Annotated in this window: 48 protein-coding genes, 1 rRNA gene and 1 pseudogene (1 of these 50 running past the window's edge); 39 read left to right on the top strand and 11 right to left on the bottom strand. The window is 46.7% G+C overall.

The features are described from left to right. The 7 genes and pseudogenes from L5M38_RS10310 to L5M38_RS10280 all read left to right on the top strand — a co-directional run. Positions 1-454, top strand: the 3' portion of a protein-coding gene (locus tag L5M38_RS10310) for a radical SAM protein (protein WP_263179025.1). The gene continues 446 nt to the left of window position 1, outside the view; 454 of the gene's 900 nt are visible here — the last part of the coding sequence; its start codon lies off the left edge, out of view; it ends in the stop codon at positions 452-454. Between the two features lie 223 nt (positions 455-677). After that, complete coding sequence (gene fic / locus L5M38_RS10305; RefSeq protein ID WP_263179022.1) at positions 678-1796, top strand: protein adenylyltransferase Fic; 1119 nt, start codon at positions 678-680, stop codon at positions 1794-1796. A gap of 126 nt (positions 1797-1922) precedes the next feature. Continuing rightward, positions 1923-3526: pseudogene (locus L5M38_RS10300) on the top strand (N-6 DNA methylase). Continuing rightward, on the top strand, positions 3523-4935 hold the full coding sequence (locus L5M38_RS10295) for a restriction endonuclease subunit S (protein WP_263179020.1): 1413 nt from the start codon (positions 3523-3525) through the stop codon (positions 4933-4935). The pseudogene L5M38_RS10300 and the gene L5M38_RS10295 overlap by 4 nt, the downstream one beginning before the upstream one ends. Further along, the gene (locus tag L5M38_RS10290) at positions 4932-5201 is read left to right on the top strand and encodes a hypothetical protein (protein ID WP_263179018.1); all 270 of its coding nucleotides are present in this window, start codon (positions 4932-4934) and stop codon (positions 5199-5201) included. Before L5M38_RS10295 ends, L5M38_RS10290 begins: the two co-directional genes overlap by 4 nt. A 68-nt stretch (positions 5202-5269) precedes the next feature. Further along, positions 5270-6700: a zincin-like metallopeptidase domain-containing protein gene (locus L5M38_RS10285; RefSeq protein WP_263179017.1), complete on the top strand. Its 1431-nt coding sequence runs from the start codon at positions 5270-5272 to the stop codon at positions 6698-6700. A gap of 58 nt (positions 6701-6758) precedes the next feature. Then, positions 6759-7931 carry a hypothetical protein gene (locus tag L5M38_RS10280; protein WP_263179015.1) on the top strand — a complete coding sequence of 391 codons (1173 nt, stop codon included), beginning with the start codon at positions 6759-6761 and terminating at the stop codon, positions 7929-7931. Positions 7932-8170: 239 nt separating this feature from the next. Here L5M38_RS10280 and L5M38_RS10275 read toward each other — a convergent pair whose 3' ends face one another. After that, on the bottom strand, positions 8171-9034 hold the full coding sequence (locus L5M38_RS10275; RefSeq protein WP_006079861.1) for a YicC/YloC family endoribonuclease: 864 nt from the start codon (positions 9032-9034) through the stop codon (positions 8171-8173). A 211-nt stretch (positions 9035-9245) separates the two neighbouring features. On the opposite strand from L5M38_RS10275, the gene rph reads away from it, so the two are divergent. Both rph and pyrE read left to right on the top strand, forming a co-directional pair. Further along, entirely contained in the window at positions 9246-9959 is a 714-nt protein-coding gene (gene rph / locus L5M38_RS10270) for a ribonuclease PH (RefSeq protein WP_006079862.1), read from the top strand. Positions 9960-10135: 176 nt separating this feature from the next. Continuing rightward, positions 10136-10777: an orotate phosphoribosyltransferase gene (gene pyrE / locus L5M38_RS10265; RefSeq protein WP_006079863.1), complete on the top strand. Its 642-nt coding sequence runs from the start codon at positions 10136-10138 to the stop codon at positions 10775-10777. A gap of 227 nt (positions 10778-11004) precedes the next feature. Here the strand turns inward: pyrE and folE are convergent, their stop codons facing one another. From folE to coaBC, 5 genes are all read right to left on the bottom strand, one after another. Next, positions 11005-11655: a GTP cyclohydrolase I FolE gene (gene folE / locus L5M38_RS10260; protein WP_006079864.1), complete on the bottom strand. Its 651-nt coding sequence runs from the start codon at positions 11653-11655 to the stop codon at positions 11005-11007. Positions 11656-11925: 270 nt separating this feature from the next. Then, a complete protein-coding gene (locus tag L5M38_RS10255) occupies positions 11926-13914 on the bottom strand; it encodes an alpha/beta hydrolase family protein (protein ID WP_263179013.1) in 1989 nt (662 codons plus the stop codon). A gap of 135 nt (positions 13915-14049) precedes the next feature. Beyond that, a complete protein-coding gene (gene slmA / locus L5M38_RS10250; RefSeq protein ID WP_113941097.1) occupies positions 14050-14643 on the bottom strand; it encodes a nucleoid occlusion factor SlmA in 594 nt (197 codons plus the stop codon). A gap of 34 nt (positions 14644-14677) precedes the next feature. Continuing rightward, on the bottom strand, positions 14678-15136 hold the full coding sequence (gene dut / locus L5M38_RS10245; protein WP_105251173.1) for a dUTP diphosphatase: 459 nt from the start codon (positions 15134-15136) through the stop codon (positions 14678-14680). Next, positions 15133-16353 carry a bifunctional phosphopantothenoylcysteine decarboxylase/phosphopantothenate--cysteine ligase CoaBC gene (coaBC, locus tag L5M38_RS10240; RefSeq protein ID WP_263179061.1) on the bottom strand — a complete coding sequence of 407 codons (1221 nt, stop codon included), beginning with the start codon at positions 16351-16353 and terminating at the stop codon, positions 15133-15135. Before coaBC ends, dut begins: the two co-directional genes overlap by 4 nt. Positions 16354-16475: 122 nt before the next feature. On the opposite strand from coaBC, the gene radC reads away from it, so the two are divergent. The 5 genes from radC to L5M38_RS10215 all read left to right on the top strand — a co-directional run bounded on the left by radC (position 16476) and on the right by L5M38_RS10215 (position 19971). Continuing rightward, positions 16476-17153 carry a RadC family protein gene (gene radC, locus L5M38_RS10235; protein WP_113941095.1) on the top strand — a complete coding sequence of 226 codons (678 nt, stop codon included), beginning with the start codon at positions 16476-16478 and terminating at the stop codon, positions 17151-17153. A 121-nt stretch (positions 17154-17274) separates the two neighbouring features. Next, complete coding sequence (gene rpmB / locus L5M38_RS10230; RefSeq protein ID WP_006079870.1) at positions 17275-17511, top strand: 50S ribosomal protein L28; 237 nt, start codon at positions 17275-17277, stop codon at positions 17509-17511. 6 nt (positions 17512-17517) lie between these two features. Continuing rightward, positions 17518-17691, top strand: coding sequence for a 50S ribosomal protein L33 (rpmG, locus tag L5M38_RS10225; protein ID WP_006079871.1), 174 nt, complete (start codon positions 17518-17520; stop codon positions 17689-17691). Positions 17692-18013: 322 nt separating this feature from the next. After that, a complete protein-coding gene (gene argA, locus L5M38_RS10220) occupies positions 18014-19333 on the top strand; it encodes an amino-acid N-acetyltransferase (RefSeq protein WP_105251176.1) in 1320 nt (439 codons plus the stop codon). A gap of 119 nt (positions 19334-19452) precedes the next feature. Next, entirely contained in the window at positions 19453-19971 is a 519-nt protein-coding gene (locus tag L5M38_RS10215; RefSeq protein ID WP_263179012.1) for a PH domain-containing protein, read from the top strand. Positions 19972-20020: 49 nt separating this feature from the next. Here L5M38_RS10215 and rarD read toward each other — a convergent pair whose 3' ends face one another. Next, positions 20021-20905, bottom strand: a complete 885-nt coding sequence (gene rarD, locus L5M38_RS10210) for an EamA family transporter RarD (RefSeq protein ID WP_173497393.1) — start codon at positions 20903-20905, stop codon at positions 20021-20023. 205 nt (positions 20906-21110) lie between these two features. Next, positions 21111-21575, bottom strand: coding sequence for a thioesterase family protein (locus L5M38_RS10205; protein ID WP_113941090.1), 465 nt, complete (start codon positions 21573-21575; stop codon positions 21111-21113). 327 nt (positions 21576-21902) lie between these two features. Here L5M38_RS10205 and recQ point away from each other — a divergent pair, with 327 nt between their 5' ends. After that, the gene (gene recQ, locus L5M38_RS10200; RefSeq protein ID WP_263168661.1) at positions 21903-23726 is read left to right on the top strand and encodes a DNA helicase RecQ; all 1824 of its coding nucleotides are present in this window, start codon (positions 21903-21905) and stop codon (positions 23724-23726) included. Here the strand turns inward: recQ and L5M38_RS10195 are convergent. Beyond that, on the bottom strand, positions 23708-25489 hold the full coding sequence (locus L5M38_RS10195; protein WP_263179011.1) for a diguanylate cyclase domain-containing protein: 1782 nt from the start codon (positions 25487-25489) through the stop codon (positions 23708-23710). The genes recQ and L5M38_RS10195 overlap by 19 nt on opposite strands. 509 nt (positions 25490-25998) lie before the next feature. Here L5M38_RS10195 and leuA point away from each other — a divergent pair. The 6 genes from leuA (at position 25999) to glpK (ending at position 34343) form a co-directional block, all read left to right on the top strand. Next, a complete protein-coding gene (gene leuA / locus L5M38_RS10190; protein WP_263179010.1) occupies positions 25999-27567 on the top strand; it encodes a 2-isopropylmalate synthase in 1569 nt (522 codons plus the stop codon). A gap of 70 nt (positions 27568-27637) precedes the next feature. Then, on the top strand, positions 27638-28732 hold the full coding sequence (gene leuB / locus L5M38_RS10185; RefSeq protein ID WP_263179009.1) for a 3-isopropylmalate dehydrogenase: 1095 nt from the start codon (positions 27638-27640) through the stop codon (positions 28730-28732). Between the two features lie 23 nt (positions 28733-28755). Then, positions 28756-30156, top strand: a complete 1401-nt coding sequence (gene leuC, locus L5M38_RS10180) for a 3-isopropylmalate dehydratase large subunit (RefSeq protein WP_263179060.1) — start codon at positions 28756-28758, stop codon at positions 30154-30156. Between the two features lie 27 nt (positions 30157-30183). Continuing rightward, the gene (leuD, locus tag L5M38_RS10175) at positions 30184-30789 is read left to right on the top strand and encodes a 3-isopropylmalate dehydratase small subunit (protein WP_263168656.1); all 606 of its coding nucleotides are present in this window, start codon (positions 30184-30186) and stop codon (positions 30787-30789) included. A gap of 526 nt (positions 30790-31315) precedes the next feature. Continuing rightward, positions 31316-32665, top strand: a complete 1350-nt coding sequence (locus L5M38_RS10170; protein WP_219234674.1) for an outer membrane protein transport protein — start codon at positions 31316-31318, stop codon at positions 32663-32665. A 193-nt stretch (positions 32666-32858) separates the two neighbouring features. Next, positions 32859-34343: a glycerol kinase GlpK gene (gene glpK, locus L5M38_RS10165; protein ID WP_263179008.1), complete on the top strand. Its 1485-nt coding sequence runs from the start codon at positions 32859-32861 to the stop codon at positions 34341-34343. Between the two features lie 171 nt (positions 34344-34514). On the opposite strand, the gene L5M38_RS10160 is transcribed toward glpK, so the two are convergent. Then, complete coding sequence (locus L5M38_RS10160) at positions 34515-34850, bottom strand: hypothetical protein (protein WP_168826581.1); 336 nt, start codon at positions 34848-34850, stop codon at positions 34515-34517. 663 nt (positions 34851-35513) lie between these two features. On the opposite strand from L5M38_RS10160, the gene mraZ reads away from it, so the two are divergent. From mraZ to lpxC, 15 genes are all read left to right on the top strand, one after another. Continuing rightward, positions 35514-35972: a division/cell wall cluster transcriptional repressor MraZ gene (gene mraZ, locus L5M38_RS10155; protein WP_105251188.1), complete on the top strand. Its 459-nt coding sequence runs from the start codon at positions 35514-35516 to the stop codon at positions 35970-35972. Positions 35973-36003: 31 nt separating this feature from the next. Beyond that, complete coding sequence (rsmH, locus tag L5M38_RS10150; RefSeq protein ID WP_263168651.1) at positions 36004-36945, top strand: 16S rRNA (cytosine(1402)-N(4))-methyltransferase RsmH; 942 nt, start codon at positions 36004-36006, stop codon at positions 36943-36945. 10 nt (positions 36946-36955) lie between these two features. Next, positions 36956-37270: a cell division protein FtsL gene (gene ftsL / locus L5M38_RS10145; protein WP_105251190.1), complete on the top strand. Its 315-nt coding sequence runs from the start codon at positions 36956-36958 to the stop codon at positions 37268-37270. A gap of 13 nt (positions 37271-37283) precedes the next feature. Then, positions 37284-39038, top strand: a complete 1755-nt coding sequence (locus L5M38_RS10140; protein WP_105251191.1) for a penicillin-binding transpeptidase domain-containing protein — start codon at positions 37284-37286, stop codon at positions 39036-39038. Next, complete coding sequence (murE, locus tag L5M38_RS10135; RefSeq protein WP_263179007.1) at positions 39035-40537, top strand: UDP-N-acetylmuramoyl-L-alanyl-D-glutamate--2,6-diaminopimelate ligase; 1503 nt, start codon at positions 39035-39037, stop codon at positions 40535-40537. Before L5M38_RS10140 ends, murE begins: the two co-directional genes overlap by 4 nt. Next, positions 40534-41916, top strand: a complete 1383-nt coding sequence (locus tag L5M38_RS10130) for a UDP-N-acetylmuramoyl-tripeptide--D-alanyl-D-alanine ligase (protein WP_212601187.1) — start codon at positions 40534-40536, stop codon at positions 41914-41916. Before murE ends, L5M38_RS10130 begins: the two co-directional genes overlap by 4 nt. Further along, positions 41917-42999 carry a phospho-N-acetylmuramoyl-pentapeptide-transferase gene (gene mraY / locus L5M38_RS10125; RefSeq protein ID WP_006079891.1) on the top strand — a complete coding sequence of 361 codons (1083 nt, stop codon included), beginning with the start codon at positions 41917-41919 and terminating at the stop codon, positions 42997-42999. Between the two features lie 6 nt (positions 43000-43005). Further along, on the top strand, positions 43006-44325 hold the full coding sequence (gene murD / locus L5M38_RS10120; RefSeq protein ID WP_263179005.1) for a UDP-N-acetylmuramoyl-L-alanine--D-glutamate ligase: 1320 nt from the start codon (positions 43006-43008) through the stop codon (positions 44323-44325). Continuing rightward, positions 44315-45526 carry a cell division protein FtsW gene (gene ftsW, locus L5M38_RS10115; protein WP_113941076.1) on the top strand — a complete coding sequence of 404 codons (1212 nt, stop codon included), beginning with the start codon at positions 44315-44317 and terminating at the stop codon, positions 45524-45526. The genes murD and ftsW overlap by 11 nt, the downstream gene beginning before the upstream one ends. Beyond that, on the top strand, positions 45526-46614 hold the full coding sequence (gene murG, locus L5M38_RS10110; protein ID WP_263179059.1) for an undecaprenyldiphospho-muramoylpentapeptide beta-N-acetylglucosaminyltransferase: 1089 nt from the start codon (positions 45526-45528) through the stop codon (positions 46612-46614). The genes ftsW and murG overlap by 1 nt, the downstream gene beginning before the upstream one ends. Before the next feature lie 2 nt (positions 46615-46616). After that, positions 46617-48083 (top strand): UDP-N-acetylmuramate--L-alanine ligase, encoded by a 1467-nt coding sequence (gene murC, locus L5M38_RS10105; protein ID WP_263140602.1) that lies wholly within the window; start codon positions 46617-46619, stop codon positions 48081-48083. 151 nt (positions 48084-48234) lie between these two features. Continuing rightward, a complete protein-coding gene (locus tag L5M38_RS10100) occupies positions 48235-48984 on the top strand; it encodes a cell division protein FtsQ/DivIB (protein ID WP_168826587.1) in 750 nt (249 codons plus the stop codon). Continuing rightward, on the top strand, positions 48965-50200 hold the full coding sequence (gene ftsA / locus L5M38_RS10095; RefSeq protein WP_006079897.1) for a cell division protein FtsA: 1236 nt from the start codon (positions 48965-48967) through the stop codon (positions 50198-50200). Before L5M38_RS10100 ends, ftsA begins: the two co-directional genes overlap by 20 nt. A gap of 33 nt (positions 50201-50233) precedes the next feature. Then, positions 50234-51421, top strand: coding sequence for a cell division protein FtsZ (gene ftsZ, locus L5M38_RS10090; RefSeq protein ID WP_106648312.1), 1188 nt, complete (start codon positions 50234-50236; stop codon positions 51419-51421). Positions 51422-51603: 182 nt separating this feature from the next. Next, positions 51604-52524 carry a UDP-3-O-acyl-N-acetylglucosamine deacetylase gene (gene lpxC, locus L5M38_RS10085; RefSeq protein ID WP_198572582.1) on the top strand — a complete coding sequence of 307 codons (921 nt, stop codon included), beginning with the start codon at positions 51604-51606 and terminating at the stop codon, positions 52522-52524. 12 nt (positions 52525-52536) lie between these two features. On the opposite strand, the gene L5M38_RS10080 is transcribed toward lpxC, so the two are convergent. Next, positions 52537-52983 (bottom strand): DUF721 domain-containing protein, encoded by a 447-nt coding sequence (locus L5M38_RS10080; protein ID WP_263179003.1) that lies wholly within the window; start codon positions 52981-52983, stop codon positions 52537-52539. Positions 52984-53010: 27 nt separating this feature from the next. On the opposite strand from L5M38_RS10080, the gene L5M38_RS10075 reads away from it, so the two are divergent. The 3 genes from L5M38_RS10075 to L5M38_RS10065 all read left to right on the top strand — a co-directional run. Next, complete coding sequence (locus L5M38_RS10075) at positions 53011-53910, top strand: M23 family metallopeptidase (RefSeq protein WP_105251201.1); 900 nt, start codon at positions 53011-53013, stop codon at positions 53908-53910. 60 nt (positions 53911-53970) lie between these two features. Beyond that, entirely contained in the window at positions 53971-56697 is a 2727-nt protein-coding gene (gene secA, locus L5M38_RS10070) for a preprotein translocase subunit SecA (protein ID WP_212601193.1), read from the top strand. Positions 56698-57454: 757 nt separating this feature from the next. Continuing rightward, positions 57455-57671: ribosomal RNA gene (locus tag L5M38_RS10065) — 16S ribosomal RNA — on the top strand; the annotation flags it as partial.

Raw genomic sequence — 57671 nt, 5'->3', positions numbered from 1 at the left:
CGGTTATGGTCGAAAGGTCAATGCCGTGCTAGAAAACCTACCAGAAGGTATATGGGTTGAAAACTCATATAAAACCGGTAATGTTCAGCCGAGTTTCGGACCATTCAATATGGCTCCGCAGGACAGTGTTTTATACAAATTTGCCGATTATAGCAACGGGTGCGATATAGCAAGCAGCTGCGGTATGGGGCTCACTCCGCAAGGTTATTATCCTTGTGCAGTTGCTGGTGGAATAGATCGAGTGTTGGGCTTACACAGAGGCCGACAATCGCTCCCCTCTCCTAGTGATGAGATGAGAGATTTGATGGACATTGCTTGTCGATTGTGTGGTCGATTTTATGATGGGCACTACGTACCTGAAAAATTACGTCCATCTTTGGAAGTTCAAAAGAATTCTCGCTCTTGGGATAAGCATTACCAAGATTGGGCTAAAAGACGAATAGACATCCAATAATATGAGTGACTTGTAGAAATTAGTATTTCTCTACATGTCACTGAACACAAAACGGCAGCCCTAACGCTCCCTTGATGTTGATACTATCGACATGAGTCCCAAAAACAACCCAAACATGTCGATTAAACTAAGTTTTGTAAACATGTTTTCTTTACATGTCGATTGAATAGACATAAGCTCACCTCAATCTCTATTTATGTCGATAAAAGAAGGTTTTTTAAACATGGAATGGCAAGCTGAACAAGCATACAACCATTTACCGCCACTACCGCTAGACAGCGCACTCGCGGAGTTGGCCGAAACCTTACCCATACTCAAAGCCTGTATTCCTGCCCGCGCCGCCCTTGCAGAGCTAAAGCAAGCAGGTGAACTACTGCCCAATCAAGGCTTATTGATTAATTTATTGCCCCTGCTAGAAGCCCAAGGCAGTAGCGAGATTGAAAATATCGTTACCACCACCGACAAGCTATTTCAGTATGCCCAAGAAGATAGCCAAGCGGACCCGATGACCAAAGAAGCGCTACGTTATCGCACTGCGCTTTATCAAGGCTTTACTCAGTTAAGCAACCGTCCCCTGTGTGTCACTACCGCATTAGAAATCTGCAGCACTATTAAGTCCGTGCAGATGGACGTGCGTAAAGTGCCTGGTACTAGCTTAACGAATCAGGCCACAGGTGAGGTTATTTATACGCCACCAGCAGGCGAGAGTGTCATTCGTGACTTACTCAGTAACTGGGAAGCCTTTTTGCATAATCAAGATGATGTTGATCCACTGATCAAAATGGCTATGGCCCACTACCAGTTTGAAGCCATCCATCCTTTTATCGATGGCAATGGTCGTACGGGTCGTGTGCTCAATATTCTCTACCTTATCGACCAACAACTGCTTAGCGCACCTATCTTGTATCTGAGCCGCTATATCGTCGCGAATAAGCAAGACTATTACCGTTTATTGCTTAACGTGACGACTAAGCAAGAGTGGCAGCCGTGGATCATCTTTATCCTTAACGCTGTCGAGCAAACGGCTAAATGGACCACCCATAAAATTGCCGCAGCGCGCGAACTCATCGCCCATACCACAGAATATGTACGTCAGCAGCTACCCAAAATTTATAGCCATGAGTTGGTACAAGTGATTTTTGAACAACCTTATTGCCGTATTCAAAACCTCGTCGAAAGTGGCTTAGCCAAACGTCAAACCGCTTCCGTTTACTTAAAGCAGTTATGCGACATAGGTGTGCTTGAAGAGGTGCAATCGGGTAAAGAGAAGCTCTTTGTCCACCCTAAATTTGTCACTTTGATGACCAAAGACAGTAACCAGTTCAGCCGTTATGAGCTTTGAACAGGGTAATGTAAACAGGTCATTAAACGCTAGGTGATGACAGCCAATAAGCTTGAACCTATTTATAAACCACATACCTAAGCCTAATGCATCAATCATTAGCCAAATTACAACATTGAGAATCCCATGAGCATAACAAGCAGCAACAGCGATATCGTCCAAAAACTTTGGAACCTGTGTGATGTACTGCGCGACGACGGCATTAACTATTCCGATTACGTTACCGAACTGGTGTTATTACTGTTTATCAAAATGGTGCACGAAAATACCGAGGCAGGTTTACTCAATAAACACACCTTGCCAAGCGGCTGCCGCTGGTCTGACTTAAACGATAAAGATGGCCTCAACCTACTTGATGATTACAAACGCATTTTACTCACCCTATCGACGGGCAAAGACAGTGAAGGCAATACCCTACACGCCGATCCGCTGATTTTAGCCATTTATGCCGATGCGCAAACCCGCCTGCGTGAGCCACGCCATTTAAAGCAGCTGATAAAATCACTGGATTCGATTGACTGGTTCAGCGCCCAAAAAGACGGTTTAGGTGACTTATACGAAGGCTTGTTAGAAAAAACGCCAACGAGACTAAATCCGGTGCGGGCCAATACTTTACCCCGCGTGCATTAATCGACTCTATGGTGCGGGTGATTAACCCCCAAGCGGGCGAAGTGATTCAAGATCCCGCCGCTGGTACTGCAGGTTTTTTAATTGCCGCCGATAGCTACATTAAAGCGCAAACCGATGATCTGTATGATTTAACCGACAAACAAAAAGAGTTTCAAAAAAACCACGCCTTTGTCGGTGTCGAGCTTGTGCCCTCCACCCGCCGTTTAGCGTTAATGAACTGTCTACTCCATGGCATGGAAGGTGACGACGAAGGCGTAGTGCATTTAGGCAATTCTTTGGGTCAAGTCGGTATGAGTTTACCCAAGGCCGATATTATCTTGGCTAACCCGCCTTTTGGCACTAGCAAGGGCGGCGATGCGTCCATCACCCGTGACGACTTAACCTATCACACCAGCAACAAACAGCTGGCGTTTTTACAGCACATCTACCGCAACCTAAAGCCAGGTGGCCGCGCCGCCGTGGTATTGCCAGATAATGTCTTATTTGAGGCGGGCGTCGGTACTGATGTGCGCCGCGATTTAATGCACAAGTGCAACCTACACACTATCTTGCGTCTGCCGACAGGCATCTTCTACGCCGCAGGCGTGAAAACCAACGTCTTGTTTTTCACTAAAGGCAGTGCCAAAGATAAGTTACAAGAGGAAAACTGCACCACGAATACTTGGGTGTATGACCTGCGCACTAACATGCCTAACTTTGGTAAACGCACTCCCTTTGGTGAGCAACACTTAACCCCGTTTGAAGCTGTTTATGACCCGTCTAGTCATTCCCGCGAAGGCGGGAATCCAGATCTTTCAGCAAGGAAAGAAGGTGAATGGTCGTTTAATGCGGAAGCCGTCGAAATCGAAACGACCGAAGTCAATCAAGGTATAGATGAACGCCTAGCCCAAAGCCGCTGGCGCGTATTCAGTCGTGAATTTATCCGTGATACTAAGGGTGATTCACTGGATATCTCATGGCTAAAGGATGCTAACAGCGTCGATGTCGCCGACTTAGGCACACCAGAAGAATTGGCGGGTGAAGCCATGACAGAACTCAAAGGCGCACTGGCTGATCTTGAAGCATTGGTTGCGTCACTAGCGGGTGGGGTGAGGGAATGAGTGAAATGATTCCTGAGAGTTGGGCACGAACTATTTTAGGTGATGTCATTAGTATCTCCTCTGGGCAGGGATTAACTAAATCCAAAATGATTGAAGGGGAGATACCTGTTTTTGGTGGAAATGGTGTAACAGGTTGGCACAACGACAGTAATATTGAAAAAGAAACCATTGCGATAGGTCGTGTAGGATACTATTGTGGCTCTGTTCATTTGACTCCCAAACGAGCTTGGATTACAGATAATGCTTTTATTACAAGCTTTGATGAAAAGGTAATGGGTCAGAAGTTTCTATATCTATTATTGACGAATGCTGACTTAAGGCAGAATGACTCGAGTACGGCACAACCTGTTATCTCAGGTGCTAAAGTATATCCCATAGAAATCAACCTCCCCCCACTAGCCGAACAAAAGGTCATTGCCGACAAGCTGGATGAATTGCTGGCGCAGGTGGAAAGCACTAAAGCCCGCCTCGATGCCATCCCCGCTATCTTAAAATCATTCCGCCAATCCGTCCTCGCCGCCGCAGTCAGCGGCAAGCTTACGGAAGAGTGGCGTGAAAAATGTGCTTATACTCCCGCAAGCATATCGCTCGATGAAATTAAAGTAAGTAGGATTAATCGGTTAGGGAAAAAGAGCCCTTCAAAAACTCATCTCCTTTCAGAGGAGTATATAATTCCAGAATCATGGCAGTGGGTATCATTAGATTTCTTATCGTTAAAAATAGTTGATGGAACACATCATACGCCTACTTATATTGACGCAGGCATTCCTTTCATCTCTGTGAAAGATATAAAAAATGGACAGATAAATTTTGAGAGTACTAAGTTTATTTCTGAAGCAGAGCACGATACGTTAAGTAAAAGATGTAAGCCTGAAATCGGGGATTTGTTAATTACAAAAAGTGGGACTATTGGACGAACAGCCATAGTGAAACAATGTATTGAATTTTCATTATTTGTAAGTGTTGCACTGATTAAGCCTGTATCTTCAATGGTAAATATGCAATTCATTGATATTGCTTTGCAAAAATGGGTCAATGAGATTGATGTATCTAGCAGAATTGTTGGTACTGCTATTAAAAACCTACATCTACAAGATATGAAGGTATTGGCCATTCCGTTTGCTCCTATCGAAGAGCAAACCGAAATCGTCCGCCGTGTCGAAGAGTTATTCGCCTTAGCTGATAAAGTTGAAGTGCAGGTTAATGCCGCGCAAGCACGCGTCAACAATCTCACTCAGTCGATACTCGCCAAAGCCTTTCGCGGCGAACTGACAGCTGACTGGCGCGCTGCGAACCCTGAACTGATATCCGGTGACAACAGCGCCGAAGCCTTGCTAAAACGCATCAAAGCTGAACGCGCTAAGCTTAAGCCTGTAAAGAAAACAACAGCTAAAAAGGCAAAAGCATGACGAATCAGTTAACTGCTAAAGCCTTCAGAGGTGAACTAACCGCCGATTACAAACTACTTCCCTGTAGTTTGCCCTTCGGGCCGACCTGTGGTCGTTCAAAATGGCTCCCGACCATTTTATGGCGTGCTGCGAACCCTGAACTGATATCAGGTGATAACAGCGCCGAGGCTTTGCTGAAACGTATCAAAGCTGAACGCGCCCGAGAGGTAAGTAGCCAAAATCAAAATACTCAATCCATGCAGTGTGTACTTATTGTGAGTCAGTGATAAATTTTTCAATGATGTTTGTAACTTGCTTGAGACAGTCAACTTCAACCAATAAAAGGATTTAAAATATGAGCAATTTAGCAGAGTTTAGGAGAAATCCATTTGTGCAATCCGAGTACGCTTTGGCAACAGGGCGTACTGTCGAAAATTTGCTGAACCGATCTGAAAGCATGAATGGTAATACGAAATTCAGCACTTTTCTGCAAGCAACGTGGACTACGACTAGCCCTATCGACTGGTTGTCTGAAGATGACGCGCTGAGCGCAAGTATTGCTGGATTAAGAAGTGCGGCAGAAATGATTGCCAGTCTGGAAGCCAGCGTGGATATGCCTTATCCAGAAATATTAAAAAAATTTGAACGTAGGCATAGCACCAGTGATTTAGAAAAGATCTTTGATTGCGCCGTCGGTGAAGATTGGGCTGCGGCGACTAAAGGGGACATTAAGCCCTTATTGTTAGAGTTTGATTGGTGGTGCAGCTATTTAGATGAGCTCGATTTAGATATTCAACTTGGTTCAGCAACTCAGTTATTGGAATCGCTAAATGGAACCATGTTTAAACAATTTAGAAGATTAGCCGATCTTGCTCAAGCAGGTGCAGCCAACTGGGATTTGGATGCGCCGATATTTGAAAATATCGCCAATGGATGGAGTGAGCATTCTAAAGATTTTATTGCCGAGTGGCTCACCCATGCTAACTATGAGTCCTATTACAATGCAAAAACCTTGAGAGAGTATAAGTCTTTATATACTTGGATGTTTTTGTCAATTAACGCAGAAATCTATGGTTATGACAGCCATATGTGGGCGACTCAAAAACAGTGGGCAGCAATGGGGTACGAACTAAAGCCAAATGCCAATGCGACTCCCGTTTTTCATTATTTTAAGTTAGGTAGTGAAGATGAGTTAGACAGTGAGAATGCTACATTTGAAAGTACGTTCGGCCGCAAGGTTTCATTAGTCTATAACGCGGATGAGGTTATTGGTTACACTGGTAAAAGTTTTGAAGATACCAAGGTGCAAGAATTGCCTGTCCTCGCAAGCCGAATTCAGGAATTGACACAAGCGCCAGAAAATATGCTTGTGATACAGCACACCCATAATGGTGAGGCTTGTTTCCATTATCACGATGACTATATTGAAGTGCCGCGTAAAGAGCTATTTAGGGGCAAAGATAGTACCAAGGCTTATTATGCGACTTTACTACATGAGCTAGTGCATTGGACGGGACATGAGACAAGATTAAACCGCACTTTCGGGCAGTTCGGTGACGCAGATTATGCTTTTGAGGAGTTGGTGGCTGAGATTGGTTCTGCGTTCCTATGTGCGAGATTTGGCTTAGTCAAGAGCGTTCGTCCTAACTCACTTGCTTATATCAAAAGTTGGTTGGGTGGATTGAATGCTAAAAACACAATAAAAACCTTAGAGAAAACAGCATATTTAGCTAATAAGGCGAGTAATTATATTTATTATCCTAAACGCTATGATCGAAATAGCTAAAGCTTGATTAGAAATTAACAATAAGGTGGTTAGCCATTCGGATTTTTAAGGGTACGTAATGATTGAAAATAAAAAACTGCTTGATGTTCAATGGCTAAAACAAGCCCGAGAAAGCAGTTGGCTGTTAAGTTATCTTAATGATTACCAAGTTCCAGCCAGTGAGCCTGAAACAGTAGAGCGCCAAGACTTTAATAGCTTATTCGCAGCACAGGAGTACGCAAGTGCCGCACAAGCGTTCATTGAACAGTGTGAACAACAATGGGATGAGCCAGACCCTTTTGAAATCGCGATAGCAAAAGGCAACACTCAATTAGTCGTCGCACTATTGGCACAAACCAATTTGGCTGCATATGGATTTGAAAATAACTTGCTTGCCATGGCGGTTGCTTACAATCAAAGAGCCATTTTTAACCTGTTACTCTTGCATCCCGATATTGAGATCCAATGTTCATACGAGGCCAACCGCAAGGCAAGGGATGTGGCAGAGTTTTGCGGCGTATGGGACTGGTGCGATCATTACTGCCCACAAATGTGGTTAATGGAACCCCAATATGAAGTCTTATATCCATTATTGGAGATTGACTGGCAACATTCGGTTAATGGTGATGATAGCGCCTCGCTGTTAGTGCACTTATACCGCCAGCGTGATTTTGCTGGCATGAACCGTTTGGTCGCTATTGGTGCTGAAATAAACCCCGTTTTAGATAAACGAGATACGCGCGAGCGATTGATCCATTTGGCACTTGAAGATTGGCGCGATGATAAGCTTGAAAGCCAACAAGGGCTTAAATGGTTTGCCCGCTATATGTCTTTTCTCAATGTTCCTAGCTTTGATGCTGATGTATTGTCAGATTTGCTCAGTCTGAATAAGCCGCAGATTGCGAGCCTGTTTCAGCTAGATGCAATAACTTACGCAGAGAGTGGAGCCGATGAGCAAGATGAAGCATTAAGCGAGCCTAAAACACAGTATTCGGCGCTAGAGACTGCAATTTTTACTGCCTTACCCTATTCACCACCACGCCAGCATCCCGCTTACTCTTTAACTGATGATTTACTGCGGTTAGATCTCGTTGAGTTTGTTGCAGAGGTAAAAGATCTCCAGTTTGTCATGACTGATAAGGGCATAGAATTTGGTATTTTTATCATAATCATGCCTTTGCGCAATCGTTATTATTACCAATGCAGGTACTGGAACGACTGGATTTTAGAATGCCATTACCTATACAGGTAATGACGGCATTTCAATGCCAAGCTTGGCTACTGACATGCCCAAGTGAACTCTATCTTTGGCTTAATGTGTTGGCGCAAGATGCGGGCTACCCCCTATTTAGATCAATAAAGAATCACCCAATCTGTAATACCTCTTTTTCGCTTACATAGAGCAAACAAACTCGAACCTGTAAAAACATAAAACCCAGCAAGTGCTGGGTTTTATTGGTTATTTATAACCTGCTAGAACAAGTTGAAACCTTACTCAACGTTCTGGATCTGCTCGCGCATTTGCTCGATGAGCACTTTAAGTTCAACTGCGGCTGAAGTGATTTCAGTACTGATGGATTTAGAGGCGAGCGTGTTCGATTCGCGGTTAAATTCTTGCATCATAAAATCTAAACGGCGACCTTCGCTGCCGCCTTTTTTGAGGATACGGCGCGCTTCGGCCACATGGGCTTCGAGGCGATCCATTTCTTCAGCTACATCTTGTTTCTGTGCCAGTAGCACCATTTCTTGCTCGATGCGGGCTGGGTCGAGTTCACCTTTGATTTCCGCAAGGCGGTTGGTGAGCTTTTCGCGTTGATATAGCATCACAGTAGGCATGTGCTCACGTACGACGGCGATTTGCTCGCTCACGCCATCTAAGCGGCTTAGCAGCATGTCTTTGATGGCTTCGCCTTCACGGCCACGGGCTTCGATGAATTGATCTATGGCTGAGTCGAAGGCTGTCATCAGATCGGCGCCGATGGCATCCATATCTTGTTCACCGCTCGCTAGCACGCCTGGCCAGCGCAGGATGTCGGTCAGATTGACATCGCCTTGTCCCGCTTCTTGCTTGAGCCAATTGGCGGCGCCCAATAGCTGTTTGGCCAGCGCTTGATTCAATTGCAGCTCGTTGTTGCTGTTGTCTGCCAGTTCGTAGCGCAGATTGACTTCAACTTTGCCGCGGCTTAAGCGTTTACGAAGGCGGTCGCGCAGTACGGGTTCGAAGCTGCGGAATTGCTCGGGTAAACGTAGGTAAGTTTCGAGATAACGTTGATTGACTGAGCGAATTTCCCAGGAGGCAGTGCCCCATTGTGCTTTGTGCTCGATGCGAGCGTAGGCTGTCATGCTTTGTATCATGGGTTGTCCTAATGGTTTAATCGTCATAATGAGAGGCGATTATAGAGTCAATGGCTTTAGGATTAAAGGCATACAGCAAATAGGGACACGGATTAGGCGTTTGAGTGTGATGAGTTTGCCAGAGAATCACCCTAAGCATGGCATCCTAAGGCTCAAGCCCTTATAATATGCAGCCAAAATCGGTCAATGACTCAGAATACAGGAATCTCGCATGCGTCCAAGTAACAGAACGCCAGCACAAACTCGTCCCATCACTATCACTCGCCAGTTTACGGCCCATGCCGAAGGTTCTGTGTTAGTGGAATTTGGCGAAACGAAAGTGCTTTGTACCGCCAGTTTTACTGAAGGTGTGCCACGTTTCCTTAAAGGTCAGGGTCAAGGCTGGGTGACGGCGGAATACGGCATGTTGCCACGTTCTACCCATAGCCGTATGGATCGTGAGGCCGCTCGCGGTAAGCAATCTGGCCGTACGCAAGAAATTCAACGTCTTATCGGCCGTGCTCTGCGTGCTTGTGTGGATATGAAAGCTCTAGGCGAAAACACTATCGTGATCGATTGTGATGTGATCCAAGCTGACGGTGGCACGCGCACTGCTTCTATCACTGGCGCTTGTGTGGCCTTAGTGGATGCGCTGAACTGGGCACGCGGTAAAGGCATCATTAAATCTAACCCGCTTAAATTCCTTATCGCTGCTGTCAGCGTAGGTATTTATAAGGGTGAAGCGATCAGCGATCTAGAATATATCGAAGATAGTGCCGCTGAAACTGACATGAACGTGGTAATGACGGAAACGGGCAAGATCATCGAAATTCAAGGCACCGCCGAAGGCGAGCCATTCAGCCACGAAGAATTACTCGAACTGTTGGCATTGGCGAAGAACAGTATTCGTGAAATCGTCGATGTGCAGAAAGCCGCACTGAACTAATAGTGTGGTGATGAAAAAGCCCCGTCATGTTACAGAGTGCGGGGCTTTTTATTAGCTGCAACTTTTTATCTGCAGCAAGATGCTAGTGTTAGACAAGCCCTGTACCGAATTAAATGTTGCCTAATAAAACATTACCTAATAAAAACCAATAAAAGACAAAGCCGTAAGGAGATATTGTGAAAGCCTATCAACGTGAGTTTATTGAATTTGCCTTAGAACGTCAGGTGTTGCGATTTGGCGAATTTACCCTTAAATCGGGTCGTATCAGTCCTTATTTCTTCAATGCGGGTTTGTTCAATACTGGCCGTGACTTAGCGCGTTTAGGCCGTTTCTATGCCGCTGCGTTGGTGGATTCTGGCATTGATTACGATTTGCTGTTTGGCCCAGCTTACAAAGGCATTCCGATTGCGACCACTACGGCGGTTGCCCTGTGTGAACACCACGATATCGATATCCCTTACTGCTTTAACCGCAAAGAGAAAAAAGATCACGGCGAAGGTGGCAGCTTAGTCGGAAGCGAGCTGAAAGGCCGCGTTATGTTGGTAGACGACGTGATCACTGCCGGTACGGCAATTCGTGAGTCGATGGAAATCATCGAAGCCCATAAGGCACAATTAGCCGGTGTGTTGATCGCCTTAGATAGACAAGAGAAAGGCAAGGGCGAGTTATCGGCTATTCAAGAGGTTGAGCGTGATTTTGGCTGCGGCATAGTGGCGATCATTAAACTTGCCGACCTCATTAGCTATTTATCAGAAAAGCCTGGAATGGAAGTGCAACTTGCCGCCGTGAGCCAGTACCGCGAGCAATACGGCATTTAAATCGAGTGCTTAGCCGCTGGTATTGATCAAGTAGCGATCACTAACTTTGTGAAATCAGTTAATCAGCCAGCATTGATCTTAGCTAGGTTGAGAAAGGTTTGATTGAGTGGGTATGAAAACAAAAAACGCTGCGATTCTATAGAAGGAATCGCAGCGTTTTTTTTGTTGAGTTGTATTGATTGCTATTGATTTAGGCACGCTTTAAATCACATTACGCTTCAATACACTTATTTAGACTGATGCAAAAACTCGGCGCGGGTCGCAGGATTTGATTTAAAAATACCGCCCAGCGCTGTGGTGGTGGTTGAACTGGTTGAGTCCATCACGCCACGGGATTTTACGCAGTAATGCACAGCATCCATTTTAACCGCAACGTCTTTGGTTTCGAGCAAGGTCTGCAGCGCGACTAACACTTGCTGAGTCAAACGCTCTTGCACCTGTGGACGTTGGGCAAAGAAACGCACGATGCGATTAATCTTTGATAAACCAATGATTTTTTTGCGTGGTAGATAAGCTATGGTCGCAGTGCCATCGATCGTCACTAAATGATGCTCGCAGGTGCTGGTGAGGCTAATATCTTGCACTCGCACCATTTCATCGAAGCCCATCTTATTGTCGATCACCGTGATCTTAGGGAAGTTCGCATAATCTAAGCCGGAGAAGATTTCATCGACGTACATTTTAGCAATGCGGCGCGGCGTATCGGCAAGGCTATCGTCTGACAGATCCAATGACATTAATGTCAGGATTTCTTTCATATGATGTTCAATCTTGTCTTTACGTTCTTCACTGCTGTAAACGCTTGGGAGCATTGGGGTTTCAAGTCCACGTTCTAATAACGCGGCTTGTACTTTTACTGCTGCTTCACTTAATGCCATCTTATCCTCCACTACGTCGTAGCGGCTATAACAGAAAACCTATGCTGAGCATCGAGTGGTACTTGGGCTGTTCAGCATCAGATACAAATTATTGTTATTCTCGCTAGGGCAAGAATAGGGGGAGGAGGATAACGCGAATTGCAGATAATTCATACCGAAAAACGCGTATAGGCCACATGAAAAAGCCGATAGTCCTTATCGGATATCGGCTTTAAATCTGCCACTGCCAATCGAGTTTAGCCTAGCAGTGTCGGCAAGTTTGAGTCAATTCTAAAGTTTCAGATTGGTTTTTAGGAAACTGAGCATTTGTTCATAGTATTTCGCTCTATGCTCATCGTTATAAAAACCGTGGCCTTCATTGTCCATCACCAGTTTTTGGTAAGGATAATTGTGAGCTTTTAGGCCTTTTTCGAGGGATTCGAGTTGTTCAATTGGCGCTCGATCATCTTCACCACCATGCACCAATAGTATGTTTGCTTTGAGTTTATCGACGTTTTCAGAAGGAGACATTGCTTTAAGTACCGCTTTATCTTGGCCAAGCACATCCTTGAGATAGCTAGTACCAGAACGGCTGTTGGCGACATCGCCTTCATTAAACATCAATTCAAGATCATATACGCCAGCTACACCTATGGCGCATTTAAACATATCTGGCGCAAGCACTGCGCTCTGCAAGGCGCTGTACCCACCAAAACTGCCGCCAACAATACAAATGCGTTCCTTATCGGCAAAACCTTGGTCAATAACGTACTGGGTTGCGTCGATAATGTCATGCTGAATATCTGAGCCCCATTTTTGATAGCCAGCGCGTTCAAATTGATCGCCATATCCGCCTGAACCACGGAAGTTGACCTGTAGAACAGCTATGCCTTGGCTTGCTAGATATTGGTTTTGTGGGTCAAAGCCCCACCAGTCACGTATACCGTGTGGACCACCGTGTGGATTGACGACTAAGGGTAGGTTTTTAGTTTCTTTACCAAAGGGAAGCGTTAGATATCCATGGAGTTGTTTACCATCACGGCTGGTGAAACTGATGGGTTTAACATCAGCCATTTGCTCTGGGTTGAGCCATTTTTTAGCGGCGGCTAGATATTCAAGTTTTAGTGTTTTCGTATCAAATATGTAGTAATCGCCAGGGTTTCGATCGTTAAACGCAAGTACGACGAGTTTTGCTGCATCTCGGGTTTCGCTAACAATTCGTACTTGGTGACCGGGGAGAGCACCAAGCAGATCTTTTAGCAATTTAGCGTGCGAATCCTCATTATCGACAAAGGCATAACTTGGGTAACCATTTTCAAACTCGACGGCGTAAAGTTGTTTATTGGTGCCGTTAATCCAAAAGTTGCTAGGGTCAACGTTTTCATCCTGAATGATTTCAGTTTTATCGCCCGTTTCGAGATTAATTTTGTAAACCCCTAAGGTTTCACCTTGGGATCGACCGGCGGCATAAATCGTATTTTTGTCATCGGCAAAGGAGAGTGGTTTAAAATCAGCAAGACCTAGATTTAGTTTATCGGTATTTACCCAGTTACCGTCTTTGCGGTAGAACACTTTAGTAATGTTTTTATTGTCTTCACCTGCAACGAAGCGAACCTCTCCATCATGGTCTGTCATAAAACGGGCTCTGCCGGTAGGTGAGCCTGTGATGCGTTTACGTGTGCCATTGAACAAGTCTACGCGATAGACATCTTGTGATAGTTCAAAGTCAAGATTGATCCTATCATTCCATGGAATAGCATTAACTAACATGTAGCGTTCATCATCTGGCAGAGGATCGAGGATAAACGCGCTCGCCCGCATAGGGGTATTTTTCTTGATATTTGAACCTGTTTGTTGCTCGCCACTCTCGAAGCCGAATAAATACGCTTTTCGTGAACCATCGGCATTTACCGCCATCAATTCACCGTAGTAGATAGGTGTGTCTTGCCAGCCTTTTAGGTATTCTTTTGCCAGTACCAGTCGCTCACTGTTGGCCCATTCATAGTCGCCGACTTGAGCATTATCGGGAAAACGTATCGCATTGAGGAGTTTTTTGGTTTGGGTATCTAAGACTAAGAGAACGTTTTTACCTTCGACACTTGTGATAGCGCTTAAATATTTACCAGTAGGTGATATTTTTACATCCGAGTACTCATCACCTTTGCTGAATAACTGTGCTTGCGATAACGCATTCGCGTTGGAGCTATTGGCTGCAAAGGTGGATATTGGAAGTATTGGTAAGCAAAGTGTCGCCAATGCGGCTAATCGGAAGAGTTTCATCTGACATCCTTGTAAAATCATTGTGTTTTTTGTTCTTAAAATGTTTTTCGAGGATAAAACAAAAGATGGGGCGAAACAAGGAAGGAATACCGAACATAAAGGACGATAGTTACCGTCCTTTATGTTGAAAAATCATTAGCTTTGTAAAAGTTGATGCTGGATAAAACGCCACTGTTCATCGAAGTGTGTCGTCGGTTTGAGTTTGAATTCACTTCGTACAAATTGGGCGATGCGGCCTTCGGCAAAGGCTAACAGTAAATTGGCTAATATGGCTTCGTCTAAGTTGAAGCCTTTACCTTCTCGCAGGGTTTTTTCCCGTAAAATTTGCTTTAACTGGGTTTCAATTTTGGCAAATAAGTTACCAATACGACTTCGCAGGCGTTCATTTTCACCGAGTAGAGCATCACCGTTGAGAACGCGGGAAATTCCTGGGTTACGCTCGGCAAAGATCAGCAGCAGTTGCAGTACCAACTGGCAGCGCTTCATGGTGTCTTTTTCGTCATCCATGATTAAATTGATGCGCGACAATAACGACTCTTCGATAAATTCGATTAGGCCTTCGAACATCCGCGCTTTACTCGGGAAGTGGCGATACAGGGCGGCTTCCGATACACCGACTTCTGAGGCCAGTTTCGCTGTGGTGATCCTTTGTCCTGGGTTGGTTTCTAGCATCTGCGCTAGACATTGCAGAATGTGTTCACGACGATTAATTTTTGGGCTTACAGCCATTGCAGTATCCTTGGCTCAATAAAGACTTAGGGGATTATTTAGTGCCTGAATGGCCAAATCCGCCTTCACCACGGTCTGAGCTGTCGAACTCATCAACGAGTTTGAATTGTGCTTGTACCACAGGAACAAACACCAGTTGCGCGAGACGATCGCCCATTTCTAAGGTGAATGGACTGTCACCACGATTCCAACAAGATACCATTAAGGGGCCTTGGTAATCTGAATCTATGAGTCCGACTAGATTCCCCAGTACGATACCGTGTTTATGGCCCAGGCCTGAGCGCGGTAAAATCACCGCTGCAAGTCCTGGGTCGGCCACATGAATGGCAATCCCCGTGGGAATGAGCACTGTTTCACCCGGTGCTATGGTTAAAGCCGTGTCTATCATGGCGCGAAGATCCATGCCTGCACTGCCTGCGGTGGCGTAAGCGGGCAAGGGAAATTCTGAGCCGATACGGGAGTCGAGAATTTTTAATTCAATCGGTGTTTTCATGTATTTGTTTTTTCTTTCACTATCAACGAAAGTAATTGCCGTGCCAACGTGAGTTTGTCAGTAGCAGGCAAATCTTGACTGCCGTGCGGCCAGAAAACACGCAGGGCATTAGCATCGGCATTAAAGCCTAGGCCAGCAATGGAAACGTCGTTTGCGGCGATCATGTTCAAGTTTTTACGTTTGAGCTTATCGCGCGCATAGGCTTCTACATCATGGGTTTCGGCGGCAAATCCCACCACAAAAGGACGGTTAGGTAAGCTCGCAACCGTGGCTAAGATATCAGGATTCCTCACCAGCGCAAGTTGCATTTCTTCGGTCGATTTTTTGATCTTACAGGTGGCGATGTCGCTAATTCGATAGTCAGCAACGGCGGCGCAACCAATAAAAATATCTTTTTTATCAACGTTATCCATCACAGCATCGAGCATATTTTGCGCCGATTCAACATCAATGCGTGTCACGCCTTCTGGGGTGCTTAGATTTACTGGGCCTGAGACTAAGGTGACTGCTGCCCCCATATCTGCCGCGGCTTTGGCGAGTGCAAAGCCCATTTTTCCAGAACTGTGATTTGAAATGTATCTGACGGGATCAATTGCTTCACGGGTTGGTCCGGCGGTAATCAGCACCGACTGGCCTGCAAGAGGCTGCGCAGAGACTTCTTTAGTTGCAAAAAAATCACTGGCTAGCTCGGCAATTTCTAGCGGTTCGAGCATGCGTCCAGGACCCACTTCACCACAGGCCTGACTGCCACTGGCGGGTCCCCAAAGTGTAAAACCACGTGATGCTAGGCTAGTTAAATTCGCTTGCGTAGCCAGATTACGGTACATCTGCTGATTCATTGCTGGACACAGGGCAATTGGCGCCTCAGTGGCAAGACACGTGGTGGTGATTAGCTCATCGGCCATGCCTGCATTAATCCGCGCTAATAGGTTTGCTGTTGCAGGGGCTATGATGACGAGATCTGCCCAACGAGCGAGTTCTATATGGCCCATGGCTGCTTCTGCTGCGGGGTCGAGCAAGCTAGATGCCACTGGATGTCCAGATAAGGCTTGCAGCGTAAGTGGTGTAATAAACTCCATCGCACTTTGGCTCATCACCACGCGCACATCAAAACCACGCTCTTTCAAGCGACGTACTAAATCAGCACTTTTATAGGCCGCAATACCGCCGCCAATGCCCAGTAGGACGTTTTTATTTGTCAGACTCACAGACATCATCCGAGATAGAAATAATGCCAGCAACAATATCACAAAGTGGTGAATTTTAGTGACTATCCCAGTTCAAAAAATCTCGTCCATACTCAGTAAAGTGAAAATATGTGAGATGACAGGGAGGTCACATGGGGATTAAAGATTGGCCTGAGGGCGAAGGTCCCAGAGATAAACTGTTACAAAAAGGAGCTGCGCATCTCTCGGATGCTGAATTACTGGCAGTATTGCTGCGTAACGGTTTAGCTGGATTAAACGCGGTTGACCTTGCTAGGTCGCTTATTTGCGAGTTTGGCGGCCTCAGAAACCTGCTCTGTGCCCCAAGAAATCAGGTGTGTCGACTTCCGGGCGTAGGACCTGTAAAATACGCCCAGCTTCAAGCTGCGGCCGAATTAGCGCGGCGTGTAGCGCAGGAAAATCTGCAAAGAGGTCAGGTTTTGACAAATCCCGATTTAACTCGGGACTATTTAATGCGACAATTGGCCGATCGCTCCTATGAAGTGTTCGCAGTTTTACTGCTGGATAGCCAGCATAGAGTGATTCAATTTGTCGAATTATTCCGCGGCACAATAGACTCAGCCTCAGTATATCCACGTGAAGTGGTGAGCTTAGTGCTGGAGAAAAAGGCCGCAGCAGTTATAGTTTGTCATAATCATCCGTCTGGTATTGCCGAGCCCAGTCAGGCTGACCGACGAATAACTGAGCGATTAAAAAATGCGTTAGCAACCATAGACGTATCCTTGTTGGACCATATGGTTGTAGGTGATCGAGAGATAGTTTCTTTTGCAGAACGAGGCTGGATTAATTAATCTAACACTTGATCTTCACTCTGTGATCGTGTATAAAATGCGCCCTCTTTGTGCCTCGGGCGACGGCCATACGAGGCACATTAATGCTCGAGCGTTAAAATTGTTTTTGGAGAAGATTGACATGTCAAGAGTATGCCAAGTTACTGGCAAGAAGCCGATGGTTGGTAACAACCGTTCGCATGCAAAAAACGCGACCCGTCGTCGTTTTTTACCTAACCTACAAAACCACCGTTTTTGGTTAGAAGAAGAAAAGCGTTTCGTACAGTTACGTGTATCTACTAAAGGTATCCGTCTGATCGACAAAAAAGGTATCGAAGTTGTTGTTGCTGAACTTCGTGCCCGTGGCGAGAAGGTATAATAGATCATGGCTAAAGCTAAAGGTAATCGTGAGAAGATCAAATTAGTTTCTACAGCTAAGACTGGTCACTTCTACACAACTGAAAAAAACAAGCGTAACATGCCTGAAAAAATGGAAATCAAAAAATTTGATCCAGTTATTCGTCAGCACGTTATCTACAAAGAAGCCAAAATCAAGTAATCCTTGGTTAGTGTTTCGAGAAAAGCCCCTTATTTAAGGGGCTTTTTTTTGCATTTTTTTAGTGGCTAGTCATCAAGTTGAGATAATTGCCTTGCAAACTGATGCCGCTGAATCATCCCCTGTGAAGTTAAAAAAGTGTGAACACTTGCTGAAAATATAAAATAGTGCGGTTCTAAGCACTTTAAATCATCAAATCTGCACTTTAGTGAGAATAAATTCTTTATATGTGAATTAAAATGCAATACCATACGCGAAAGTTAGCGATTCATTCCTGGTGTGTCATAGTGACGCTGCCAGCTCAAAAATGAGGTGTAAATAACGCGTGCGTACCACTGAACTGGTTGATGGATTTCGTCATTCTGCCCCCTATGTTAATGCTCACAGAGGTAAAACTTTTGTGGTCATGCTGGGTGGTGAAGCTTTGGCTCAAAATCAATTCCGCGCCATCTTAAATGATGTCGCCCTGCTGCACAGTTTAGGGATCAAAGTGGTGTTGGTATATGGCGCTAGGCCGCAGATTGATGCTGCATTAGCCGCCAACGGTATTGCGCCTGCCTACCACGACGGTGTGCGTATCACGGATGAAGATTCGCTCAAAGTGATTAAGCAAGTTGCGGGTGCACTGCAATTTGATATCACAGCGCGTTTATCCATGAGTTTAAGTAATACGCCGATGCAAGGTGCGCAAATTAACTTAGTGAGCGGCAACTTTGTGATTGCTCAACCACTGGGTGTGGATAATGGTGTGGATTTTTGCCTGAGTGGCAAAGTGCGTCGTATTGATGTGCAAGGCTTAAAACGTCAGTTAGATAATCACTGCATCGTATTGATGGGGCCTATTGCTGCTTCGGTTACTGGTGAAAGCTTTAATCTCACCGCCGAGGAAATCGCGACTCAAGTGGCAATTAAGCTCAAAGCAGACAAGATGATCGGCTTTAGCTCACAGAACGGTATTCTCGATCGCAATGGCGATGTAATTGCCGAGTTGATGCCAAATGATGCGCAAAACATCATGAACAAGCTGGCCGAGCAAGGTTCTGCTTGTGTTGGCACTATGGCGTTTCTCAAAGCCAGTATCGATGCTTGCCGCAATGGTGTGCCACGTTGTCATTTAGTTAGCTACCTTGAAGATGGTGCTTTACTACAAGAGCTGTTTTCCCGCGAAGGGATTGGTACACAAATCGTCACTGAGAGTGCTGAGCGTTTACGCTGTGCGTCGATCGCCGATATTGGCGGTGTGTTGAACCTTATTCGTCCATTGGAGGAACAAGGCATTCTGGTGCGTCGTAGTCGTGAGCAGCTTGAGATTGAAATCGAACAGTTCATGTTGATTGAGCGCGACGGTTTAGTGATTGGTTGCGCTGCGCTCTATCCTTTTGAAGAGGACAATGCGGGTGAGTTTGCTTGTTTAGTGGTGCATCCCGATTATCGCGATGCCGATAGAGGGAGCTTACTGCTGAAGAACATTATCAATCAGGCCAGAAACCGTGGTTATTCACGCTTATTTGCATTGACAACTCGGAGCATTCACTGGTTCTTAGAGCATGGTTTTGTGATTGAAGATGTTGAAGCACTGCCACAGAAGAAGAAGCAGTTGTATAACTATCAACGCCGCTCAAAAATTCTCGCGCTCGATCTTTAAGCCGTTCTAAATCAATCCAATCAATGCCAGCCTAGTACTCATATTAGCGCTGGCATTTTTATTGACATAATATGTCTTTGTTGGCAGATTAAAGCTTCACTGCACGGGAGATACTGCCAATGAGTCCTCAATTTTTTGAACTCGCCCCTTTAACCCAAACCTCTATCTTCAGCTTTATCGTCTTATTGCTCGGTTTAGCGGGTATCTTACTGATGTTATGGCTAAAAAATATGCCTAAGATAGCGAAGTCAGCGAGTTTAGGTATATTGCTGGTGATGATGGGCGGATTTTCTTGGGTCTTCTATCAATCAAATAGCGCCGAATTAGTGTTAACCGATACAGAGCTCACATTGGATGTTCCCTTCTATAAAGTGCAGTTATCCCGCGTGGATTTATTGTCCGCCGAGGCACGCATAGTCGATTTGCAACAAGAGGCAGATTTAACGCCGAGCTTTAAAATCAACGGTATAGGCATGCCAGGATTTCAATTGGGCTGGTTTAATCTACAGGGGAAAGGCAGGGCATTTTTGGCGATAACAGATAAATCGCAGTTAGTGTTAGTGCCAACGACTAAAGGCTACAGTTTATTACTGACAGTACCGCAAGGGAGTGAGTTTTTAGCACAGTTACAGAAGTAATCATCATATGTCATCACTTCTGCCACTGTGTTTATCGGCGTGATAATGTTTACGCCGTTTTGCGTTTATAGGCCATATCTAAGGTAAAGACGAGCAGCGCGCTCCAGATAAAGCCGAAGGTCACGCCTTTTTCGGCATCGAAGGGCTCATTGAACAGACTCACCGCGAGGATGAACATAATACTCGGGCCAATATATTGGAAAAAGCCGAGCATAGACAATGGAATACGTACCGCTGCCCCTGCAAAACACAGTAAAGGAATGGTAGTCACTATCCCTGCCGCCATTAACATCAGATTCAGTTGCCAATCATTAGTCAGCATGCTCGCTGTGGCTGTGTCTAAGGTTGCGAGGAGATAAATCAGCGCTACCGGTAATAACACTGCGGTTTCGACCAATAATCCGGCCTTAGCATCCACATTGACCTTTTTTCGCAGTAGCGCATAGAAACCAAAGGTGCCCGCGAGTGCCAGTGAGACGATGGGAATTGAGCCAAAAGAGATTAACTGGATCAATACGCCAGCGCTGGCGAGTGAAACCGCAAACCATTGCAGTTTACGCAATCTTTCGCCTAGAAATAACATACCGAGTAAGACGTTGAGTAAAGGATTGATGAAGTAACCTAGGCTGGCATCGAGCATGTGATCGTTATTTACCGCCCAGATAAATAGTAGCCAGTTTCCCGCGATCAGTATGGAAGTAATGGTGAGAACCATCAACTGTTTAGGCTGTTTAAACAGTAAGCGTAAGCGAGAAAAACCACCGATAAACTGCATAATGATCAGCATAAACACGAATGACCAAATCACTCGATGGAGCAAAATTTCGGTGGCGGAAACATGGTTGAGTAATTTGAAATATAAAGGTGCAAAACCCCACATACAGTAAGCACTGACGGCAAGTAGGATCCCTTTGCGGTATTCAAGATCTGGCATGAGACATCTTCGAAGAACAACAAGGTGGCGATTGTAGGTGTGTCTGACCGCTGACTCAAGGGCATCGCCGTGTTCTTTTCGTTACAGAATATCTCCGCAAAAGATTGAATGGACAATTAAAGTCAGTAAACATCCTGTTAATCAAGACGTTTACCTTAGTCAGTTTTGAGCCCTAAGGCAGTAATACACATCTAAATTTAACCGCCTAACCCACCATATAAGTCCCTGTTCCAAAAGCGATATGCGTGCCTTGCTCATTATGTAGTTCCATGCGGCATACTGAAACTCTATTACCCGCACGAATGACGCTGCCCGTCCCCGTAAAGGTGAGGCCGCGTCCCGGCCGCAGATAATCGACGCGCATATCAATCGTCCCTAAAGTTTGGAGGCGTTGTTGTAATTCTTCAATCGTCCAATCTTCACGGCTTGCGACCAGTCCTGCAAATGCGGTAAGTCCGCCGACCACATCTAGTACTGTAGCTGTGACACCGCCGTGGAGGATCTGTTGATGGATATTGCCAATAAGTTCTGGTTTCATATTGATGACCACTTCGACACCGTCGACATCGTAACGTTTGATATCGAGCCCGAGTAGATTATGGAAAGGGACATGTTGATCAAATACTGCTGCGACTCTTCTCAAAGCTTCGGCTTGGATTGGGCTGGTCATTTTGGGGTCCTTGTCACTGAGTGACGGTATTAGGCGTAATTGGATTTGTTATCAACACTGAGATAAACAAAGTGCGGCTTAGAGCAATTAATCTACAGTGAAGCTTACGGCTAATGCAACTCCGTCGCTAAAATGACGACACCGTTTCGGCAGTTTTTAAAGTATTTTACCCCGCGTTCGTTATTTTTGGCTTAGCCCACTAGGGTTAAAATAGCTGCAATCGTGGTGAATTGCCTCGTCTAAAGCGCTTTAAATTACCGTTGAATCCTGCATTTTGAACTAGTTTGGGTATAGAATAGGCCCCCTCACTTTTGACATAGAAGATCCATGGAAAAGCTCGTACTCGACACGCATGATGATCCGCTCTCGCAACGCCTCGCGCAGGTGTTTGGTTACCGTGACTTTAGGGACGGTCAGCGGGAGGTGATAGAACGTGTCTGCGGCGGGCAAGATTGCTTAGTGATCATGCCGACGGGCGGCGGTAAGAGTCTGTGTTATCAGTTACCTGCCTTGATGATGAATGGCATCACTATTGTCGTATCTCCATTGATTTCTTTGATGAAAGATCAAGTCGATAGCTTGTTGCAAACCGGTGTTGCGGCGGCTTATCTCAATTCTTCATTGCCGCGAGAGCAGAGCGCCGAAGTATTAAGGCAGCTGCGCCACGGTGAGTTAAAACTGCTTTATGTGTCACCTGAGCGTTTATTAACCGCTGATTTTATTGAGCGAATGCAGTCGCTCCAGCTGGCGATGTTTGCCATCGATGAGGCGCATTGTATTAGCCAGTGGGGTCATGATTTCCGCCCTGAATATGCGGCGCTCGGCCAGTTAAAGCAACTCTTCCCCTATGTGCCTATGATGGCGCTGACAGCAACGGCGGATCAGGCGACTCGGCAGAGTATTTGCGAGCGACTTGGGATTGACCCGTTCCGTTTACTCTCTAGTTTCGACAGGCCTAATATTCGCTACACAGTGGCGGAAAAGCTCAATGCTGCGAATCAGTTACGGCATTTTTTAACCCATCAAAATGGCACCAACGGGATTATTTACTGTAGTAGTCGTCGCCGTGTCGACGAGGTTGCCGATCGTTTATGTCTGCAAGGCTTTAATGCTAAGGCCTATCATGCGGGAATGACGCAGGAAGACCGTGGCGCAGTGCAAGATAGTTTCCTTAAAGATCAAATCGATATCGTTGTCGCCACTGTGGCTTTCGGTATGGGGATCAATAAATCGAATGTGCGCTTTGTGGTGCATTACGATATTCCTAAAAGTATCGAAGCCTATTATCAGGAAACGGGCCGAGCCGGCCGTGATGGGCTTGATGCCGAGGCCTTTATGTTGTTTGATCCTGCCGATATTGGCCGGGTGCGACATTTGATTGAACAGTCTGAGCCCGGGCCGCAGCAGCAAGTCGAATTCCATAAACTCAATACCATGGCGGCGTTTGCTGAGGCGCAAACCTGCCGTCGCCAAGTGTTGCTGCATTACTTTGATGAGAGCGCACTAGAGCCCTGTGGCAACTGCGATATTTGCCTCGATCCGCCTAAGCGTTATAACGGCACCGAAGATGCACAAAAGGTGTTGTCATGTATTTTCCGGTTAGGGCAGCGTTTTGGTATTAATCACTTGATTGAAGTGTTGCGCGGCTCGAAAGGCGCCCCGATTGTTGACCGAGGCCATGACAAACTCACGACTTGGGGGATTGGTAAAGACAAGAGCCATGAGTATTGGTTGAGCGTGATCCGTCAATTGATCCACTTGGGACTGGCGAGTCAGGATGTGACGCGAGGTTCATCTATAACCTTAAACCCATCGGCACGACCTGTACTCAAAGGTGAGGTGGCGTTAATGCTCGCCGAACCTCGCATTCAGTTAACGACCACAAAACGTAAGGTGAGCCAGTCTAAGGCGCCGCTGAATTACGACCGTAAGCTGTTCGCGCGACTCAAGTTACTGCGAAGAACCATAGCTGAGCAGCAGGATGTGCCGCCGTATTTAGTATTTAACGATGCGACGCTGGCGGAAATGGCGGCCATGATGCCGACCAGTGCAGGGGAAATGCTCGCCGTTAACGGGGTAGGCGAGCGTAAACTGAGTCGTTTCGGCGACGCTTTTCTCGATGAAATCGCGGCTTATTTAGCGGGAGAATAATGGTTTGGATTATTCTCACTGATTTTAACCTTGCCCAATTGATTGATACTGGCGCGCTTAATTAAAGACTCTAAGGTATCAAACTGTTGCATTGCCGCGATACCAATATTGACCTTGCTTGAACCCTGCCAAGGCTGAATGCAAGCAACCAACTGACTAACGACTCTTTTAGCACCAGTTGCCGAGGTATGCGGCAGGATAATGACAATTTCATCCATCGAATATCGGATTAACTTATCTTGCTCCCGTAGTCTGTGTTGTAGCTCATCCTGTAAGAGAGGTAGGTCAACTTGACGGATCTGACTCGCATTAAACAATAATAAAGACAGTGGGTAATTACCTTGTTTGGCACTGTTTAATGCTGATGTGACTTGTTGGAGCAGCGTTTCCGCAGGTTCATTACCTTCAATATGTGGGGCACGATTATTCTGTTTATCAATCAAATACCAAATAGCTCCGCCCAATAATGCCATTGCGATTAAGAACAGTGTGCTATAGGCCCAATCGACATTTAGCTCTTGTAGGATTGAATCTTTTTCTAGCGCAGTGCTATTTGGCTCCTGCTGCAGATCTTGTTGATTTAGACGTGCCTTAAACTGCAATATCCGAGCATTATTCATCGCTTGATTGGTGAGCTCGGCCGCTCGATAACGTTTGAGTAAGAAAGAATAGGCCTGTTTAAAATCCCCTTTTTCTAAGTAGTGATCGCTCATGATCCCGTAAAATCCTTTGAGATCAGAATACTGTTTTAGATTTTCAGCTTGCTCAATTGCGTGATTCATGAGGATTAAAGCGGCATCTTCTTGATGCTGAGCAAAACGAATTTGGGCGAGTAGGCGAGTTGAACGCATTGTCGCTAATTGTTGATTTTGTTTTTTAAACGTATTAATCGCGATAGAAAGATATTCTTCGGCATTATCAATGCGGCCTTTATCGAGCGCGATTGAGGCCAAAATGGCATAACTGTAGGCGAGTTCAAGTGGCGAACCGAGCTCAGGTAAAAGCGCTTTAGCTTGTTGTTCGAGTTTATCACTGTAATCAAACTCTTGATTATCAAGCGCTATCCGAGCTGCATTGCGTAAAATAAAGTGTAAAACTTTCCCTTTTGCATCGGCACTTTGTATACCTAAGTTGGTGTAATACATGGCTTGGGGGAAATCATGGGTGGCATAAAGTAAATTTCCCATCGCGGCATACACATAGGCCTGTGGTGGCCAAATCCAATTTTGGGTTTGAGCATGAATATCCGGATAAATATCAATCGCGAGGCGTAAATCTTCGATAGCAGAAGAGAAGTTGTCAGTGTCAGTATCGAGTTGGCCACGTAAGCGTAAAGCATCGACTAAGGCTTGTGGTTGCTGGTAACGTCGCGCGAGGTTAATGGCTGAATCAAGCAAGGGCAGCGCATTTTGGATATTGTTATAGCTAAGGTTGGCATCGGCTTGGCAAATCAAAAAGTAAGGTCGTACTTGATCTAGCTTAAGTTGTTTAGCGTTTGCTTCGCCTAATTGAGCGACGTTGATAGCGGCTTCATTTTCCCCTATTTGTAGTAGGTTTTGGCATTTCAACACACTTAATCTGAGTCGATTGATATCTGAGCTTGCACTGGTCGCAAATTGTTTTTCTAACGCTGTTATTTGAGTGAGTGCTTTACTGGGATATTGGTAGACGAGTTCAGTGAGTTCATCTAATTGGTCTATAGCACTGGCCCCAAAGGGAAACAGCCATAACAACAGGCTCAGTACCAAGACGCGAAAATCCATTTTGTGCTCCATATAAAATGCGTAAGTTCTAATATCCCTAATCACTAAGGCGGGATTATAACTTTTCTTAATCGTTTTTTGCATAAAAAACTATTTTTTTCTAAGGGGAATAAGTTAACACATCCCAGTGATTTCTGAATCCAAACAGCTGGTTAATTCTGTGGAATCGATCACTTATTTGGGGATGAAACTCACAGTTATTAGCCTTAAGACAGGTTGAATGAGTGGAACATGAAAAAATTAGGGTTGACACTATCGGCTAGGCAAGTTAAATATTAACCGTCCTCAATAATTTAAACAGAATAAATATACAGATTAAATGAATATTATTAGCCGCAAACTCGACCTCCTCCTTCTCTCTCTCGCGGTTTATACGCGGAGGTCTTAGTGTTGCACGCTCGATAAAGAGGCAAAGCATTCACAAACCCCGCACCGATGTTGCGGGGTTTTTTGTATCTGAATACGGCAAAAATTAACTAACGAACGGTGATGTTCCATGGAGAAGCGAGATGTCTAACAGAGTCATAATATTTGATACTACCTTGCGTGATGGTGAGCAGGCGTTAGCCGCAAGTTTGTCGGTCAAAGAAAAGCTACAGATCGCCATGGCGCTGGAACGTCTGGGTGTGGATGTGATGGAAGTGGGTTTTCCGGTTTCTTCGCCCGGTGATTTTGAGTCAGTGCAGACCATAGCGCGTACCATCAAAAATAGCCGCGTTTGTGCCTTATCCCGCGCATTGGAAAAGGACATAGATGCTGCGGCGCAGGCCTTGTCTGTCGCTAATCAATTTCGTATCCATACCTTTATCTCGACCTCGACTATTCACGTTGAGAGCAAGTTGAAGCGTTCTTTCGATCAAGTGTTAGAAATGGCCGTGGGCGCAGTGAAGTATGCCCGCCGTTTTACTGATGACGTGGAGTTTTCCTGTGAGGATGCGGGGCGTACGCCCATCGATAATCTATGTCGCATGGTAGAGGCCGCCATTTGTGCGGGCGCACGCACCATTAATATTCCCGATACGGTCGGTTATACAGTGCCCAGCGAGTTTGGCAATATCATTCAGACTTTGTTTAATCGGGTGCCGAATATCGACCAAGCGGTGATCTCAGTGCATTGCCACGATGACTTAGGTTTATCTGTGGCTAACTCGATTACCGCTGTACAGCACGGTGCGCGTCAAATTGAATGTACCATCAATGGCATAGGTGAGCGTGCGGGTAACTGTTCACTGGAAGAGATCGCTATGATCTTAGCGACGCGTAAGGGCATGTTAGGGTTAGAAACGGGCATTAATGCCAAAGAAATTCACCGTACTTCTAATTTAGTCAGCCAGTTATGCAATATGCCAGTGCAGGCGAACAAGGCGATTGTCGGTGCCAATGCCTTTACCCATTCGTCGGGCATCCATCAGGATGGCATGTTAAAAGCACAAAATACCTATGAAATCATGACGCCAGAAAGCATAGGTTTGAATCGCAACAACTTGAATATGACCTCGCGCTCGGGTCGCCATGTGATCAAGCATCGCATGGAAGAAATGGGCTATAGCGAGCACGATTACAATATGGATACTCTGTATGAAGAGTTTCTAAAATTGGCGGATAAAAAAGGCCAAGTATTTGATTATGATTTAGAAGCCTTAGCCTTTATGGAAGCACAGGCCGAAGAAGACAATCACTATCAATTGCAGCAATTAGTGGTGCAGTCTGACTCAACTGAAGGCGTTGCTACGGCGACTGTGCGTATCGAAGTGGGCGGCGAAATTAAAACCGAAGCCGCAACCGGTAATGGTCCTGTTGATGCTGCCTATAACGCGATTGCCCGCGCAACCGATCGTCGAATCGATATCATCAGCTATAAGTTAGGTGCTAAGGGCGTAGGTCAAAATGCCTTAGGTCAAGTCGACATTACCGCGGTTTACCACGAGCAAAACTTTCACGGCGTAGGTTTGGCAACCGATGTGGTTGAAGCCTCGGCACGCGCTTTAGTGCATGTGATGAACTTAACGTGCCGCGCAGACAAGGTTGCCGATTACAAACAAAGCATGCAAAAAAACCGAGAGCTAGGCGGCGTCTAGTCGCTAAAAGCATCCAAAGAATAGTAAGGTCGAGCATAAAGCATTTACATTTAAAGGAGTTGGCTGGCGTATGAGTTATCAAATAGCAGTATTAGCAGGGGATGGGATCGGTCCTGAAGTGATGGCAGAGGCGCGTAAAGTGCTGCGCGAGGTTGAAGCGCGTTTCGATTTGAGTATCGAATACACTGAATTCGATGTGGGCGGTATTGCCATCGATAACCACGGTTGCCCACTACCCGATGCCACGCTAAAGGGCTGTGAAGCGGCTGATGCGATCCTATTTGGCTCGGTAGGCGGTCCTAAGTGGGAAAAGTTACCGCCAAATGAGCAACCTGAGCGCGGCGCGCTATTGCCTCTGCGTGGTCACTTCGAACTGTTTTGTAATCTGCGCCCAGCTAAATTGCATTATGGCTTAGAACATATGTCACCGCTGCGTAGCGATATTTCCGCCCGTGGCTTTGATGTCTTATGTGTACGCGAGTTAACCGGCGGCATTTATTTTGGTAAGCCAAAGGGTCGTCAAGGCGAAGGCGAAAATGAAGAAGCCTTCGATACCATGCGCTATAGCCGCCGCGAAATTAGCCGTATCGCCCGCATCGCCTTCGAAGCCGCCCGTGGTCGCCGTAAAAAAGTGACCTCAGTGGATAAAGCTAATGTGCTCGCCTGTTCAGTGTTATGGCGCCAAGTGGTTGAAGAAGTCGCGGTAGATTTCCCCGATGTCGAGCTTGAACACATCTATATCGATAATGCGACCATGCAGTTGCTACGTCGTCCCGATGAGTTCGATGTGATGCTATGTTCTAACCTGTTCGGCGACATTTTATCCGACGAAATCGCCATGTTAACGGGTTCTATGGGCTTGTTGTCATCGGCGAGCATGAACAGCACTGGCTTTGGTTTATTTGAACCAGCGGGTGGCAGTGCGCCAGATATCGCGGGCAAAGGCATTGCAAACCCTATCGCCCAAATTCTGTCGGCGGCCTTAATGTTGCGTCACAGCTTAAAGCAAGAAGAAGCCGCGTGTGCGATTGAGCGTGCCGTAAGTAAAGCATTAAATTCTGGCTACTTAACCAGTGAGCTATTGAGCAGCGACAAGCGTAGCAAAGCTAAATCAACCGCCGAGATGGGTGACTTTATCGCCAATGCTATAAAGGAAGGTGTGTAATGACGACTGTGCCAAAAAACGCGGTGGCAAAAACGCTGTATCAAAAAGTATGGGATGCCCACGTTGTAGCGACTCCTGAAGGTGAAGCGCCGATCATTTATGTCGACAGACATTTAGTCCATGAAGTGACTTCTCCCCAAGCATTCAGTGGCTTAAAAGTGGCGGGCCGCAAACTGCGTGCACCGGAAAAAACCTTTGCTACTATGGATCACAACACTTCGACCCGTAGCGCCAGCTTGGATGCGCTAAGCCCGATGGCACGCACTCAGGTTGAAACCCTAGCGCAAAACTGTAAAGACTTTGGCGTGCGTTTATATGACATTCACCATCCTAATCAAGGGATTGTGCATGTAATGGGGCCAGAGTTAGGGATTACCTTACCCGGCACTGTGATTGTCTGTGGTGATTCCCATACCGCGACCCATGGCGCCTTTGGGGCGCTGGCGTTTGGCATTGGCACATCTGAAGTTGAGCACGTTTTAGCGACGCAAACTCTGCGTCAGCTAAAAGCTAAGACCATGAAGATTGAAGTGCGTGGTCATGTCACCGATGGCGTGACCGCCAAAGATATCGTACTCGCTATTATTGGCAAAATCGGCATGGATGGTGGCACGGGTTATGTGGTGGAGTTCTGTGGTGAGGCGATTGAAGCCCTGTCGATGGAAGGCCGCATGACAGTGTGCAACATGGCAATTGAGATGGGCGCTAAGGCGGGAATGGTCGCGCCGGATCAAACCACTTTCGACTATTTAGCAGGCCGTGAATTTGCACCTAAGGGCGAGGATTGGGCAGAGGCTGTCGCTTACTGGAAAGCCATTAAAACCGATGACGGCGCGGTGTTTGATGCTGTCGTTGAGTTAGATGCCGCCGATATTGCGCCACAATTGACTTGGGGTACAAACCCTGGCCAAGTCGTAGCGATCGATGGAAAAGTGCCAAATCCTATTGATGAAGTAAATCCAAGTACCCGAGCTAGTATGGAAAAGGCCCTAGAATATATTGGCCTGAGTGCGGGTACGCCTATGACAGACATCAGTATCAACAAAGTATTTATCGGTTCTTGTACTAATTCTCGGATTGAAGATTTACGCAGCGCTGCCGTGCATGCTAAAGGTCGTAAAGTCGCGAACGGTGTCACTGCGATTGTCGTACCTGGTTCTGGTCAAGTGAAAGCCCAAGCCGAAGCCGAAGGCTTAGATAAAATCTTTATCGAAGCCGGGTTTGAGTGGCGTTTACCGGGTTGTTCTATGTGTTTAGCGATGAACGATGACAGATTAGAGGCGGGCGATCGCTGTGCCTCGACCAGTAATCGTAATTTCGAAGGTCGCCAAGGCCGTGGCAGTCGCACCCATTTAGTGAGCCCGGCAATGGCCGCCGCCGCTGCGGTGGCTGGGCATTTTGTCGATATTCGTAAACCTTACTAATTACCGTAAACCCAAGAGGAGAAGTTAATGCAACCTTTTACGACCCATACCGGGCTTGCGGTCATGATCGACAGCACCAATATCGATACGGATCAGATCATTCCGAAACAGTTTTTGTCTAAGGTGACGCGCGATGGTTTTGGGGTGCACTTATTTCATGACTGGCGTTATTTAGATGATGCGGGCGATGTGCCCAATCCTGAGTTTTCATTGAACCAGTCTCGTTATAAAGGCGCTTCAATTCTTTTGTCGCAGGAAAACTTTGGTTGTGGTTCAAGCCGTGAACATGCGCCTTGGGCGCTGGCAGACTTTGGTTTGCGCGCTATTATAGCGCCGAGTTTTGCCGACATTTTTTACGGCAACTCAATCAATAATGGCCTATTGCCTGTGGCGTTAACCCATGCGCAGGTGCGTCAGTTGATGGACGAAGTGGCGGCAGAAGAAGGCGCGCAAATCACGGTTGATCTCACCAGCTGTAAAGTGATTGCACCGTCAGGTGCTGAGTTTAGTTTTACGCTGGCAGAGTCGGCGAGACATAAGTTACTCAATGGGTTAGATGCTATTGGGCTGACCTTGTCCCATGCTGCGCAAATCAGTCAGTACGAAACTCAAATCCAAGGTTGGCGCCGCTAAACTTTCAGCGCACATTTGTACTCGTGTTGAGTCTATATTTAAGCGCCTAGGTTAATACCTAGGCGTTTTTGTTTTAAATCTCAAAACACTCTTAATTTAATTAATTGTATTTTAAAGCATAAATTTTTATTGTCGTTTTGATACTAGAAAATTTTATTCTCTGCAGTGATTTATGCTGTATTTGTCGAGTTTAAATGATTTACAGGTGTTCCAAAGTTTTAATTTTTTATCTTATTGTTTAATATTGGTATTTGTTTGGTTCATAATTTGAATCTCACGACTGTCGTGAATGATTTTTGAGTGTTTAAAGGTCGTTTTTTGTTTTAATGGTGACATGCGTCACTAAATCTGTTTTAAAGTCGCATCTCTTTAGAGTTTTTGTCTGTTTTATCTCCTTTGGTTGCAAACATCTTCTGCATAAGTAAACTGCTGCGCATTCAATATGGAGTGTTTGCTCTATTTTGCCTGAACGCCACAGTACTCATCTAAGTAGTACAGATAACAATAATATGATTAGAGAATAACAATGCAAAAACGTCTTCTGACTTTGGCTGTCACTGCAGCCTTGTTAAGTTCAACGACTCAACTCCATGCCGCGGGTTTTCAACTTGCGGAATACTCTGCTACAGGTTTAGGTCGCGCCTTTGCGGGTGAAGCCGCTATGGCGGATAACGCTTCGGCTCAAGGTCGAAATCCTGCAATGCTCACTTATTTAGAAGGACGTCAGTTGTCCGCGGGTGGCATTTACGTAATGCCAAACGTCGATGTGACAGGTGATGTCAGCCTTAGCTCACCGTTAATTGGTCCTAATCCTGTAGTTATGAAAGGTGGCGACGCACTAGATGTGGCCGATGACGCACTCGTGCCAAATTTTTATTATTCAAATCAGCTAAATGATCAATGGACTTGGGGCCTAGCGGTAAACTCTAATTATGGTCTAGCCACTGAATTACCCGCGACCCACGCAGCGGCTATTTTTGGTAACAAGACTTCGGTTACGACCGTTGAATTTAATCCAAACATCGCTTATCGCATCAATGATGCTGTTAGCGTAGGTGCTGGTGTACGTATCGTTTATGGTGAAGGCGAAATCGGTGCCTCATTACCAGGTTGGGTTGATGGTATCAAACCTGCTCTGCCGGCTCCTGTGCAGGCTGTGTTACCTCCAGGTGGCACTGAGCTGAAAAGCATGAAGGGTGATGATGTGGGTTATGGCTGGCAGTTAGGTGCAAGCTGGCAAATTAATCCGGCTCACCGTTTGGGTTTTGCTTATCACAGCGGCGTGCAACTGGACTTGGATGGTCATGCCTCAGGTGTGCTGTACACTGGCGGCCAAGATGTGTCTATTGAAGGTTATTTACCGCTTGAATTGCCCGCTTTTGCAGAGATAGCTTCCCATCACCAATTGACCGATAACTGGGCCATGCATGCGAGTGTGAACTGGACAGATTGGAGCGTATTCGATCAACTAGTGGCTTATTTCCCTGGTGAAGTTAAACCTAAGGGCGGTTTAGAGTCTGATTTAGTTAAAGAAGAGCACTTCGAAGATAACTGGCGCTTCGCGCTAGGGACGACTTATCAAGTGAATAACGACTGGTTAGTGCGTGCCGGTGTTGCTTTAGATAAAACGGCGGCAAATGACGAGTGGCGCACAACCACAATTCCAGACTCTGACCGTCTGTGGTTCTCTGTCGGCGCAGGTTATCAGGCAACTAAGAACCTGAACGTTGATTTTGCTGTGACTTATATTAAAGCGACTGGCGATGCGCCAATCAACGAACAGCAAAACCTATTGAACCTCGCGACTGTTAACTTTAACGGTGAAGCAAGCGGTGATGTATGGCTTGCGGGTATCCAAATGAGCTACAAGATGTAATTTCAGCATGTTAAAAAAAGCCCTGAATCTTCAGGGCTTTTTTATGGCTATAGCATGGTGGCGTTATCTTGTTTTACGGCTTGCTTGCTGGTCACGGCGGTAAATTCCGAATATATTCACTGCATAAGTCGGTGGATCATGTTAATTCTCGCCAGCATAAAAAGGCGGCGGAGAGTTCAGATAGGATAGTAGCGTGCAGAAAAAATACGTGGTGGCCTTAGATCAAGGCACGACCAGCTCAAGGGCGATAGTGTTCGATCACGACGCAAACATTGTCAGCGTGTCCCAGCGGGAATTTACCCAGTTGTACCCTAATCCGGGTTGGGTCGAGCATGATCCCATGGAGATTTGGGCAAGCCAAAGTTCAGTGTTAATTGAAGTATTGGCGCGTGCGGGTATTCACAGTGATGAAGTGGCCGCCATTGGCATTACCAATCAGCGGGAAACAACTGTTATATGGGAGAAGGCCACAGGTAAACCTATTTATAACGCGATTGTGTGGCAGTGCCGCCGCAGCGCTGAGATTTGTGAGCAACTCAAAGCTCAAGGGTTAGAAGAATATGTGCGTGAGAATACCGGTTTATTACTCGACCCTTATTTTTCAGGCACTAAGATCAAGTGGATTCTAGATAATGTGCCCAATGCCCGTGAGCAAGCCGAGCGTGGTGAGTTGTTGTTCGGCACTATCGATACTTGGCTCGTGTGGAAGTTAACCGAGGGCAAGGTGCATGTTACCGATCCCACCAATGCTGCCCGCACTCTACTATTCAATATCCATAGCCTGACTTGGGATAATAAGTTACTCGAAGCCTTAGATATTCCCTTGTCTATGTTGCCTGACGTTAAACCTTCCTGCAGCGTGTATGGTACAACACGGATTGCTGGCGAAGGCAGTGAAATCCAAGTCGCAGGGATGGCAGGCGACCAACAAGCGGCGCTTTTTGGTCAGTTATGTGTCGAGCCCGGCATGGCGAAGAATACCTACGGCACTGGTTGTTTTTTATTGATGAATACAGGGACAAAAGCGGTGCGCTCAGACCATGGCTTATTGACTACAGTTGCCGTGGGGCCTAAGGGTGAAGTGAACTATGCCCTCGAAGGTTCAGTCTTTATGGGCGGTGCGACCATTCAATGGCTGCGAGATGAACTGGGGCTTATTCGTGACGCCAGTGATACTGAGTACTTTGCCTCTAAGGTCGCCGATACTAATGGCGTGTATCTGGTGCCCGCTTTTGTGGGACTCGGTGCGCCCTATTGGGATCCCAATGCCCGTGGTGCGCTATTTGGTCTGACACGCGGGGCGAATCGTAATCATATTATTCGGGCGGCGTTAGAATCCATCGCTTACCAGAGTAAAGATTTACTTGATGCCATGATCAAAGACAGTGGCGTCAGCCTTAAGCGTTTAAAGGTGGATGGCGGCGCGGTCGCTAATGATTTTTTGATGCAATTTCAAGCCGACATTACCGATGTCGAAGTGTTAAGGCCAAGCGTTTGTGAGACAACCGCTTTGGGTGCGGCATTTTTAGCTGGGTTGGCCGTGGGCTTTTGGGAGAGTGTGATAGAGCTTGAGCACAAAGCCTGTATCGATAAGCATTTTATCCCTAATATCGATGCCCAGACTCGAGTACAGCTATACACTGGTTGGCAGGACGCGGTGGCCAGAACTCGAACTTAAACAATACGCCTTGAGGCGGCATTGGTTTGAGATAAAACTTAATTTGAGGTATCGCATGATTCGAAATCTGGCCTGATTTCAGGCATGCTCGATAGTGCTGCTAAAAAGAGGCTAATAAAAAGGCGCTAATCCAATGGGATTGCGCCTTTTCCGTTTTATATCAGTACGGATTTATACTTCTACATCAATGATATGTTGGCTCGGTGGCTTTTTGATTTCTGCGGAATCATCGGTCACTTCAAGTACGACACCTTCTTTTAGTTTTAGCGTTTCGGTTTCATCCGATGCACGGCGTTTCTTATTTTTATTGTTATCTGATTCTTTGCGTCTTTCCCTGACTTTAGTATTGCGGCTTTCTAACGCTGGAGGTAACTGCGACTGCGGTGTTTCATGGCTATCGGGGGCATTTGCGCTTGCACTGCTGACTTGGTCAACAACCCGTTTAGGGTGAAACACGGCTTTTACTGGCTGTGCCAGCATGGCATAAATGCTATCCAATCCACTCATAACGCCTCCTTGTTATTACACCTCTTAATATGATATCGGCTGAAGTAGGTCAATATTTAGACTATACGCCGTTTAACTTGTTAAGGCGAATAGGGCGAGCTATTAGGTAGCTAGTGCGGGTATAAGGTGAATGTATAGGGAGAAAGTGGTTCTTTTGGTGGATTTTACGTGGGATTTTTGATCTTTCTCGCAATCGCGACATTAATATTCAGCCATTAGTAAAAAGATGAACGTCTTTATTTGGAATGAAAATTTAGATTTTTATGCTGATTTCAACTCTTTTTTGACTGTCGAATAAGGATGGACGTAAGTTTGTTTTGTTGCGTTTTTGAGTTTGACGTTATTTCTCGACCCGTAAAATCCCACAAATACAGAAATAATTCCCCATTTTTTTCATCGCAAGCACCTGAAAGCAAAAGGTTGCTGAATATATCGGCGCTATTTATTCCTGTTGTTTCCTCTGTTTAGTCAATCTCTAATGGTTTTTCTTGTCAAAAGTTTGTCGCGAGGTTAAGTGCTCAACATGCGGCTAACCCGCTTGCCGACTGGATTTATAAAAGGATCCCATCCCTTGACAATGCTTGTCGACTGTCCCTAAACTTAGCAGTTGTGGGAAATAGTGGATATTTGTGGATCAAAAATCAAAGGATAGGATGAATTAGCGTGTTTCGTGGAGCCAGTGCTATCAACTTAGATACAAAGGGACGGATCGCTATTCCAGTGCGATACCGCGAACCTTTGCAGCTTGAGCACCAAGGCCGCATCGTGATTACCGTCGATATCCAATCCGCCTGTTTACTCTTGTATCCCATTCACGAATGGGAATTGATCGAAGCTAAGTTGTTGAAGCTTTCAGATACCGATAAAACCCAGAGATCTTTAAAACGCCTGTTACTCGGCTACGCCCACGAAGTGGAGCTCGACAGTAATGGGCGCATATTACTGCCGCCACCGTTAAGGCAATATGCCAATTTAGATAAGCGCATCATGCTGGTGGGGCAATTGAATAAATTTGAGCTGTGGGATGAGCAATCTTGGCTGCAGCAAATTGATGAATGTCAGGAAACGATTCGAAGTGAGGATCTCGTTAATAATGAGCGCCTCGCGGATTTTTCACTTTAACGAGTCGTGATAACTAAATAAGAAGAGAGTAATGAGTCAAGAATTTGCCCATTTATCCGTACTGCTAGCAGAAACGGTTGGCGGTTTAAACATCAAAGACGATGGCATCTATATCGATGGCACGTTCGGCCGCGGTGGTCATTCAAGACAAGTATTACAACAACTCGGTGAACATGGTCGATTGATCGCCATCGATCGTGATCCTCAAGCGATTGAAGCGGCCAAACAATTTGCTGACGATCCACGCTTTCAAATCGTGCATGGTGGCTTTGGCCAATTAGCCGATTACGTTGAAGAGCTTGGGCTTGTGGGCAAAATAGATGGCGTATTACTCGATTTAGGTGTGTCTTCACCTCAGCTCGACGATGCCGAACGTGGCTTTAGTTTTATGCGTGATGGCCCACTCGATATGCGTATGGATAACAGTCAAGGCCAAACGGCTGCGCAATGGTTGGCTCGTGCCGAAATTGAAGATATGGCTTGGGTATTTAAAACCTACGGTGAAGAGAAAAATGCTCGCCATATTGCCCGTTGTATTGCTGCCGACCGTGAGAAAACGCCTTTTTTACGTACCAAAGATTTAGCCGATTTAATTGCGCGTATCACTAAAAATAAAGAACGTAATAAGCACCCTGCGACTCGGGTGTTTCAAGCAATCCGCATTTATATCAATAGTGAATTAGATCAAATTGATCAGGCACTTGAAGGAGCCGTCAATGTGCTCGCACCCCAAGGACGCTTGTCGGTCATCAGTTTCCATTCTTTAGAAGATCGTATCGTGAAGCGTTTTATTCGTCGTCATAGCCAAGGCGAAAGTGTGCCGCACGGTTTTCCGGTTACTGAAGATCAAATTAACAAGTCACGTAAGTTACGTGCCGTGGGCAAGGCGATTATGCCATCCGACGAAGAAATCGAACGCAATGCCAGAGCTCGCAGCTCAGTGTTACGCATTGCCGAGCGTTTAGATTACTAAGGGGCGCACTGTGAGTAAGCCCTCGATTAATCTGCCACGGATCGTTTTACATGATTTATGGCTGCACAAATGGATCTTGTTATTAGCCTTGCTTGTGCTGAGTAATGCGGTTGCCGTGGTTTATGGCAGCCATGTTAGCCGTCAACTGACAACCCAGTGGGACCAGTTACTGCAGGAGCGAGATAGATTAGATATTGAGTGGCGCAATTTATTATTAGAAGAGCAATCGCAGACTGAGCACAGTCGTATTACGCGTATTGCCTCTAAGGAACTCAACATGAGTCGTCCGTTACCCAGCGAAGAAGTTGTGGTAAAGGTGCCGTGAGTATAGGGAAGATATGACTAGGCAAGCGAAAATCAAACGGGTAAGCAAACCGCAAAAACCTCAATTGATCCACTGGCGTTTATACGTAGTGGTCGGGTTTGTGTGTGCGTTGTTTTGCAGCCTAGTGGGACGCGCAGCTTACATTCAAATTATCGAGCCCGACAAATTACGTCACGAAAGTGACATGCGAACATTGCGGACCACAAGTCGTGAAGTGCAGCGTGGCTTGATCACCGACCGTAATGGCGACATGCTGGCCGTGAGCGTACCTGTACGAGCCGTCTGGGCCGATCCAAAACAAGTCAATGATAGTAATGGTTTTGCCGATATGCGCCGCTGGCAAGCCTTAGCCGATGTGTTGCATGAGCCCCTCGAAGATTTGTTAGAGCGAGTGCGCAGTAACCCCACTAAACGCTTCACCTACTTGAAACGCCAAATTACCCCTGCGGTTGCGGACTATATTACTCAGCTTAAATTACCCGGTGTATTTCTAAAGTCCGAATCTCGCCGCTATTATCCTGGTGGTGAAATCACAGCTCAGTTAATCGGCATCACTAACATAGATGATGTTGGGATTGAAGGTGTTGAAAATGCTTACAATAGTTGGTTAACAGGTACGCCTTCCAAACAAAAAGTGCGTAAGTCACGCGATGGTCATGTCGTCGAGCGTCTGGATATAGTGCAGGAAGGTGAGAGCCCTAACGATCTCGTGCTGAGTATCGATCATAGGATCCAACAATTAGCCTATCGCGAACTAAAACGCACCACTGAGATGAACCAAGCGACTTCGGGTTCGATTGTCGTCCTCGACATTCACACGGGTGAAGTCTTGGCAATGGTGAATACGCCTTCGTATAACCCCAATGCGCGCGACAATCTGCAAACCTTCAGAATGCGTAACCGTGCTATGACAGATACCTTTGAGCCGGGTTCGACCATTAAGCCATTTGTGGTTGCCGCAGCGCTTGAAGCTGGCACAGTTAAATCGACCGATATTATTGCCACTTCACCGGGTTGGATGCGTTTAGGTGGTCGCCAAGTACGTGACCCCGCCAACTACGGCGATATGAGTTTGGCGCGTATTTTGGCTAAATCCAGTAACGTCGGCATCAGTAAATTGGCTTTGTCTATTCCGGTGCAGCAGTTACTCGGCACCTATCAATCTATGGGACTTGGCAGTTTTTCGGGAATTAACCTCACGGGTGAAAGCGCTGGCTTGATTCAAGATCGCCACCGTTGGTCAGACTTTGAACGTGCCACCTTGTCGTTTGGTTACGGCTTAACGGCAACAACACTTCAACTTGCGCGCATGTATGCCACCTTAGGCAATGGCGGCACTTTGTTTCCAGTCTCGATAATGAAACTGAAAAAGCCACCTGTCGGTGAGCGAGTCATTTCTGAAAATGTGGCCCACGATGTAATGCAAATGCTGGTCGGTGTAACGGAAAAAGGCGGCACTGGCACTTTAGCGCACATCGATGGTTATCCAGTTGCAGGTAAGTCTGGCACAAGTCGTAAGGCAGTTGCTGGTGGTTATGGTGATGATTATGTTGCTTTATTTGCGGGTGTTGCTCCTGCGAATAATCCTAGATTAGCGATAGTGGTGGTAGTGAATGAGCCTAAGGGCGATCTCTATTATGGTGGTTCAGTGGCGGGGCCTGCATTTGCCAAAGTCATGTCTGGCGCACTGCAAATGTTAAACGTTGAACCCATTACCGATAAAGAACAAGTGCAATTGGCGGGAATAGCCGCTGGGAGAGCAGAATGATGTTATTACGGGATTTGCTAGCGCCTTGGCTACATTATGCTGGCGCGCAGTCCTTCAATGATCTGACCTTAGATAGCCGCGCAATACGTCGCGGCGATGTGTTTTTGGCGCTGCCAGGACATAAGGTCGATGGCAGACAGTTTATTGAAAAAGCCTTAGATTTAGGTGCTGCAGGCGTATTAGTTCACACGGATGATGCTGACCAACATGGCAAAGTGTTGCTGGGCGATAATGCCGAGTACGGTGTGCAGATTTATTTCTTTCAGTTAAGTCGTCAGGTATCGGCAATTGCCGCCCAGCGTTATCCCTTAGCGCACAAGTCTGCCGTTATGCCATCCCTTGGGGTTATCGGTATTACTGGAACTAACGGTAAAACCTCTACGAGTCAACTCATTGCACAACTGGTAACTTCATTGGGGCGCAAAGCCGCCGTCATGGGCACCCTTGGCAATGGTCTCTGGGGCGAGCTTGTTGATAGTGGTAACACTACAGCCGATGCGATTACCTTAATGCGTCAGTTGCATGAGTTTGAAGCCCAAGGCGCGAACGTCTGCGCCATGGAAGTGTCGAGTCACGGCTTAGTGCAAGGCCGGGTCGACGCAGTACCATTTGATGTTGCCGTGTTCACTAATCTGACGCGCGATCACCTCGATTACCACGGCGATATGGAAAGCTATGCCGCCGCTAAACAAAGCCTATTTCGTTTCAGCACTTTAGGTCACGGTTTATTGAATCTCGACGATGCAGTTGGCGCCTCTTGGTTGACTGAGCTTAAGCCTGTGCCTGCGCAGATTTGGGGTTTTAGTATTGAAGGTCATCAAGGTGCGGCTTTTTATACCAAAAATGCCAAGTTTGACGATCAAGGTGTCAGTGCAACCTTAGTGTGGCCCGAGGGCGAGACTCAAATCCACTCGCCACTTCTTGGTGCCTTTAATCTCTCTAATTTACTCGCGGCGTTATCGGCCTTGTATCTGCAAGGTTTTGATATGAAAGCGTTAGCCGAGCAGGTGCAATATTTAACGCCCGTTGCAGGTCGTATGGAGCGTTTCACTACAGTGGATAACATCACCTTAGTGGTCGATTATGCCCATACACCCGATGCGATCGAACAAGCGTTAAACGCGCTACGTCGCCATTGTGCCGGTGATTTATGGTGCGTGTTTGGTTGTGGCGGCGACCGTGATAAGGGCAAGCGTCCTTTGATGGGTCAAGCTGCAGAACAGTATGCCGACCGTATTATGGTGACCAGCGACAATGCGCGCAGTGAAGACCCTGCGCAAATTATTACCGATATTATCCAAGGGCTTGCAACACCAGAGCTGGCATTGACTGAGGTTGACCGTATCGCAGCAATTAAAGAGGTTGTGGCATTGGCTAAACCTGGCGATGTGATCTTGCTTGCGGGCAAGGGCCACGAAACTTACCAAGAGGCGGCAGGTGTGCGTCATGATTATGATGAACGCGCCCTGGCACGCCAGTTATCGGAGCAATCAAGATGATCCCTCTTTCTCTCGAGACTCTAAGTCAACACTTAGGCGTGTATCGAGTCGGTGACGACGTCACCATCCAAGATTTAAGCAGTGATAGCCGTAAAATCGGCGCTGCAACCCTGTTTGTTGCCTTAAAGGGTGAGCGCTTTGACGGCCATGATTTTGCAGCAACAGCTATTGCGAACGGCGCAGCGGCGTTAATGGTTGAGCGTGAGTTAGCTTTTGATATCCCGCAGCTCATAGTGGCTGATTGTCAAAAGGCCATGGGTGCGATTGGTGCTTATGTTCGTGACCAGATCAATCCGATTTGTGTTGCTTTGACTGGCTCAAACGGCAAAACCAGCGTGAAGGAAATGATCGCGACCATTCTGTCGGCAAAGCATCAAATCCTCTATACCGCTGGCAATTTTAATAATGAGATTGGTGTGCCGCTCACTTTGCTGCGTTTAACGCCAGAGGATGAGTTTGGGATATTCGAGCTCGGCGCTAACCATAAAGGTGAAATCGATTACACCTCGGGACTCGTGCGTCCAAACGTCGCGCTGGTGAATAACGTCGGCAGCGCCCATTTAGAAGGATTTGGATCGCAAGCGGGTGTCGCACAGGCGAAGTCAGAGATTTTTAATCATCTGCAGGCTGATGGCACTGCCATCATCAATGCCGATGATGCCTTCGCTGATTTTATGAGCGTTAAGGCAAGACCTTATAAGCAACTGAGCTTCTCTCAGCAAGATGGCGCCGCTAAACGTCATATCGACGTGATAGCGACAGGCCATAAGACTAATGCGGATGGTTGCTATCGTTTTATGCTCAATTATTTAGGTGAATCTTGCCAAGTGGTATTGCCGTTGGCGGGTCGTCATCAAGTGAGTAATGCACTCGCCGCTGCAAGTGTTTGTATTGCTTTGGGATTGAGTTTGACTGAAATATCTGAAGGCTTGAGCCAATTAACGCCAGTGAAAGGACGTATGCAGCCGAGTCAATTGGGACGCGTGCGTCTAATCGACGATAGCTATAACGCAAATCCTGTGTCCGTTGGCGCTGCTATCGCTTGGTTAAAGGAAATTTCTGAAAATCGCTGTCTGGTACTGGGAGATTTAGGAGAATTAGGCGACAATGCGCCCCTTTTACACGCTGAACTAGGGCAACTGGCCAAGCAACAGGGGATTGATGCCTTGTTTTGTACCGGAACTTTAAGTCAGCACACGAGCCAAGCTTTCGGTGCGGAGCACTATGACAGTGTGGCGACGTTAGTAGAAAAACTTATAAAGCATATAAACCAGTTGCCGGGACAGGTAACGGTTCTCGTTAAAGGTTCACGTAGCGCCGCCATGGAGCGGGTCGTGGATGGCCTAACAGTAGCCTTCGGGCGTGGGGAGTTAGTGTAAATGCTGGTATATCTGGCCGAGTATTTAACCCGTTTTCATACCGGGTTTAACGTGTTTTCCTATGTGACATTTCGAGCCATTTTAGGCTTATTGACCGCATTGGTTTTTAGCTTATGGTTTGGCCCTAAACTGATTGAACGTTTGCAATTACTGCAAATTGGTCAGGTTGTGCGTAACGATGGTCCAGAATCACATTTTAGTAAGCGTGGCACGCCGACTATGGGTGGCTTGCTGATATTGGCTGCTATTTTCATCAGCGTATTGTTGTGGGGTGATCTGGGTAGCCGCTATGTGTGGGTCATGCTGTTTGTGCTCGGCAGTTTCGGTTTGATCGGTTTTATCGACGATTATCGCAAAGTGGTACGTAAAGACACTAAAGGCTTGATCGCGCGCTGGAAGTACATTCTGCAATCTTTGGCTGCGCTGCTTATTGCTTTTTTTCTGTATGCCACGGCGGCCAATCCAGGCGAAACCCAATTAGTGGTGCCTTTCTTTAAAGACGTGATGCCGCAACTCGGCGCCGTATTTATCGTATTGGCGTATTTCACTATTGTGGGTTCGAGCAATGCGGTGAACTTAACCGACGGCCTCGACGGTTTGGCGATTATGCCGACGGTAATGGTCGCGGCGGCGTTTGCGTTGATTGCTTATTTGTCGGGTCACGCTCAGTTTGCGAATTACTTACATATCCCGCATTTACCCGGTTCGGGTGAGTTAGTGATCGTCTGTACCGCCATTGTCGGTGCGGGTCTGGGCTTTTTGTGGTTCAACACTTACCCTGCGCAAGTCTTCATGGGCGATGTGGGTTCACTGTCATTAGGTGCTGCACTTGGCACGATTGCAGTGCTCGTTCGCCAAGAGATTTTGTTAGTGATCATGGGCGGCGTGTTCGTGATGGAAACTCTGTCGGTGATCCTGCAGGTGGGTTCGTACAAGTTACGTGGACAGCGTATTTTCCGCATGGCGCCGATACACCATCACTATGAGTTAAAAGGTTGGCCTGAACCTCGAGTGATAGTGCGTTTTTGGATTATCTCGATATTCCTCGTCTTACTTGGCTTAGCCACGTTGAAGTTAAGGTAATTGGTTATGCAAAATCAGTATTCACACATAGTGTTAGGTTTAGGGGCAACGGGCTTGTCCGTGGTGCGCTATTTGTGTGGAAAGGGCATTACGCCATTGGTGATGGACAGTCGTCGGCAGCCTCCGGGTGCTGAAACGTTAGCAACGTCTTTTCCTGATGTGAAGCTGATTTCTGGCGGATTCGATTGCCGTTATCTTGTGCAAGCGACGCAGATCATTATTAGTCCCGGCATTGCTACTTATACCCCAGAGGTGCGTGCCGCTGTGGATATGGGCATTGAGGTGATTGGCGATGTGGAGCTATTTGCCCGTGAGATTGCTGACCGTAAACCTTGTGTGATTGGTATTACTGGCTCTAACGGAAAATCGACCGTCACTACGTTGGTGGGCGAGATGGCAAGGGAAGCGGGTATTGCTGTTGCCGTCGGAGGTAATATCGGTGTGCCTGCGCTGGATTTACTGCATGAAAATACGGACTTATTTGTGCTTGAGTTGTCGAGCTTTCAATTGGAAACCACCCACAGTCTTAAGTGTGTGGTGGCGACCTGTTTGAATATCAGCGAAGACCACATGGACAGATACAGTGACATCGATGCCTACCGCGAGGCTAAATTACGCTTATACAAACAAACCCGTGCCGTACTCTTTAATCGTGACGATAAACTGACCGTACCGCCAGAACCAATGAACCAAAACAGTTTTGGTTTAGCGGCGCCAGAAGCGGACGAATGGGGCATCAGCGACAGCAAGATTTATCACGGCAGCAGCGAAATAATGCCGATTACTGAAGTGTCACTGATTGGCAGTCATAACCATGCCAACCTACTTGCGGCGATGGCGCTTGTGGATGTCGTCGGTGTCGATAAGCACGTTATGGCAAAAGTGGCGCGTACTTTTACTGGCTTATCCCATCGCTGTGAAGTGGTTGGTGTTAAGAATGGCGTGACCTATGTCAATGACTCTAAAGCGACAAATGTCGGTGCCACAGTCGCCGCGCTCGATGGCTTGAGTGACCACTTAGGCGATATTATTTTGATTGCTGGCGGTGACGGTAAAGGGGCTGATTTTAAGCCTTTAGCTGTGGCTTTAGCTAAAGTCACACACCTCATCACCTTAGGCCGCGATGGTAAAAAGATTGCTGCATTGAAAGACGGCTCGATAAGAGTCGACACTATGGCTGCTGCGGTAGCGAAAGCCGCTGAATTGGCAACTTCTGGTGATATCGTTTTATTATCGCCAGCCTGCGCCAGTTTAGATATGTACAGTAACTTCATGGCTCGAGGTGATGATTTTAGAAACCTCGTGGGACAACTTAATGGCGAGTGATGCAAGACAACTTAGCCTATTTGGGCGTTTGCGTTTAGCAATACCCAATTGGCAACGTGATACCGAAGTCCCGGGCGTGCAATTGTACGACCGTGCTTTGCTCGCGGCTGTGTTGTCTTTGATTAGCTTCGGCTTTGTAATGGTGATGTCAGCCTCTATGCCTGAAGCGCAAACGCTCACGGGGAACCCATTTTATTTTATGACTCGCCATGTGGGTTATTTAGTGGGTTGCTTATTCATTGCGGCATTTGTGCTAAGAGTAGAGATGCAGACTTGGCAGCGCTGGAGCCCCATGTTGTTGTTGATTGTGGGTTTGATGTTGTTGGCTGTATTGGTGGTTGGCACTACGGTAAACGGTGCAACGCGTTGGTTATCCATAGGCCCTATTCGCATCCAGGTGGCGGAAGTCGCTAAATTTGCCTTCGCCATCTATATGGCGGGTTACTTAGTGAGGCGTCATCAGGAAGTGCGCGAGAATGCTAAAGGCTTCTATAAGCCGATTGCAGTATTTGCGATTTACGCTGTGCTGATTTTGATGCAGCCCGACTTAGGTACTGTGGTGGTGCTATTTGTGGGAACGGTTGGTCTATTGTTTTTAGCCGGTGCGCGTTTACTCGATTTCTTTGCCTTGATTTTTGCGGGCGTATTGGCGTTCGTGGCCCTAGTGCTATTGGAACCGTATCGTATCCGCCGAGTGACTTCCTTTATGGATCCTTGGCAAGATCCCTTCGGTAGCGGTTACCAGTTGACTCAATCTTTGATGGCCTATGGTCGAGGTGATTGGTTTGGCCAAGGGCTCGGAAATAGTATTCAAAAATTAGAATATTTACCCGAAGCGCACACTGACTTTATCTTTGCCGTGATCGGGGAAGAATTGGGCTTTATCGGCATTATTGCCGTGTTATCTGTACTGCTATTTGTGGCGCTGAGATCGATTCGTTTAGGTAATTTGTGTTTAGCCATGGATAAGCCATTTGAAGGTTATTTAGGTTATGCCATCGGTATTTGGATTTGTTTCCAGACTGTGGTGAATGTCGGCGCGAGTATCGGCATGTTGCCAACCAAAGGGCTGACATTACCTTTTATCAGTTACGGTGGTAGTAGTTTATGGGTCATGACTGCGGCAGCTATGATGTTGTTGCGCATTGATTACGAGCGGCGCATGACATTAGTTCAGGCCGTGCAAGGGAGATTGAAGTGATGACTCCAACAGGAAAACGTATTTTAGTCATGGCGGGTGGTACGGGAGGACATGTGTTCCCGGCACTGGCGGTGGCTAAGTATTTAGCTCAACAGGGTTGGCAAGTGCGTTGGTTAGGCACGGCAGATCGTATGGAGGCGCGTTTAGTGCCCCAGTATGGATTTGATATTGATTTCATCGATATCAAAGGTGTGCGCGGTAATGGTTTGATCCGAAAACTTGCGGCGCCCTTTAAAGTGGTGCGTTCAATATTGCAGGCTAAGGCCGTGATTGCTGAGTTTAAACCCGATGTGGTCCTTGGCATGGGCGGATTCGCCAGTGGCCCAGGTGGTGTTGCGGCAAGATTAGCTGGAATTCCACTGGTGCTGCATGAACAAAATGCCATCCCAGGGATGACAAACAAGTTGTTGTCGCGGATTGCGACGCAAGTGTTATGCGCCTTTAAAAATACCTTTACCACAGTGAAGGCCAAGGTCGTTGGTAATCCGATTCGCCAAGAACTGATTGCCTTAGGTGCAGAACCTAAGCATGAGGCTGATAAAGCCTTAAAAGTGCTCGTGGTCGGTGGCAGCCTTGGCGCCAAAGTATTTAACGATCTTATGCCAGAAGCGGTCGCGATACTGAGTCAGCAGCAGTCTGTGACGGTTTGGCATCAAGTGGGTAAAGATAATCTTACGGGCGTGAAGGCGGCATATCAGCAACAAGGACAAGATGGTGGCGTGAATATCGCTGAGTTTATCGACGATATGGAAGCCGCCTATCGCTGGGCTGATGTGGTATTGTGCCGAGCTGGCGCCTTGACTGTGTCTGAGTTAGCAGCGGTGGGGCTACCGAGTATTCTGGTACCTTATCCCCATGCAGTGGATGATCACCAAACCCGTAACGCTCAAGTATTGGTTGAGGCTGGCGCAGCTTTCCTATTGCCACAGGCCATCTTGGATGTGAATAAACTGGCGAACAAATTACAGTTGCTCGCCAATGACAGAACAGAATTAGCCCGTATGGGCCAAAGAGCGAGAGACGTTGCGGTACTGGATGCGACTGAACAAGTTGCCGCAGTGTGCATCAGCCTTGCTGAGAAAGGATAAGCATGACTAAGACAGAAAGATACGCACAACTGAGAAGCATGATCCCAGAAATGCGCCGTATTAAGCGTATTCACTTCGTCGGCATTGGCGGCGCGGGCATGGGCGGGATCGCCGAAGTGTTAGTGAACGAAGGCTATCAGGTGAGTGGTTCGGATATTGCGCAAAATGCCGTGACCGACAGATTGTGTTTACTCGGAGCCAAGATCCAAATTGGTCATGCCGCTGAAAACGTGCAGCAAGTGGATGTGGTCGTCATATCAACCGCGATTAATCTGGAAAATCCAGAAATCCTTGCCGCTAAAGAATTACGTATTCCTATTGTGCGTCGTGCTGAGATGTTAGCCGAGTTGATGCGTTATCGACATGGTGTCGCGATTGCGGGCACCCATGGTAAAACCACGACAACGAGCCTTATCGCCAGCGTTTATGGCCAAGCTGGGCGGGACCCAACCTTTGTGATTGGTGGCTTGCTCAACAGTGCCGGTACCAATGCCAGATTAGGCACCAGCCGTTATTTGATTGCCGAAGCCGATGAGAGTGATGCGAGCTTTTTGCATTTGCAGCCTATGGTCAGTGTGGTGACCAACATCGAAGCCGATCATATGGATACTTATGGCGGTGATTTTGAAAAACTGAAATCGACTTTTGTGGATTTTCTACACAACTTGCCGTTCTACGGTGTCGCTGTGGTGTGCATTGATGATGCCGTCGTGCGTGAGATTCTGCCGCGTATTGGCCGTAAACACGTGACCTATGGTTTCAGTGATGATGCGGACGTGCAAGCACTTAATTTTAGCCAGCAAGGTCATCAGTGCCGTTTTACTGTCAGACGTAAAGCTAAAGAAGATCTCGATCTGGTGTTGAATTTACCGGGTCAACATAATGTGCTCAATGCGTTAGCTGCCATTACGGTGGCGACTGAAGATGAAATCGACGATAACGCTATTACTCAGGCTTTAGTGGAGTTCCAAGGTATAGGGCGTCGTTTCCAGCATTTAGGCAAATTCGCCACGCCGAAGGGCGAAGTCATGTTAGTGGATGATTATGGTCATCATCCCAGCGAAGTTGCGGCGACCATTAAAGCTGCGCGCGCAGGATGGCCTGATAGACGTTTGGTCATGGCGTATCAGCCGCACAGATACACTCGTACCCGTGATTTGTATGAGGATTTTGTGGAAGTGTTATCACAAGTGGATTGCTTATTGTTACTCGATATTTATAGTGCGGGTGAAGCGCCGATCACAGGTGCGGATGGTCGCGCATTATGTCGTTCAATTCGCTTGCGTGGTCAGCTAGATCCGATCTTTATCGCAAGCCCAGATCTGCTTGCAGAAGTGCTGCCCGATGTATTGCAGGACGGGGATTTATTACTCACCCAAGGTGCGGGTAATATTGGCGCACTGTCACGACAGTTAGCGTCGTCTGGATTAGGGTTTGCTGTGGTGGAATTACCTGCGCAAGCAAGCTGATCTTTAGCGCTTGATCTGCGAGAAAAAGGAAATTTTGACCAAAGGATTTTGGTCTATATAATGGCCGGTTTTCTGTGGTTTTTAATGGGTGTCGTTAAAGGTGGGATGAAGCGTGTCTTGGAGTGATAAGAGGCGGCACTGGCGGGCAAGAATGTCACGGTTTAATTGGTATCAATGGAGCGGGGCTGGCTTTTTATTCTTCATCGTAGCCAGTTTTGTATTTGGTGGCTATCAGTTACATAAATTTTTGAATGATGCCAGCAACTTGCCGATTGAGGCCGTTGCCATCAAAGGTGAGCGGGTTTACACCACAGATAAAGATATACAAGTAGCACTACAGCATTTAATGCAGCGCAGTTTTTTTAGTGCTGACATTACCTTAGTGCAGCAGGCGTTAGAAGCTTTACCTTGGGTGTATCGCGCATCGGTAAGGCGTGAGTGGCCAGCGAAACTCAGGGTGTATTTGCAAGAGCAACAACCCGCAGCTCATTGGAATGGTGACTTGTGGTTGAACGTGCATGGAGAAGTATTCGAAGCGCCATCGCACCCAGAGCTTGAGCATTTACCGCAGTTATCTGGACCAAATGATATGGGCCTTGAGGTGTTGACTGTCTATGCACAGATCAACTCCCTACTAAAGATTAATGGCTTTACCTTAGCCAGTTTGAATTTAACGCCACGACATGCGTGGCACGCGACCCTTGGAAACGGTATCGTTTTAGATTTGGGTCGAGAAGATAAAATTGCACGGATACAACGATTTATTACTGTTTATCCGGTTTTGGCGAAACAAGAGAAATCCGTTGCCAGAGTAGATTTGCGCTACGACACAGGGTTGGCCGTAGGCTGGGGCGATGCACAAACAAGAGAGCCGATAATTAATGATCAAAAACCAAGATAGAAACCTTATCGTCGGATTGGACATAGGAACCTCTAAGGTCGCAGTGATCATAGGCGAAGTTCTGCCCGATGGCGAAATTAGCATAGTCGGCCTTGGTAACCATCCCTCAAGGGGAATGGATAAAGGTGGCGTGAACGATTTAGATTCGATAGTTCGCAGTGTGCAACGTGCGCTCGATCAAGCGGAATTAATGGCGGATTGCCAAGTTTCATCGGTTTACTTGAGTATTTCGGGCAAACACATCGCCTGCCAAAATGAAAACGGCATGGTATCGATCAATGATGAAGAAGTGACACAGGAAGATGTTGATAACGTGATCCATACGGCTCGCTCGGTGAAGATCCCGACCGAACGTCGCATTTTACACGTGCTGCCGCAGGAATATGCAATCGACGTTCAGGACGGTATTCGCAGCCCAATCGGTATGTCCGGTATGCGTATGGAGGCCAAGGTACACATAGTGACCTGCGCCAATGATATGGCGAAGAATATTACTAAGAGCGTTGAGCGTTGTGGCCTTAAGGTCGACGACTTAGTGTTCTCGGGGATTGCCTCGGCAGATGCTGTGTTGACCTTCGATGAGAAAGATTTAGGTGTATGTATCGTCGATATCGGCGGTGGCACTACGGATATCGCGGTATATACCAATGGCGCCTTGCGTCATTGTGCGGTTGTACCGGTTGCAGGTAACCAAGTGACGAACGACATCGCAAAGATTTTCCGCACGCCGTCGTCGCATGCTGAACAAATTAAAGTGCAGTTCGCCTGTGCGCGCAGTTCTATGGTGAGCCGCGAAGACAGTATTGAAGTGCCATCGGTAGGTGGTCGTCCATCGCGTAGTATGTCACGTCACACGCTCGCCGAAGTGGTTGAACCAAGATACCAAGAGCTGTTTGAGCTTGTGCTTAAAGAGTTGAAAGACAGTGGGTTAGAAGATCAAATCGCCGCAGGTATTGTGCTCACAGGTGGCACAGCGTCGATTCAAGGTGTGGTCGATATTGCGGAAGCGACTTTTGGCATGCCAGTTCGCGTAGCGTCACCGCTACCGATCAAAGGTTTATATGAATACGTGGACCAGTCTATTTACTCCACTGGAGTCGGACTGCTTCATTACGGCGCACGACGGGTGATCGAACGTCAGTTCGAACGTCCTGAGCGCCAAGGGGTAACTAGCGCTTGGAATCGGGTCCAAAGCTGGTTTAAGGGCGAATTTTAATTTTCATAACGCAGGCAACACGGAGATCAGACAATGTTTGAGATCATGGATACTCACTCAGACGACGCGGTGATTAAAGTCATCGGCGTTGGCGGCGGCGGCGGTAACGCTGTCGAACATATGGTCAAACACAACATTGAAGGTGTTGAGTTTATCGTTACCAATACAGACGCTCAGGCCCTGAGAAAATCAGGCGCTGGCTCAACAATTCAATTAGGACGCGATGTCACTAAAGGTCTTGGAGCAGGGGCAAACCCAGATGTGGGTCGTGCTGCAGCTGAAGAAGACCGCGAAAACATTCGCGCGGCAATCAAAGGTTCTGACATGATCTTTATCGCTGCCGGTATGGGCGGTGGTACAGGTACAGGTGCTGCACCTGTTGTGGCTCAAATCGCACGTGAAGAAGGTATTCTGACCGTTGCGGTTGTGACTAAGCCTTTCCCATTCGAAGGGAAAAAACGTATGGCTTACGCTGAGCAAGGTATTGCTGAGCTGGCTAAACACGTGGATTCGTTAATCACGATCCCGAACGAAAAATTATTAAAAGTATTGGGCCGTGGTACTTCTTTACTCGATGCGTTCGCCGCAGCGAATAACGTGTTACTTGGTGCGGTACAAGGTATTGCCGAGCTTATCACTCGTCCTGGTCTGATTAACGTCGACTTCGCCGACGTGAAGACTGTGATGTCTGAAATGGGTAATGCCATGATGGGTACAGGCGTCGCTCGCGGTGAAGACCGTGCAGAAGAAGCGGCCGAAGCTGCTGTTGCCAGCCCATTATTAGAAGACATCGACTTAGCCGGTGCGCGTGGTGTGTTAGTTAACATTACTGCGGGTATGGACATGAGTATCGAAGAATTCGAAACTGTCGGTAATCATGTTAAGGCTTATGCCTCTGACAACGCGACTGTGGTTGTTGGCGCTGTCATCGACCCTGAAATGAGTGATGAGTTGCGTGTAACGGTTGTTGCGACTGGTATTGGTGCTGAAAAGCGTCCAGATATCCAATTGGTTTCTAAACCTGCACCTCGTCCAGAGCCTGTAGTTGTTGAACCAAAAGTCGAAGCCTATGTCGAAGAAGCTGCACATGTGAACTATGCAGCGCCAAAAGGCAACGTGTTGCCAGCGGCTCCGCAGCCAGCTCCTACGCCTGCACCATCGACAAAGCATGAATTGGATTATCTTGATATTCCAGCATTTTTGCGTAAGCAAGCCGACTAGCGAGAGCGTTTGAGTCCAGCGTAATATGTGAGGTGTTGTTCGTTTTGGGCAATACCACAACATAGCTGCATTTGTGTGACATAATAAAGTTATGTTATTATGTTGAACCAGTGCGGCTCGATTTGCCGATGCTGAGTGTACAAATATTAGGCTTTATAATTGGCATATAAACGGGTAACTGAATGATATTTCAACGAACTGTTCAGAAAATGGTGAAAACAACTGGTGTCGGATTGCATTCTGGCAACAAGGTCACTTTGAGCATTATGCCCGCGCCCGTTAATTCAGGGATCGTACTCGTGCGCACCGATTTGAGTCCTGCCGTCGCCATTCCAGCGAAGGCGGAGCAAGTTCGTGAAACCACTATGTGTACGGCACTTGTCAATGACGAAGGTATTCGTATCTCGACCATTGAGCATTTATTTGCAGCTCTTGCGGGTTTAGGCATAGATAACGCTGTAATCGAAGTGGACGCGCCTGAAATTCCTATTATGGATGGCAGTGCAAGCCCATTCGTCTTCTTGTTGCAGTCTGCGGGTATTAAAGAGCAGGCCGCGCCTAAGAAGTATTTAAAGATTAAGCGCACTGTGCGCGTTGAAGATGGCGATAAATGGGCCGAGTTAAAACCGTTTAAAGGTTTTAGAGTCAATTTTAAAATTGATTTTGCGCATCCAGAAATCGCTCGTAGCCAACAGCATGTGGTGATGGACTTTTCAACTTCTGCTTTCGTGAAAGATATCAGCCGTGCCCGTACTTTTGGGTTTATGCGTGATATCGAATATTTGCGAGCCAACAACCTAGCGTTGGGCGGTAGCATGGAAAACGCTGTTGTACTTGATGAATATCGCGTCCTTAATCCCGACGGCCTGCGTTATGAGGACGAATTTGTTAAGCACAAAATTCTAGATGCGTTTGGTGATTTATATGTGGCTGGGCACGCTATTTTAGGTGAGTTCACTGCGTATAAAACCGGTCATGCGTTGAACAACCAATTGGTGCGTGCTTTACTCGCGCAACAAGATGCGTGGGAGTTGGTTAGCTTCGAAAAAGAAGCCGATGTCCCCGTCAGCTTTACCGTACCAGGTGGCGCTGTATTTGCTTAAAAAGCGGTAAGATTATTTATTACGGCTGGCCAATGAGGCCAGCCGTTTTAGTTTTTCACCCAGTGAACCGCCAATATTTTCCGCTAATGCTGCAATGTGCTCCGCTGCTGCTGGGCTTAATTCTTTATGTCCCTGTTTAGGCTTTGCGTCATACATTGCTAATCTCGGGTTGACTTTAACTTCAATTGCGGTAAGGATTGGGAGCGTTTCTGCTTGAAGCTGGGTTAATAGCTTCGGCTTTTGGAAATTAATTCGCGCAGCCCAAGCTGCCGAAGTGGTTTCAACCACAAGAACACCCTGGCGGAAATTAGCGACTTTTAGTTGCTCCGCAACAGGACCTGCAATAATCTGCTTCACATGCTGATCCAGATACATAAGTAGTTCCGCTTTCTCAGCAATGTCGGGTAATTTTCCCGATTGATGCAGTAATTGGCTGAGATCTTGAGGGGGCTTTTTCATATGATAATAAGATGGCTGAATTAGGCTATGAGTGTAACAGTATTTATTCAAGGTCGGAATGGCGTCACACGCTGGCAGCCCAGTAAACGCTGGTTGCTACTTCCAATACTATTGTTGGCCACTGGGTCCGGTATTTATCAACACAACTCCGCTCGATTTCAAGATCAGCAAGCCAGTGTCGATAACGATCGTCTCGTGCGCGAACAACAAAAGAAACAAGTCTTAGAGCTTAAAAGTGCTACTGAGTCTCAACTGGCTATGCTTGTGACTCATGTTGCACGTATGCAAGCCAAGATCACCCGTCTCGAAGCTTTAGGTCAACAGGTCGCCCAGCAGAATAAGTTGGATGAAGATTTTGATTTTTCATCCGAGGTTGGTGTGGGTGGTTTGAGCGAACTAGGCACTAACATCGAGCTCGGACAGCTTATCGACGATATGGATAAGTTGGCATCACGAATTGACAATAATAATGTTCAGCTTTCACTACTTGAAACAGTGTCATCTAACCACCATATAGATGATGAACGTTATATATCTGGTATCCCGCTCGATAAAGGTTGGTTATCGTCACCCTACGGATTACGTAATGACCCTTTCAACGGTCGCAGGTCTGTGCATAAGGGGATTGATTTTACCGGTCGAGAAGGAGCTAAAGTTGTTGCGACTGCTGCAGGCGTGGTGACTTTTGCTGGAAATATGTTCGGTTATGGCGAATTGGTTGAAATCGACCATGGTAACGGTTTGCATACGCGTTATGGCCATAATAAAGCTTTGTCAGTGACTGTAGGTGATGTGGTCGCAAAAGGCGATGCTATCGCCAGTATGGGAAGCACTGGGCGCTCAACTGGGGCTCATGTGCATTATGAAGTGTTGCGCGGCGGACAGCAGATAGATCCACAAAAGTTTGTCTACCGCAAAGCAAGTTAATTGAAACATTGGCTTCTAGTTTCCATCATGGACTTGGCCTACAGAGAATAAGTGATTCAGATGTTTGGTAAATTACTGACAAAAGTATTTGGTAGTCGCAACGACCGCACCCTTAAAGGGCTTCAAAAGATCGTTATTAGCATTAACGCATTAGAAGCTGATTATGAAAAATTAACCGATGAAGCATTAAAGGCGAAAACCGCAGAGTTCCGTGAGCGTTTAGCTGCTGGAGCTTCATTAGATAGCATCATGGCTGAAGCCTTTGCGACAGTGCGCGAAGCGTCTAAGCGTGTATTTGATATGCGTCATTTCGACGTGCAGTTACTCGGCGGTATGGTACTCGACAGCAACCGTATTGCTGAAATGCGTACGGGTGAAGGTAAAACCTTAACGGCAACCTTACCCGCCTACTTAAACGCATTGACAGGCAAAGGCGTCCACGTGATTACAGTGAACGATTACTTGGCACGTCGTGATGCCGAGAATAACCGCCCACTGTTTGAGTTCCTTGGTTTAACCGTAGGAATCAACGTCGCTGGTATTGGCCAACATGAGAAGAAATCTGCCTATAACGCCGATATCACTTACGGGACCAACAACGAGTTTGGTTTCGATTATCTGCGCGATAACATGGCGTTTTCACCGCAAGAACGGGTTCAACGTCCGTTGCACTACGCCCTAATCGATGAAGTGGATTCAATCTTAATCGACGAAGCGCGTACGCCGCTGATCATCTCTGGCGCCGCTGAAGATAGCTCTGAGCTATACATCAAGATCAACACCCTGATCCCTAATCTTATCCGTCAAGATAAAGAAGATACGGAAGAGTTTGTGGGTGAGGGCGACTACAGCATCGATGAAAAAGCCAAACAAGTGCATTTCACCGAGCGTGGTCAAGAAAAAGTAGAAAACCTGCTGATCGAGCGCGGCATGTTAGCCGAAGGCGACTCACTCTATTCTGCTGCAAATATTTCCCTATTACACCACGTCAACGCGGCGCTTCGTGCGCACACGCTGTTTGAACGTGATGTGGATTACATAGTACAAGACAACGAAGTCATCATAGTCGATGAACACACGGGTCGTACTATGCCAGGTCGTCGTTGGTCAGAAGGCTTACATCAAGCCGTCGAAGCCAAAGAAGGCGTGCATATTCAAAACGAAAACCAAACATTGGCTTCGATCACTTTCCAGAACTACTTCCGTCAATACGAGAAGCTGGCAGGTATGACAGGTACAGCTGACACTGAAGCGTTTGAATTCCAACACATCTATGGATTAGACACAGTCGTTGTGCCGACTAACCGTCCAATGGTGCGTAAGGATATGGCGGATTTAGTTTATTTGACCGCCGATGAAAAATATCAAGCGATCATTAAAGACATTAAAGATTGCCGTGAACGTGGTCAGCCAGTATTGGTGGGTACAGTATCAATCGAACAGTCTGAACTGTTAGCGCGCTTAATGGTGCAGGAAAAGATCCCGCACGAAGTTTTAAATGCTAAATTCCACGAACGAGAAGCTGAAATCGTCGCGCAAGCTGGCCGTACTGGCTCTGTGACTATTGCGACGAACATGGCAGGTCGTGGTACCGATATCGTGCTTGGCGGCAACTGGAACATGGAAATCGATGAACTCGATAATCCAACAGCAGAGCAAAAAGCTAAGATCAAAGCCGATTGGCAAATTCGTCATGATGAAGTCGTTGCTGCGGGTGGTTTACATATCCTAGGTACAGAACGTCACGAATCACGCCGTATCGATAACCAGTTACGTGGTCGTGCGGGTCGTCAAGGTGACGCGGGTTCATCACGCTTCTATCTATCGATGGAAGATAGCTTAATGCGTATCTTCGCCTCGGATCGTGTCTCTGGCATGATGAAAAAGCTGGGTATGGAAGAAGGCGAAGCGATCGAGCATCCATGGGTGTCACGCGCAATCGAAAACGCTCAACGTAAAGTTGAAGCCCGTAACTTCGATATCCGTAAGCAATTACTCGAATTTGATGACGTCGCTAACGATCAACGCCAAGTGGTTTACGCCCAGCGCAATGAGTTGATGGATGCGGAAAGTATTGAAGATACTATCCAAAACATCCAAGACGATGTGATTGGCGCAGTAATTGATCAGTATATTCCACCGCAATCAGTAGAAGAGCTGTGGGATATCCCAGGTTTAGAGCAACGTCTACACCAAGAATTTATGCTCAAATTACCTATCCAGGAATGGTTAGATAAAGAAGACGATCTGCATGAAGAGAGTCTACGTGAGCGTATTATTACTGCTTGGGGCGATGCGTATAAGGCAAAAGAAGAAATGGTTGGCGCACAAGTGCTACGCCAGTTTGAAAAAGCCGTTATGCTACAAACGCTCGATGGCCTGTGGAAAGAACACTTAGCGGCGATGGACCATCTGCGTCAAGGTATCCACTTACGTGGTTACGCGCAGAAGAATCCAAAGCAAGAATATAAGCGTGAGTCGTTTGAGTTATTCCAACAACTATTGAACACCTTGAAACACGACGTCATCAGTGTGCTGTCGAAAGTACAAGTGCAAGCTCAGTCAGATGTGGAAGAAATGGAAGCGCGTCGTCGTGAAGAAGATGCCAAGATCCAGCGCGACTATCAACACGCAGCGGCAGAGTCGCTTGTTGGCGGTGGTGATGAGCATGAAGCTGTCACTGCGCAAGCACCGATGATCCGTGATGGTGACAAAGTGGGTCGCAACGATCCTTGTCCTTGTGGCTCTGGTCGTAAGTACAAACAATGTCACGGCAAGTTAAGTTAATCTGCTGACAGATTAAGCCTACTGAATAAGTAGAATAAAACGTACACTAAAGGCAACTTATCTAAGTTGCCTTTTTATTTCTTCATTAATTTAGAATTAAGCCTCACGTTTACTCCCATGTCATCCGGATTACATTCTTACTCTTCTTTATATAGCTAATCGTCGTTATTCCCCATTGAACATCATTTCATTCTTATCGATAGCCTCTAAAGTTAACCCGCCGCTGTAGCAAATTTAACCGTTAAAACCCATTTTGTGGATAAGTCTGAGGATAAAGTGGGGGTATTGTGTGACTAACTGAAAGTATTAAAAAAAGATCCATTTTTCTCAAAAAAGCCCTTGCGGACTTTCTCAATCTCCCTATAATGCGCATCCACTGACACGGCAGACAGCGAAACGCAAGTTAAGCAAAGAAAGCCAAGCAGTTCATCGGTTAGCAAGCTAAACGATGAGTGTTGAGAAAGTTTAAAAAACTACTTGACGCACTAACGGGAATGCGTAGAATACGCAGCCCTGACCCGCTGAAAACTCAGTGTGTGGTCAACGCTCTTTAACAATTTATCAAGCAAATCTGTGTGGACACTCACAGGTGTTGAGTTAATCGAAACTGCTTAGCCTCAGGGTTGGCAGTCAAAAATTTAAATCAATGTAACAATGAGTGTTCATAGTAATATGTACAGTTTGTTTCTTTTAGCGAGAAACAAAAAATCAGAATTCATTGAGCYGCTGAAGTCGCAAGACGGAAGCAACAAAACTTTAATTGAAGAGTTTGATCATGGCTCAGATTGAACGCTGGCGGCAGGCCTAACACATGCAAGTCGAGCGGCAGCACAAGGGAGTTTACTTCTGAGGTGGCGAGCGGCGGACGGGTGAGTAATGCCTAGGGATCTGCCCAGTCGAGGGGGATAACAGTTGGAAACGACTGCTAATACCGCATACGCCCTACGGGGGAAAGGAGGGGACCTTCGGGCCTT

It is taken from the genome of Shewanella sp. SM101 (assembly GCF_025654465.1).
In the GTDB taxonomy this organism is placed as follows: domain Bacteria; phylum Pseudomonadota; class Gammaproteobacteria; order Enterobacterales; family Shewanellaceae; genus Shewanella; species Shewanella oncorhynchi.
Note: the sequence above shows the minus strand (reverse complement) of the source record. Positions and strands in the feature narration are given on the sequence as shown.

Excerpts from the sequence above, each read along its gene's own strand:
- murC (WP_263140602.1), top strand. The coding sequence starts at position 46,617 with ATGACTAAGACAGAAAGATACGCACAACTGAGAAGCATGATCCCAGAA.
- rsmH (WP_263168651.1), top strand. The coding sequence starts at position 36,004 with ATGAGTCAAGAATTTGCCCATTTATCCGTACTGCTAGCAGAAACGGTT.
- coaBC (WP_263179061.1), bottom strand. The coding sequence starts at position 16,353 with ATGATGTCTGTGAGTCTGACAAATAAAAACGTCCTACTGGGCATTGGC.
- ftsW (WP_113941076.1), top strand. The coding sequence starts at position 44,315 with ATGGCGAGTGATGCAAGACAACTTAGCCTATTTGGGCGTTTGCGTTTA.
- L5M38_RS10195 (WP_263179011.1), bottom strand. The coding sequence starts at position 25,489 with ATGGATTTTCGCGTCTTGGTACTGAGCCTGTTGTTATGGCTGTTTCCC.
- leuA (WP_263179010.1), top strand. The coding sequence starts at position 25,999 with ATGTCTAACAGAGTCATAATATTTGATACTACCTTGCGTGATGGTGAG.
- L5M38_RS10280 (WP_263179015.1), top strand. The coding sequence starts at position 6,759 with ATGATTGAAAATAAAAAACTGCTTGATGTTCAATGGCTAAAACAAGCC.
- rpmB (WP_006079870.1), top strand. The coding sequence starts at position 17,275 with ATGTCAAGAGTATGCCAAGTTACTGGCAAGAAGCCGATGGTTGGTAAC.
- L5M38_RS10170 (WP_219234674.1), top strand. The coding sequence starts at position 31,316 with ATGCAAAAACGTCTTCTGACTTTGGCTGTCACTGCAGCCTTGTTAAGT.
- leuB (WP_263179009.1), top strand. The coding sequence starts at position 27,638 with ATGAGTTATCAAATAGCAGTATTAGCAGGGGATGGGATCGGTCCTGAA.
- L5M38_RS10295 (WP_263179020.1), top strand. The coding sequence starts at position 3,523 with ATGAGTGAAATGATTCCTGAGAGTTGGGCACGAACTATTTTAGGTGAT.
- rpmG (WP_006079871.1), top strand. The coding sequence starts at position 17,518 with ATGGCTAAAGCTAAAGGTAATCGTGAGAAGATCAAATTAGTTTCTACA.
- murD (WP_263179005.1), top strand. The coding sequence starts at position 43,006 with ATGCAAAATCAGTATTCACACATAGTGTTAGGTTTAGGGGCAACGGGC.
- fic (WP_263179022.1), top strand. The coding sequence starts at position 678 with ATGGAATGGCAAGCTGAACAAGCATACAACCATTTACCGCCACTACCG.
- rarD (WP_173497393.1), bottom strand. The coding sequence starts at position 20,905 with ATGCCAGATCTTGAATACCGCAAAGGGATCCTACTTGCCGTCAGTGCT.
- slmA (WP_113941097.1), bottom strand. The coding sequence starts at position 14,643 with ATGGCTGTAAGCCCAAAAATTAATCGTCGTGAACACATTCTGCAATGT.
- murE (WP_263179007.1), top strand. The coding sequence starts at position 39,035 with ATGATGTTATTACGGGATTTGCTAGCGCCTTGGCTACATTATGCTGGC.
- L5M38_RS10075 (WP_105251201.1), top strand. The coding sequence starts at position 53,011 with ATGAGTGTAACAGTATTTATTCAAGGTCGGAATGGCGTCACACGCTGG.
- L5M38_RS10080 (WP_263179003.1), bottom strand. The coding sequence starts at position 52,983 with ATGAAAAAGCCCCCTCAAGATCTCAGCCAATTACTGCATCAATCGGGA.
- recQ (WP_263168661.1), top strand. The coding sequence starts at position 21,903 with ATGGAAAAGCTCGTACTCGACACGCATGATGATCCGCTCTCGCAACGC.
- dut (WP_105251173.1), bottom strand. The coding sequence starts at position 15,136 with ATGAAAACACCGATTGAATTAAAAATTCTCGACTCCCGTATCGGCTCA.
- secA (WP_212601193.1), top strand. The coding sequence starts at position 53,971 with ATGTTTGGTAAATTACTGACAAAAGTATTTGGTAGTCGCAACGACCGC.
- L5M38_RS10160 (WP_168826581.1), bottom strand. The coding sequence starts at position 34,850 with ATGAGTGGATTGGATAGCATTTATGCCATGCTGGCACAGCCAGTAAAA.
- murG (WP_263179059.1), top strand. The coding sequence starts at position 45,526 with ATGACTCCAACAGGAAAACGTATTTTAGTCATGGCGGGTGGTACGGGA.
- rph (WP_006079862.1), top strand. The coding sequence starts at position 9,246 with ATGCGTCCAAGTAACAGAACGCCAGCACAAACTCGTCCCATCACTATC.
- L5M38_RS10290 (WP_263179018.1), top strand. The coding sequence starts at position 4,932 with ATGACGAATCAGTTAACTGCTAAAGCCTTCAGAGGTGAACTAACCGCC.
- L5M38_RS10215 (WP_263179012.1), top strand. The coding sequence starts at position 19,453 with ATGAGTCCTCAATTTTTTGAACTCGCCCCTTTAACCCAAACCTCTATC.
- L5M38_RS10275 (WP_006079861.1), bottom strand. The coding sequence starts at position 9,034 with ATGATACAAAGCATGACAGCCTACGCTCGCATCGAGCACAAAGCACAA.
- L5M38_RS10205 (WP_113941090.1), bottom strand. The coding sequence starts at position 21,575 with ATGACCAGCCCAATCCAAGCCGAAGCTTTGAGAAGAGTCGCAGCAGTA.
- radC (WP_113941095.1), top strand. The coding sequence starts at position 16,476 with ATGGGGATTAAAGATTGGCCTGAGGGCGAAGGTCCCAGAGATAAACTG.
- L5M38_RS10140 (WP_105251191.1), top strand. The coding sequence starts at position 37,284 with ATGACTAGGCAAGCGAAAATCAAACGGGTAAGCAAACCGCAAAAACCT.
- L5M38_RS10130 (WP_212601187.1), top strand. The coding sequence starts at position 40,534 with ATGATCCCTCTTTCTCTCGAGACTCTAAGTCAACACTTAGGCGTGTAT.
- L5M38_RS10100 (WP_168826587.1), top strand. The coding sequence starts at position 48,235 with ATGTCACGGTTTAATTGGTATCAATGGAGCGGGGCTGGCTTTTTATTC.
- L5M38_RS10255 (WP_263179013.1), bottom strand. The coding sequence starts at position 13,914 with ATGAAACTCTTCCGATTAGCCGCATTGGCGACACTTTGCTTACCAATA.
- ftsZ (WP_106648312.1), top strand. The coding sequence starts at position 50,234 with ATGTTTGAGATCATGGATACTCACTCAGACGACGCGGTGATTAAAGTC.
- leuD (WP_263168656.1), top strand. The coding sequence starts at position 30,184 with ATGCAACCTTTTACGACCCATACCGGGCTTGCGGTCATGATCGACAGC.
- folE (WP_006079864.1), bottom strand. The coding sequence starts at position 11,655 with ATGGCATTAAGTGAAGCAGCAGTAAAAGTACAAGCCGCGTTATTAGAA.
- ftsA (WP_006079897.1), top strand. The coding sequence starts at position 48,965 with ATGATCAAAAACCAAGATAGAAACCTTATCGTCGGATTGGACATAGGA.
- lpxC (WP_198572582.1), top strand. The coding sequence starts at position 51,604 with ATGATATTTCAACGAACTGTTCAGAAAATGGTGAAAACAACTGGTGTC.
- L5M38_RS10285 (WP_263179017.1), top strand. The coding sequence starts at position 5,270 with ATGAGCAATTTAGCAGAGTTTAGGAGAAATCCATTTGTGCAATCCGAG.
- mraY (WP_006079891.1), top strand. The coding sequence starts at position 41,917 with ATGCTGGTATATCTGGCCGAGTATTTAACCCGTTTTCATACCGGGTTT.